Origin of the sequence: Burkholderia sp. Ac-20345, from assembly GCF_017104825.1 — a bacterium.
GTDB lineage: Bacteria > Pseudomonadota > Gammaproteobacteria > Burkholderiales > Burkholderiaceae > Burkholderia > Burkholderia lata_B.
In genome coordinates, this window is the sequence record NZ_JAAGPO010000042.1 from 1 (window position 1) to 57,671 (window position 57,671).

The 57,671-nt window shown below is 64.2% G+C and carries 49 protein-coding genes; 26 read left to right on the forward strand and 23 right to left on the reverse strand.

What is annotated here, in order from left to right:
• Positions 1–72 precede the first annotated feature (72 nt).
• Complete coding sequence (locus G3O06_RS17050; protein WP_174969620.1) at positions 73–909, reverse strand: alpha/beta hydrolase; 837 nt, start codon at positions 907–909, stop codon at positions 73–75.
• Positions 910–1,417: 508 nt separating this feature from the next.
• Here G3O06_RS17050 and G3O06_RS17055 point away from each other — a divergent pair.
• Positions 1,418–2,335 (forward strand): LysR family transcriptional regulator, encoded by a 918-nt coding sequence (locus tag G3O06_RS17055; protein ID WP_205816863.1) that lies wholly within the window; start codon positions 1,418–1,420, stop codon positions 2,333–2,335.
• Positions 2,336–2,361: 26 nt separating this feature from the next.
• Here the strand turns inward: G3O06_RS17055 and G3O06_RS17060 are convergent, their stop codons facing one another.
• Positions 2,362–3,183, reverse strand: coding sequence for an alpha/beta hydrolase (locus G3O06_RS17060; RefSeq protein ID WP_205816903.1), 822 nt, complete (start codon positions 3,181–3,183; stop codon positions 2,362–2,364).
• A 56-nt stretch (positions 3,184–3,239) separates the two neighbouring features.
• Positions 3,240–3,662 carry a DUF3331 domain-containing protein gene (locus G3O06_RS17065; RefSeq protein ID WP_174998420.1) on the reverse strand — a complete coding sequence of 141 codons (423 nt, stop codon included), beginning with the start codon at positions 3,660–3,662 and terminating at the stop codon, positions 3,240–3,242.
• A 558-nt stretch (positions 3,663–4,220) separates the two neighbouring features.
• Between G3O06_RS17065 and G3O06_RS17070 the strand changes: the two genes are divergently transcribed.
• The 10 genes from G3O06_RS17070 to G3O06_RS17115 all read left to right on the forward strand — a co-directional run bounded on the left by G3O06_RS17070 (position 4,221) and on the right by G3O06_RS17115 (position 15,880).
• A complete protein-coding gene (locus tag G3O06_RS17070; RefSeq protein ID WP_205816904.1) occupies positions 4,221–5,042 on the forward strand; it encodes an alpha/beta hydrolase in 822 nt (273 codons plus the stop codon).
• Between the two features lie 268 nt (positions 5,043–5,310).
• Positions 5,311–6,528, forward strand: coding sequence for an MFS transporter (locus tag G3O06_RS17075; RefSeq protein WP_174969617.1), 1,218 nt, complete (start codon positions 5,311–5,313; stop codon positions 6,526–6,528).
• A 145-nt stretch (positions 6,529–6,673) separates the two neighbouring features.
• A complete protein-coding gene (locus G3O06_RS17080; protein ID WP_205816864.1) occupies positions 6,674–7,786 on the forward strand; it encodes an alkene reductase in 1,113 nt (370 codons plus the stop codon).
• Between the two features lie 37 nt (positions 7,787–7,823).
• Entirely contained in the window at positions 7,824–9,104 is a 1,281-nt protein-coding gene (locus tag G3O06_RS17085; protein ID WP_205816865.1) for a c-type cytochrome, read from the forward strand.
• Positions 9,101–9,613, forward strand: a complete 513-nt coding sequence (locus tag G3O06_RS17090) for a (2Fe-2S)-binding protein (protein ID WP_205816866.1) — start codon at positions 9,101–9,103, stop codon at positions 9,611–9,613. The genes G3O06_RS17085 and G3O06_RS17090 overlap by 4 nt, the downstream gene beginning before the upstream one ends.
• Positions 9,610–11,874 (forward strand): molybdopterin cofactor-binding domain-containing protein, encoded by a 2,265-nt coding sequence (locus G3O06_RS17095; protein ID WP_205816867.1) that lies wholly within the window; start codon positions 9,610–9,612, stop codon positions 11,872–11,874. The genes G3O06_RS17090 and G3O06_RS17095 overlap by 4 nt, the downstream gene beginning before the upstream one ends.
• A 53-nt stretch (positions 11,875–11,927) precedes the next feature.
• The gene (locus tag G3O06_RS17100) at positions 11,928–12,833 is read left to right on the forward strand and encodes a LysR family transcriptional regulator (protein ID WP_205816868.1); all 906 of its coding nucleotides are present in this window, start codon (positions 11,928–11,930) and stop codon (positions 12,831–12,833) included.
• Between the two features lie 397 nt (positions 12,834–13,230).
• Positions 13,231–14,604: a winged helix-turn-helix domain-containing protein gene (locus G3O06_RS17105; RefSeq protein WP_205816869.1), complete on the forward strand. Its 1,374-nt coding sequence runs from the start codon at positions 13,231–13,233 to the stop codon at positions 14,602–14,604.
• A gap of 135 nt (positions 14,605–14,739) precedes the next feature.
• A complete protein-coding gene (locus G3O06_RS17110; RefSeq protein ID WP_174969610.1) occupies positions 14,740–15,117 on the forward strand; it encodes a response regulator in 378 nt (125 codons plus the stop codon).
• A gap of 97 nt (positions 15,118–15,214) precedes the next feature.
• Entirely contained in the window at positions 15,215–15,880 is a 666-nt protein-coding gene (locus G3O06_RS17115) for a response regulator (RefSeq protein WP_174998418.1), read from the forward strand.
• Positions 15,881–15,908: 28 nt separating this feature from the next.
• Here G3O06_RS17115 and G3O06_RS17120 read toward each other — a convergent pair whose 3' ends face one another.
• Positions 15,909–21,047, reverse strand: a complete 5,139-nt coding sequence (locus G3O06_RS17120; RefSeq protein ID WP_205816870.1) for an ATP-binding sensor histidine kinase — start codon at positions 21,045–21,047, stop codon at positions 15,909–15,911.
• 630 nt (positions 21,048–21,677) lie between these two features.
• Between G3O06_RS17120 and G3O06_RS17125 the strand changes: the two genes are divergently transcribed.
• Positions 21,678–22,586, forward strand: a complete 909-nt coding sequence (locus G3O06_RS17125) for an AraC family transcriptional regulator (RefSeq protein ID WP_174969608.1) — start codon at positions 21,678–21,680, stop codon at positions 22,584–22,586.
• 22 nt (positions 22,587–22,608) lie between these two features.
• On the opposite strand, the gene G3O06_RS17130 is transcribed toward G3O06_RS17125, so the two are convergent.
• Together G3O06_RS17130 and G3O06_RS17135 are read right to left on the reverse strand one after the other, a co-directional pair.
• Positions 22,609–23,490 carry an alpha/beta hydrolase gene (locus tag G3O06_RS17130; protein ID WP_205816871.1) on the reverse strand — a complete coding sequence of 294 codons (882 nt, stop codon included), beginning with the start codon at positions 23,488–23,490 and terminating at the stop codon, positions 22,609–22,611.
• A gap of 51 nt (positions 23,491–23,541) precedes the next feature.
• Complete coding sequence (locus G3O06_RS17135) at positions 23,542–24,528, reverse strand: MBL fold metallo-hydrolase (protein ID WP_241020084.1); 987 nt, start codon at positions 24,526–24,528, stop codon at positions 23,542–23,544.
• Positions 24,529–24,947: 419 nt separating this feature from the next.
• On the opposite strand from G3O06_RS17135, the gene G3O06_RS17140 reads away from it, so the two are divergent.
• Positions 24,948–25,631, forward strand: a complete 684-nt coding sequence (locus G3O06_RS17140; RefSeq protein ID WP_205816872.1) for a YoaK family protein — start codon at positions 24,948–24,950, stop codon at positions 25,629–25,631.
• Between the two features lie 151 nt (positions 25,632–25,782).
• On the opposite strand, the gene G3O06_RS17145 is transcribed toward G3O06_RS17140, so the two are convergent.
• Positions 25,783–26,469: a hydrolase gene (locus G3O06_RS17145; protein WP_174969604.1), complete on the reverse strand. Its 687-nt coding sequence runs from the start codon at positions 26,467–26,469 to the stop codon at positions 25,783–25,785.
• 388 nt (positions 26,470–26,857) lie between these two features.
• Between G3O06_RS17145 and G3O06_RS17150 the strand changes: the two genes are divergently transcribed.
• The 5 genes from G3O06_RS17150 to G3O06_RS17170 all read left to right on the forward strand — a co-directional run bounded on the left by G3O06_RS17150 (position 26,858) and on the right by G3O06_RS17170 (position 31,996).
• A complete protein-coding gene (locus G3O06_RS17150; protein ID WP_174998357.1) occupies positions 26,858–27,145 on the forward strand; it encodes a XapX domain-containing protein in 288 nt (95 codons plus the stop codon).
• Positions 27,142–29,034, forward strand: a complete 1,893-nt coding sequence (locus G3O06_RS17155) for an amidohydrolase (protein WP_205816873.1) — start codon at positions 27,142–27,144, stop codon at positions 29,032–29,034. Before G3O06_RS17150 ends, G3O06_RS17155 begins: the two co-directional genes overlap by 4 nt.
• A 1-nt stretch (position 29,035) precedes the next feature.
• Positions 29,036–29,482: a DoxX family protein gene (locus G3O06_RS17160; RefSeq protein WP_205816874.1), complete on the forward strand. Its 447-nt coding sequence runs from the start codon at positions 29,036–29,038 to the stop codon at positions 29,480–29,482.
• A 40-nt stretch (positions 29,483–29,522) separates the two neighbouring features.
• Positions 29,523–30,437 (forward strand): glyoxalase, encoded by a 915-nt coding sequence (locus G3O06_RS17165; RefSeq protein WP_205816875.1) that lies wholly within the window; start codon positions 29,523–29,525, stop codon positions 30,435–30,437.
• A 143-nt stretch (positions 30,438–30,580) separates the two neighbouring features.
• Complete coding sequence (locus G3O06_RS17170) at positions 30,581–31,996, forward strand: alginate export family protein (protein ID WP_205816876.1); 1,416 nt, start codon at positions 30,581–30,583, stop codon at positions 31,994–31,996.
• Positions 31,997–32,135: 139 nt separating this feature from the next.
• Here the strand turns inward: G3O06_RS17170 and G3O06_RS17175 are convergent, their stop codons facing one another.
• On the reverse strand, positions 32,136–32,966 hold the full coding sequence (locus tag G3O06_RS17175; RefSeq protein WP_205816877.1) for an oxidoreductase: 831 nt from the start codon (positions 32,964–32,966) through the stop codon (positions 32,136–32,138).
• Between the two features lie 94 nt (positions 32,967–33,060).
• On the opposite strand from G3O06_RS17175, the gene G3O06_RS17180 reads away from it, so the two are divergent.
• Positions 33,061–34,032, forward strand: a complete 972-nt coding sequence (locus G3O06_RS17180; RefSeq protein WP_205816878.1) for an AraC family transcriptional regulator — start codon at positions 33,061–33,063, stop codon at positions 34,030–34,032.
• Positions 34,033–34,078: 46 nt separating this feature from the next.
• Here the strand turns inward: G3O06_RS17180 and G3O06_RS17185 are convergent, their stop codons facing one another.
• The 4 genes from G3O06_RS17185 to G3O06_RS17200 all read right to left on the reverse strand — a co-directional run bounded on the left by G3O06_RS17185 (position 34,079) and on the right by G3O06_RS17200 (position 38,046).
• Positions 34,079–35,470, reverse strand: coding sequence for an MFS transporter (locus G3O06_RS17185; RefSeq protein ID WP_205816879.1), 1,392 nt, complete (start codon positions 35,468–35,470; stop codon positions 34,079–34,081).
• 36 nt (positions 35,471–35,506) lie between these two features.
• On the reverse strand, positions 35,507–36,196 hold the full coding sequence (locus G3O06_RS17190) for a CoA pyrophosphatase (protein ID WP_205816880.1): 690 nt from the start codon (positions 36,194–36,196) through the stop codon (positions 35,507–35,509).
• 282 nt (positions 36,197–36,478) lie between these two features.
• Complete coding sequence (locus G3O06_RS17195) at positions 36,479–37,684, reverse strand: MFS transporter (protein WP_205816881.1); 1,206 nt, start codon at positions 37,682–37,684, stop codon at positions 36,479–36,481.
• Positions 37,681–38,046: a RidA family protein gene (locus tag G3O06_RS17200; RefSeq protein ID WP_174998417.1), complete on the reverse strand. Its 366-nt coding sequence runs from the start codon at positions 38,044–38,046 to the stop codon at positions 37,681–37,683. The genes G3O06_RS17195 and G3O06_RS17200 overlap by 4 nt, the downstream gene beginning before the upstream one ends.
• 133 nt (positions 38,047–38,179) lie before the next feature.
• Here G3O06_RS17200 and G3O06_RS17205 point away from each other — a divergent pair, with 133 nt between their 5' ends.
• The 4 genes from G3O06_RS17205 to G3O06_RS17220 all read left to right on the forward strand — a co-directional run bounded on the left by G3O06_RS17205 (position 38,180) and on the right by G3O06_RS17220 (position 42,309).
• Entirely contained in the window at positions 38,180–38,998 is an 819-nt protein-coding gene (locus G3O06_RS17205; protein WP_205816882.1) for a TrmB family transcriptional regulator, read from the forward strand.
• Positions 38,999–39,085: 87 nt separating this feature from the next.
• A complete protein-coding gene (locus tag G3O06_RS17210) occupies positions 39,086–39,943 on the forward strand; it encodes a PhzF family phenazine biosynthesis protein (protein WP_205816883.1) in 858 nt (285 codons plus the stop codon).
• A 518-nt stretch (positions 39,944–40,461) separates the two neighbouring features.
• Positions 40,462–40,974 (forward strand): gluconokinase, encoded by a 513-nt coding sequence (locus G3O06_RS17215; protein ID WP_205816884.1) that lies wholly within the window; start codon positions 40,462–40,464, stop codon positions 40,972–40,974.
• A 36-nt stretch (positions 40,975–41,010) separates the two neighbouring features.
• Positions 41,011–42,309 carry an MFS transporter gene (locus G3O06_RS17220; protein ID WP_205816885.1) on the forward strand — a complete coding sequence of 433 codons (1,299 nt, stop codon included), beginning with the start codon at positions 41,011–41,013 and terminating at the stop codon, positions 42,307–42,309.
• A gap of 298 nt (positions 42,310–42,607) precedes the next feature.
• On the opposite strand, the gene G3O06_RS17225 is transcribed toward G3O06_RS17220, so the two are convergent.
• From G3O06_RS17225 to G3O06_RS17250, 6 genes are all read right to left on the reverse strand, one after another.
• Positions 42,608–43,225 carry a M17 family peptidase N-terminal domain-containing protein gene (locus G3O06_RS17225; protein ID WP_205816886.1) on the reverse strand — a complete coding sequence of 206 codons (618 nt, stop codon included), beginning with the start codon at positions 43,223–43,225 and terminating at the stop codon, positions 42,608–42,610.
• 239 nt (positions 43,226–43,464) lie between these two features.
• Positions 43,465–43,869, reverse strand: coding sequence for a hypothetical protein (locus G3O06_RS17230; RefSeq protein WP_241020085.1), 405 nt, complete (start codon positions 43,867–43,869; stop codon positions 43,465–43,467).
• A gap of 504 nt (positions 43,870–44,373) precedes the next feature.
• Positions 44,374–45,912, reverse strand: a complete 1,539-nt coding sequence (locus G3O06_RS17235; RefSeq protein WP_205816887.1) for a GMC family oxidoreductase N-terminal domain-containing protein — start codon at positions 45,910–45,912, stop codon at positions 44,374–44,376.
• 32 nt (positions 45,913–45,944) lie between these two features.
• Complete coding sequence (locus G3O06_RS17240; RefSeq protein WP_174969590.1) at positions 45,945–46,358, reverse strand: DoxX family protein; 414 nt, start codon at positions 46,356–46,358, stop codon at positions 45,945–45,947.
• A 62-nt stretch (positions 46,359–46,420) separates the two neighbouring features.
• Positions 46,421–47,146: a pirin family protein gene (locus G3O06_RS17245; protein ID WP_205816888.1), complete on the reverse strand. Its 726-nt coding sequence runs from the start codon at positions 47,144–47,146 to the stop codon at positions 46,421–46,423.
• Positions 47,147–47,664: 518 nt separating this feature from the next.
• Positions 47,665–48,579, reverse strand: coding sequence for a LysR family transcriptional regulator (locus G3O06_RS17250; protein WP_174980486.1), 915 nt, complete (start codon positions 48,577–48,579; stop codon positions 47,665–47,667).
• Positions 48,580–48,704: 125 nt separating this feature from the next.
• Here G3O06_RS17250 and G3O06_RS17255 point away from each other — a divergent pair, with 125 nt between their 5' ends.
• On the forward strand, positions 48,705–50,981 hold the full coding sequence (locus tag G3O06_RS17255; RefSeq protein ID WP_205816889.1) for an FdhF/YdeP family oxidoreductase: 2,277 nt from the start codon (positions 48,705–48,707) through the stop codon (positions 50,979–50,981).
• 306 nt (positions 50,982–51,287) lie between these two features.
• Here G3O06_RS17255 and G3O06_RS17260 read toward each other — a convergent pair whose 3' ends face one another.
• Positions 51,288–52,211: a LysR family transcriptional regulator gene (locus G3O06_RS17260; protein WP_205816890.1), complete on the reverse strand. Its 924-nt coding sequence runs from the start codon at positions 52,209–52,211 to the stop codon at positions 51,288–51,290.
• A gap of 140 nt (positions 52,212–52,351) precedes the next feature.
• Here G3O06_RS17260 and G3O06_RS17265 point away from each other — a divergent pair, with 140 nt between their 5' ends.
• Both G3O06_RS17265 and G3O06_RS17270 read left to right on the forward strand, forming a co-directional pair.
• A complete protein-coding gene (locus G3O06_RS17265; protein WP_205816891.1) occupies positions 52,352–53,359 on the forward strand; it encodes a zinc-binding alcohol dehydrogenase family protein in 1,008 nt (335 codons plus the stop codon).
• A gap of 71 nt (positions 53,360–53,430) precedes the next feature.
• Positions 53,431–54,657, forward strand: coding sequence for an L-dopachrome tautomerase-related protein (locus G3O06_RS17270; RefSeq protein WP_205816892.1), 1,227 nt, complete (start codon positions 53,431–53,433; stop codon positions 54,655–54,657).
• Positions 54,658–54,930: 273 nt separating this feature from the next.
• Here G3O06_RS17270 and G3O06_RS17275 read toward each other — a convergent pair whose 3' ends face one another.
• The 4 genes from G3O06_RS17275 to G3O06_RS17290 form a co-directional block, all read right to left on the reverse strand.
• Complete coding sequence (locus G3O06_RS17275; RefSeq protein ID WP_205816893.1) at positions 54,931–55,869, reverse strand: alpha/beta hydrolase; 939 nt, start codon at positions 55,867–55,869, stop codon at positions 54,931–54,933.
• A 171-nt stretch (positions 55,870–56,040) separates the two neighbouring features.
• Positions 56,041–56,805, reverse strand: a complete 765-nt coding sequence (locus tag G3O06_RS17280) for an SDR family oxidoreductase (protein ID WP_241020086.1) — start codon at positions 56,803–56,805, stop codon at positions 56,041–56,043.
• Positions 56,806–56,890: 85 nt separating this feature from the next.
• Complete coding sequence (locus G3O06_RS17285; protein WP_205816894.1) at positions 56,891–57,130, reverse strand: hypothetical protein; 240 nt, start codon at positions 57,128–57,130, stop codon at positions 56,891–56,893.
• Positions 57,123–57,287 carry a hypothetical protein gene (locus G3O06_RS17290; RefSeq protein WP_205816895.1) on the reverse strand — a complete coding sequence of 55 codons (165 nt, stop codon included), beginning with the start codon at positions 57,285–57,287 and terminating at the stop codon, positions 57,123–57,125. Before G3O06_RS17290 ends, G3O06_RS17285 begins: the two co-directional genes overlap by 8 nt.
• Positions 57,288–57,671: the final 384 nt, after the last annotated feature.

The following is a 57,671-nucleotide window of genomic DNA, read 5'->3' on the forward strand; positions in this document are numbered from 1 at the left end:
CCCGGCGCAACCTCGCGCCGCCGGCCCGCAACGACAGCGCAGGCCCGCCGTGGCGGGCCTGCGCCGACAACATTACGCCTGCACGAAAGCCAGCAGGTCGGCGTTGAGGACGTCCGCGTTGATCGTCAGCATCCCGTGCGAGTAGCCCGGGTACGTCTTCAGCGTACCGTTCTTCAGCAGCTTGATCGACTTCAGCGCGGCATCCGCGATCGGCACGATCTGGTCGTCCTCGCCATGCAGCACGAGCGTCGGGACGGAGATCGACTTCAGGTCTTCGGTCTGGTCCGTTTCCGAAAAAGCCTTGATGCCTTCGTAATGCGCCTTGGCGCTGCCTTCCATCCCCTGCCGCCACCAGTTGCGGATCACGCCCTGATGCACGGTTGCACCTTCACGGTTGAACCCGTAGAACGGGCCGCTCGGCACGTCGAGGAAGAACTGCGCGCGATTGTCGGCGAGCGCTTTGCGGAAGCCGTCGAACACCTCGAGCGGCAAGCCTTCGGGGTTCGATGCGGTTTTCACCATCAGCGGCGGCACCGCGCTGACCAGCACCGCCTTCGCGACGCGGCCGGCCGGCTCGCCGTGCTTCGCGACGTAGCGCGCCACTTCGCCGCCGCCGGTCGAGTGGCCGATGTGCACCGCATTGCGCAGGTCGAGCGCTTCGACGACGGCGAATGCGTCTGCCGCGTAATGATCCATGTCATGGCCGTCCGACACCTGAGCCGACCGGCCGTGGCCACGACGATCGTGCGCCACCACGCGATAGCCCTTCTGGACGAAGAAGAGCATCTGCGCGTCCCAGTCGTCCGCAGACAACGGCCAGCCATGATGGAAGACGATGGGCTGCGCGTCCTTCGGGCCCCAGTCCTTGTAGAAAATCTCGACGTGATCCTTCGTTGTGACGGTTGGCATCGCGATGGACTCCTGTAAGGTGGATGAACTCGGCGCAGTGGCCGGAAGCCATTATCGGCCATTATTGTGAAACGACGATGCCATCTCACGCCGCGGTCGCCAACAATGCCGCTCCACCGCGACGAGATCCCTATTGGACCAGGCCGACGATGAACAGGGCAGCGTCCCACCTAGCCCTTCAATCCGGACCGAATCTTCAGAACGTTTCAGTACAGCTTCAGGAACCTGCGTCGATTCAGGCGCAGACTGCCCGACGCGCCACCTCACGTGCACCGCTTCACGCTTGCATGAACCTTGGAGGAACGATCCGGCTGGCGTCACGCATGGCTTCCGCCGCGCGGGATCGTCGCGATCGAGTCGATCGGCGATCGCAACCGACCCGCACCTGCGTGAAATCCCGTTTGCTGGCGACACATCCGGAAAATCGCCTCGGCACGAAGCCAGGAAAAATGCGACTGCGCAGACACGGACCGGCATCGATCCACGACGACCTGGAGATTTTTGAACGATGGACACACTGCTTTCGATGCGGATCTTTACCCGCATCGTCGAGACGGGCAGCTTCACGCGCGCATCCGACACGACCGGGTTGACCACACCGCGCGTATCCGCGCTGCTCAGCACGCTCGAGCAACATCTTGGCTGCCGCCTGCTGAATCGAACGACACGCCGGATCTCGTTGACCGAGGACGGGCAAGCCTACTACGAGCGCTGCGTCATGGTGCTCCGCGAGATCGAGGACATGGAAGCGTCGGTGTCCCAGGCGCGCAATGTGCCGCGCGGCCGGCTGAAAGTGAATCTGCCGCCGGCCATGGCGAAGCAGATCGTGGTTCCCGCGCTTCCCGCGTTTCTCGCCGCGCATCCGGGTATCACGATCGAGCTGGGCGTGACGGACCGCCAGATCGACCTGGTCGGCGAAGGTGTCGACTGCGTCGTCCGCATCGGCGCGCTCGACGATTCCGGGATGGTCGCGAAGCGAATCGGCACCCTCACGACGTGCACCTGCGCGTCTCCCGCCTATCTCGACCGATGCGGCCGCCCCGAGACGGTCGACGATCTTGCGCAGCATGTCGCCGTCAGTCACGTTTCGGCCGATACGGGGCGGCCGCGAGCCTGGGACTACATCGTCGGCGGCGAAACGCGGATCGTGCAGATGTGCGGCACGGTCGCGGTCAACGATGCCGACACCTACATCGCGTGCGGCGTCGCGGGAATCGGATTGATCAAGACGTCGCTGTACCTGGTCGAACCGTTTCTGCAGTCAGGGCACCTGTGCGAAGTGTTGGCCGACTTCAACACGCCGCCACGGCCGATCTCGGTGCTGTATCCGCCCAATCGGCATGCTCCCGTCAAGCTCAGAACGTTCGTCGACTGGCTCACCGGCTTGTTTGCCGACATTCCGACGCTTCAGGGCCAACGCAACTGACTCGGCCTGCCCGTGCCTGATCGATGTCATGCGCGCGCAAAAGCGAGCAGGTCATCGTTCAGTCGTGCGGCGTTCGTCAGGTACAACGCGTGCGGCGCCCCTTCGTACACGAGCAGGGTTGCGTGAGGCACTCGATTCGCCGTCGCCCGTGCCGTCAACTCGATCGGTGCGGTCTGGTCGTCATCGCCGTGGATGATCAATGTCGGCACATCAAACTTGTCGAGATCCGCACGGAAATCCGTTTCCGAGAACGCATGCACACAATCGAGCGTGGCGTTCAGGCCTGCCTGCAGCGCCATGAACGTGGTTGCATCAAGCGCCGCGCGTGACACTGTCGAGCCGGCCCGGTTGGACCCGGTGAACAACGGCCAGAAGTTCTCGAGAAAGGCCGCGCGATCGGCGCGGATTGCCGCGCGAATCCCATCGAACACCTCGACCGCGACACCCTCACGATAATCGTCCCGCTGCGCGATCAAAGGCGTGACGGAACCGATCAGCACGGCCTTCGCCACGCGGCCGGTACCGTGTCGTGCGATGTAGCGCGCAACCTCGCCGCTCCCCATCGAAAAGCCGACGAGCGTGACTTCACGCAGATCGAGCTGGTCGAGCAACGCCGCGAGGTCGTCCGCCAGCGTATCGTAGTCGTAACCTTGCCACGGCTGGCCGGACCGACCGAAACCGCGCCGGTCATACGCGATGCATCGACACCCCTGCGATGCGAGGTGGTGCATCTGAACATCCCACATATCGGCATTCAATGGCCAGCCGTGAATGAAGACAACCGGCTTGCCGGAACCCCAGTCCTTGTAGTAAAGCGAAACGCCGTCGCGGGTCGTGAACAGACTCATCATCATTTCCTGACAGGTTGGCGGTCGGCGGATTGGCCCGCGACCTGAGTGGGGATTCAATGGCAGCCCAGTTCGACGATCAGCCGTTCGAGCTCGTTCGTCAGAATCATTTCCGCGCCGTTCGCCGGTCGCTTTGCGCCGCGCCACTGCGGCTTGTAGACGGAATCGCCCAGGCGAATGACTTGCCCGCTCAACGCGCAGCGTGCCCGCATCCGGGATTTCGCGCTGATCCAGCGCTGCTCGTCGTAGCGACAGCACGTCGGATCGCTCCACGACACGAGAACCGACGACGCGGTCTGGCGTTCGACGGAGACGATCGAGCTTCGCGCCCGCACGCCGCCGATCGACTGCATCGATGCGACATCACGCCGGCATCGGCCGGCGACGTCGACGCTTCGGCACACCGGAACATGGCTGCCGGTGCCGAACAACGGGGCGAACTGCGTAACCATCTGCTCCCAAAGACTGATCTCATTCATCGCAACGCATCCTCGCAAATGACGTGGGTGACGCGTCCCCGTATCTGACCGCTGCATGACGCGCGACACCTGTTGGCGTGAAGCGATACGAAATGGGCATGGAGACGACTCGGGGCCCACGATACCGAGACTCCGCTGAAGTGTCCTTTACCGGTCCTGAAACTTTCTGGCCGAAGCGCTCGCTCGGCGCCACCGTGACGCTTTCACGAAAATTCAGACGGCTTTCAGTACTTGCCGCGCCTGCACGATTTAGGCTGCCTACCGCGTTTGTCGGCATCCCGACCCTGTCCGATTTCGACGCCGCATGACCGCCGGCCCGGCGTCATCGCCACGCGCCGGCAACCCTACCCGTTCGTTCAACGCGGCGTCATCTCGCCGCACGCACCTGGAGCCTCGATGCGCATTCCGCAACCTGATGTCCCGCCCTCGCCGCGGCGACGCGACATGATGCTTGCCGGCGCCACCGCCCTGGCGTCGGCAGCCCTGCCCGCAGCCGCGTCGGCCGCCAGCCCGACGAAACATTCCTCTGCCACCTCGGCCCATCACGGAGTCAATGCAATGAACACGATCACCACGAAAGACGGCACCCTGATCTACTACAAGGACTGGGGCACCGGGCGTCCGGTTGTCTTCTCCCATGGCTGGCCGCTGTGCGCGGATGCGTGGGACGCGCAGATGCTGTTCCTCGTCCAGCACGGCTTTCGCGTGATCGCGCACGACCGCCGCGGTCACGGCCGGTCGAGCCAGCCGTCCCTGGGCAACGACATGAATACCTACGCCGACGATCTCGCAGCGCTGATCGACACCCTCGATTTGCGCGAAGCGACGCTCGTCGGCCATTCCACCGGTGGCGGCGAAGTGGCGCGCTACATCGGCCGCCATGGCACGAAGCGGGTCGCCAAGGCAGTCCTGATCGGCGCCGTGCCTCCGCAGATGGTGAAGTCGGCCAGCAATCCCGGCGGCCTGCCGATGGAGGTATTCGACGGCATTCGCAAGAATGTCGCCGAGAACCGCTCCCAGTTCTACAAGGATCTCGCGGTGCCGTTCTTCGGCTTCAACCGGCCGGACGCAAAAGTCTCGCAAGGCACGATCGACGCATTCTGGGCACAGGGAATGATGGGGGGCGTGTACGGTCAGTATCTGTGCGTCAAGGAGTTCTCGGAGGTCGACTACACCGAGGACCTCAAGAAGATCAACGTGCCGACGCTGATCATGCATGGCGACGACGACCAGATCGTGCCGATCGACGATTCGGCCAGGCTGTCGGCCAGGATCGTCAAGGATGCGCGGCTCAAGATCATCGCCGGCGCGTCGCACGGGATGTGTGTCGTCAACGCAGACCACATCAACGCCGAACTGCTGGCGTTCCTGCAGGCGTAATCGTGCGATGCCGCGTGGCGCGGCCGCTGCGGCGGCCGGCTCGCGCGGCTGCACGACCGTCAGGCTCCACTTTTGCGTCGCACGCAATGCTCGTTTGCGGGGCGCTCCGATTCCCATCGGAGCGCCCCGCCCCTACGCTTGTCGGCATGCAGGACACACCATGCGCACTGCGGAACGCATGGGTCACAACTCCCCGCGCGCCTCTGCCAACCGATCACCGATCCGCCGGCAGGGGCGCGCGTGGCGCTCCACATTCCAGGAATCCATCATGTCGGCAGATTCGACTTCGCTTGCGGCCCGAGGACCTGCCGCCAAACTCACCCAGGGGCTCACCGCACTCTTCGCGCTCTGCTGCGGCGCGATCGTCGCCAACCTGTACTATGCGCAACCGATCACCGAGCTGATTGCGCCCGGCCTTCACATGTCAGGCGACACGGCGAGCCTCATCGTGTCGCTCACGCAGATCGGCTATGCATTCGGCCTGTTCTTCATCGTGCCGCTCGGCGACCTGCTCGAAAACCGCAAGCTGATGATCACGACGGCACTCGTCGCGATCATGAGCCTGGCGGCGGCGGCCGTCGTGCGAACACCCGGACTGTTCCTCGTCGTCTCGCTGCTGATCGGCTTCAGTTCGGTGGCGGTCCAGATCCTGATCCCGCTCGCCGCGCACCTCGCGCCGGATCATGCGCGTGGACGCGTCGTCGGCACGATCATGAGCGGGCTGCTGCTCGGCATCCTGCTTGCGCGGCCGATCTCCAGCGTCGTGGCCGACACGTTCGGATGGCGAATCGTGTTCGCCGCGGCAGCCGTGCTGATGACGCTCGTCACGGCCGTCCTCGCCATCACGATTCCGGCGCGCCAACCCGATCACCGGGCAACCTATTTCGAGCTGATCGGCTCGCTGCTGGTACTCGTGCGCACGATGCCCGTGCTGCGCCATCGCGCCCTCTACCAGGGGCTGATGTTCGCTTCGTTCAGCCTGTTCTGGACCGCCGTGCCGGTCGAACTGACGCGTCACTACGGTCTGTCGCAATCCGCGATCGGCCTGTTCGCGCTCGTCGGCGCCATCGGCGCGACGTCGGCACCGGTCGCCGGCCGTCTCGCGGACGCCGGCCACACCGTGCGGGCGACGCTGATTGCCCTCGTCGTCGGCACGTTGTCGTACGCGGTCGCGCTGATTCATGGTGCCGGACTGGCCGGGCTCGTCGTCACCGGTATTGCGCTCGATTTCGCGGTACAGATGAACATGGTGCTGGGCCAGCGCGAAATCTACGCACTTCATGCGGCGAGCCGAAACCGCTTGAACGCGCTCTACATGACGAGCATCTTCGTTGGCGGCGCCGCCGGTTCGGCGCTTGCGAGCACGCTGTACGAGCGCGGTGGCTGGCCGCTCGTCGCCGCCGTCGCCGCTGCATTCCCGGTCATTGCCCTCGCCCATTACCTCGCGATCGGACGCCCGTATGCGCGTCGTCACGCATCAGCGTGACCCGCATCCGGATCACACGTCATTCAGTCCAATTCACGCGCCGTTAAGGATTCCTGTCGGCTCGTGAATCTACAGTAACCCATCCCGTACCGCCGTTCGAGATAGCCGCGACGGCGCCCTGCCATATCTGTAAGGAAAATCTGCCATGTCCTCCCTCCTCGGCGGCTACGACTTGCACGGTCTCGCTCTGGCCAACCGCATCGTGATGGGCCCGATGACCCGTTCGCGCGCACCGCATCGCGGCATCCCGACCGATGCGATGGCGCAGTACTACGCGCAGCGCGCATCGGCCGGCCTGATCGTCAGCGAAGCGACCAACGTGAGCCGGATGTCCGCATCGTTCGAACTCACGCCGGGCCTCGTGACCGACGAACAGGTTGCCGGCTGGAAGCCCGTCACACAAGCCGTTCACGCGCAGGGCGGACATATCTTCGCGCAGCTCTGGCATGGCGGACGCGTCGGCTCGATGACGCTGCTCGACGGTCAGGCGCCGTTGTCGCCGTCCGGCGTGAACGACGATCTGGAGCAGTTGCAAGTCTGGGCGCAGTTGCAGAACGGGTACTACACGAAGATTCACGCGACGCCCTCGCGTGCGATGACGGCGGTCGACGTGGCCTGGGCCGTCGACGATTTCCGGCGCGCCGCCGCCCACGCGATGTCGGCCGGTTTTGACGGCGTCGAGATCCACGCGGCCAACGGCTATCTGCCGCACCAGTTCCTGTCGTCGACACTGAATCGCCGCGACGACCGCTACGGCGGTACGGTCGCGAACCGCGCACGCTTTCTCGCCGAAATCATCGACGCAATTGGCGGTGTGATGCCGCTGAACCGTGTCGGCGTGCGCGTGTCGCCCTACGCGAAATACAACAATGTGCGCGATGCGGATCCGGACGCGACCTATGCCTATGTCGCCCGCATGCTCACCGAGGCCGGCGTTGCCTATCTGCATGCGGCGGATACGAATGGCTGGAGCGGCGAACCCGACCTGCCGCGCATCATTGCGAACCTGCGCCGGCAATTCGGCGGCACGCTGATGCTGAACGGCGGGATTTCGCCTGAAGCCGCGAACGCGTTGATTGCCGCGGGTGACGCGGATCTCGTGGCGTTCGCGCGAGCGTATATCGCCAACCCGGATCTCGTGGAACGCGTCGCGACGGGCGCGCCGCTTGCTTCGGCAAAGCCGGTCGGCTGGTACGGCGGCGATCGTGCGGGCTATCTCGACTACGCGCGCCACGATGAGCCAGGGCCCGCGGCATGAGCGCATTCACCCGCATTCCGACGTGCAAGGAGAGGCAATGAACAGCAAACGGATAGGGTTCGGCATTGCCGGCGCCGTCATCGTCATTGCCGCCGCGATCGCCGGCGGCATTCTGTACGAACCGGCGATTGCGCCGATCGCGCCGCCGCAACCGGCGACGATCGATCCTCAACTGAAGCGGGAAGGCGCGCGAATCGTTGCGCTTGGCGACTGCGTCGTCTGCCACACCGCCAAGGGCGGGCGGCCGTTCGCCGGCGGCCTGCCGCTCGCGACGCCGTTCGGCACGATCTACGCGACCAATATCACGCCCGACCCTGAAACCGGCATCGGCACGTGGTCGCGCGACTCATTCGCCCGCGCGCTGCGTCGCGGGATTGCCCGCGATGGCCATCAGCTGTATCCGGCATTCCCGTACATCCATTTCACGCGGATGACCGATCGCGACATCGACGCCGCTTATGCGTACCTGATGAGCCGCGAGCCGGTCCGCACAACGACGCCCGACAACCGTCTCATGTTCCCGTTGAATTTCCGGCCGCTGGTCGCGTTCTGGAACGTGCTGTTCCTGCACGCCGGCGAGCGGCCGGCCGACCCGTCGCAACACGCCGAGTGGAATCGCGGCAAGCGGTTGGTCGACGGGCTGGGGCACTGTGCATCGTGCCATTCGCCGTTGAATGCCATCGGCGGCGAAACGGCCGGTCGCGCCTTCGACGGCGGCATCGTCGACGGCTGGGAAGCCCCGCCGCTCAACGCGCTGCAGACGGCAGTCAGGCCATGGACGAAGGAACAGCTCGTCACGTACCTGCGCACCGGCCGCGCATCGGAGCATGGCGCGGCCGCAGGCCCGATGCTGCCTGTCACGCGAGATCTCGCAACGGTGCCGAAGGAAGACGTCGATGCGATCGCGACGTACATCCTGTCGCTGCAGAAGCCCGGTTCGGCCATCCTGCGCGTCAACGCCGGCGTGATCCCCAAAACGCCCGCCGGGCAGCGTGGCGCGGTCCTCTTCAACGCGTCCTGTGCGCAATGCCACGGTCCGGCCTCGCCCATGCAGTCGATCGGCGAACGCCCGTCGCTGGCCACCAGCACGGCCGTGAACGCGGCCACACCGCGCAATGCGATCCAGATGATGCTCGGCGGGATCGACTGGCACGGCGTCGACGAAACGAACTACATGCCCGCGTTCGGCAGCCTTTACGACGACAGCCAGATCGCCGATCTCGCCGCGTATTTGCGCGGAACGTACTCGACCCAGCCGCCGTGGACCGATGTCGCAACGACGGTCGCGAAGCTCAGACAGGAGAACAGCGCACGATGATTACCCTCAATGTGAATGGTGTCGCGCACCGGCTCGACCTCGATCCGTCCACGCCGCTGCTCTACGCGCTGCGCAACGACCTCGATCTGCACGGCGCGAAGTTCGGCTGCGGCCTCGGTCAATGCGGCGCATGTACCGTGATCATCGACGACGAGCCGGTCTTTTCGTGCCTGCTCCCGGTCAGTGCGATCGGCGGCCGCCACGTGCGGACGATCGAAAGCCTCGGCACCGCGGCGCGGCCGGGACCGTTGCAACGCGCGTTCATCAAGCACCAGGCCGCGCAGTGCGGCTACTGCATCGCCGGGATGATCATGCGCGCGCAGGCGCTGCTCGAGCGCACACCGAAGCCGACCGAGCAGCAATTGCGCACGCACATGGAGCCGAATCTGTGCCGCTGCGGCACCCATATGCGGATACTCGCGGCGATCCGCGAGGTGGCGGGTCTCCCTGAACCGGGCGCCGACGCGTCCACGGCGGCTGCGCATGCTGAAGGAGCGGTCAGTCAATGAACGAGCCATTCGACGATATCGACGAGAGCCGCCGGCGTTTCATGCTGTCGGGCGCGCTGTTCGTCGCATTCGGCCTCGTGCCGGAGGCCGATGCGCTCGCCCAGATGGTGATCGCCGACGAAGGCGCGGCCGTGCACATCGGCAAGGCGACCCAGGCGCTCGCGGGCAGCCTGAAGACGAACCCGCTGCTCGACGCATGGATCCGGATCGCGCCCGACGGCCACGTGACCGTGTTCACCGGCAAGGTCGAACTCGGCACCGGCGTGCGGACCGCGCTGCTGCAGATCGCGGCAGAGGAGCTGAACATGCGGCCGGCGCTGATCACGTTCCTGACGGCCGATACGGGCGCGTCGCCGGACGAAGGCCTGACGGCCGGCAGCCATACGATCGCGGACAGCGGCAGTGCGCTGCTGAATGCCGCCGCGCAGGTGCGCGGCCTGCTGGTCGATGCGGCCGCGCGGCGGTTCGGGCTCGCCGCGGATGCGCTCGTCACAAGCGATGCCGTGATTCGTGCGCCCGACGGTCGCACGATGACCTACGGCGATGCGGTGCGCTTCGTCGACCTGCATCGCCCCGCCACTGCCACCTCGCCGCTGAAGGATCCAAAGACCTTCCGCACGATCGGCGCGTCGCTGCCGCGCGTCGACATCCCGTCGAAAGTCACGGGCGGCGCCAGCTACGTGCAGGACATGAAGCTGCCGGGCATGCTGCATGCACGCGTCGTGATGCCGCCGGTGTACGACGCGAAGCTCGTGCGCTTCGACGAGCATGCGGTCGCGGCGCTGCCCGGCGTCGAGCGGATCGTGCGCAACGGCAGCATGCTGGCCGTCGTCGCGCGTGGTGAATGGCAGGCGGTCGTCGCGCAACGTGCGCTGGCCGCGTCGTGCGAATGGACGCCCGGCCGCGCGCTGCCCGACCCGGAGACCGTGCATCGCGACCTCAAGCACCTGTCGACGCAATCGATCACGATCGCCGATCGCCACGCCCCCGCCGGCACCGCGGTCAAAACCGTGCGCGCCGACTTCGTCAAGCGTTACCTGCTGCACGGCTCGATCGGCCCGTCCTGTTCGGTGGCGTGGCTCAAGGGCGGCGAACTGACGGTCTGGACGCATTCGCAGGGCGTGTATCCGCTGCGCGACGCGCTCGCGGAGATGCTGTCGATGCCGAAGGACAAGGTGCGCTGCGTGCACGCCGAAGGCTCGGGCTGCTACGGCCACAACGGCGCCGACGACGTCGCCGCGCATGCGGCGCTTGTCGCGACGGCGATGCCCGGCCAGCCGATTCGCGTGCACTGGATGCGCGAGCAGGAACACACATGGGACCACTTCACGCCAGCGATGGTGACGAGTGCGCGCGCGTCGCTCGATGCGAACGGCCGCATCGTCGACTGGCAGTATGAACTCTGGAGCAGCTCGCACAACGAGCGCATCGTCAACGCGGGGCGCCTGCTGCCCGCGCGCATGCTCGACAAGCCGTTCGTACCCGCACCTTCGGTGCCGATGCTGCAGCCGGAGGGCGGCGGCGATCGCAACGCGATCCCGCTCTACGCGTTGCCGAACCTGCACGTGATCAACCATTTCTCGCCGACGATGCCGCTGCAGACGTCCGCGATGCGCTCGCTCGGCGCGCACACCAACGTGCTCGCGATCGAGAGCATGATGGACGAACTCGCGCAGGCGGCCGGCATCGATCCGGTCGAGTTCCGCCTGCGGCACCTGGACGATCCGCGCGCGCGGGACGTGATCCAGCTCGCGGCCAGGCAGTTCGGCTGGCCGCGGCCGCCGCGTGCGCGCAACCGCGGCGTCGGCTTCGCGTTCGGCAAGTACAAGAACCTGATGGCCTATGTCGCGCTGGCGGTCGAGGTGTCGGTCGTGCCTGAAACCGGCCATGTCACGCTCGAACGCGCGGTGGCCGCGGTCGATGCCGGGCAGATCGTGAACCCGGACGGCATCCGCAACCAGATCGAAGGCGGCATCGTGCAGTCGGCGAGCTGGACGCTCTACGAGGCGCTGCGCTACGATACCGCGCGGATTCGCAGCTTCGACTGGAGCAGCTACCCGATCCTGCGCTTTTCGTCGGTGCCGGACTCAATCCGCGTACATCTGGTCGACCGCCCCGGTGCGCCCTTCCTCGGTGCGGCCGAAGCGTCGATGGGACCGACGGCCGGCGCGCTCGCCAATGCGTTGTTCGACGCGACCGGCAAGCGTGTGCGCGACATGCCGCTCGCGGGCGATGCGTTGCGTCGGCAGATCGATGCCTGATTCGACCGGCCGGCATGCACGCCGCGCCGGCCGGCGACTCAAACAAGGTCGACATGGATAAATTCTCTTCGCTTCGCGCATTCGTCGAAGTGGCGGAGGCCGGCGGTTTCTCACGTGCCGGCCGGCGTCTCGATCTCGCGGCGTCGTCCGTGGTGCGAGCGGTCGATGCCCTCGAGGCGTCGCTCGGCGCCGCATTGCTGAACCGGACCACGCGGCAGGTCACGCTGACCGATGCGGGCTCCGTCTACTACGCACGCGCGAAACGGTTGCTCGACGACCTCGCGGACGCGGATTCGCTCGTCTCCGATCGCGGTGACGAACCGTCCGGGCCGCTGCGCGTGTCGGTCCCCGTCTCCTATGGCACGCGCTGCCTCGCACCGCACATCGCGACGTTTCTCGCGCGCTATCCGAAGGTCGGCGTGGACATGCAGCTCACCGACGAACGCGCCGATCTCGTCCTCGACCGGATCGATGTCGCGATCCGGCTCGGCGATGCCGCGCCCACCGCCGACGTCATTGCGCGGCCGCTCGGCGAATTTCGCCGCTACGTCGTCGCGAGCCCCGGCTACCTGCATGCGCATGGCACGCCGTCCGCGCCGCAGGACCTGACGGATCACGCCTGCCTGCGCTTCGACTTCGGCGTCGACCAGCAGGTATGGACGTTTTCCGGCGAGCGCACGGTGACGAAGACGATCGTGACGGGGCGCCTCAAGTCCAACCACATCGAGGTGCTGCACAGTGCCGCGCTCGACGGCGCCGGCATCGCGCTGCTGCCCGACTGGCTCGTCGATACGGACATCCGGTCCGGTCGGCTGAAGCAGCTGTTCGGCCAGTACGAGGTCACGCCCGACGCGACGCGCTCGGTCGTCACCGCGCTCTATCTGCCGAGCCAGCGTGGCTCGAAGCGCGTATCGGCCTTCGTCGATTTCGTCTCGACGCTGATCGGCACGACACCCTGACCGCACGCCGGGTACGTCGACGAACCGCGATGCGATCGGCGCCTGTCAGCCGAAGATCCGCATCGATGCCGACAGGTTTCACCATCCCGACATCCACCGGGTACTGGCACGCGTCTTTCGGCACCGAACCGACGGCCCACGACGAGCGGTCCATCGACCAACGGGTAACGGGCGAGACAGGTGTAGATCCAGGTGCGATCGGTGTAGCCGACCTAGACACATGGATAATGGCGCCATATCGACGCCCGAAATACGATGGCGGCAATTCACCGGGCCGCGTGCCACGCGTCCGGGCGAGTGCTCAACGGGCGGCACGCCCGCGCCATTTCATTGAATGAGCAAAAACATGCACACATTCGACCGGGTAGCGGTATCCCTCGAAAGCCGCGAAATTTTCGTGGACGGCGAATCACGCCATATCAGCATGCGTGCGTTCGACATCCTCGAGCTGCTGATCAAGGCGGACGGCCGACTCGTCACGAAGGACGAGATCATGGACAAGGTCTGGCCGAATACATTCGTCGTCGACAACAACATCCAGGTTCATATCTCGGCGCTGCGCAAGATTTTCGGTGGCAAACACGGCACCATCAAGACATGCGCCGGGCGCGGCTACCGGCTCGCGCGGCCGGTAGAAGCACCGTCCGGCGGGGGGCAGGTCGACATGCCGGGTCGCATCGCGGCCGTACCGTCCGCCCTCTTCGGCCGTGACGCCGTAATCGCCGGCGTGCTCGATGCCATCGCGTCCGAGGCCATCGTGACGCTGTGCGGCCCCGGCGGGATCGGCAAGACCACCGTCGCCCACGAATGCGTATGGCAGTTCTCGGCCGGCACCGGCATGGCCGTCTGCTTCGTCGACCTGGCCGACGGGCCGCCGTACGAATCCGTGTTGCATGCCACCGCGCGTGCGTTGAAGCTGCCTTCGGCGGAACTCGACCGCGTGGTCGCGGCGCTCGACGCGCGACCGACCTTGTTGTACTTCGACGGCTGCGAGCACGTGGCCGACGAAGCCGCGCAGCTCTGCGCCGCCCTTCATGCGCATTGCCCCGGCACCCGCATCGTTGCAACGAGCCGCGAGCCGCTGCGGATAGCGCACGAACGGGTGTACCGGATTCCTCCGCTGGATTCGCCGGCAGAGGATGCGACCGGCGCGGACGCACTGGCCTGCAGTTCCGTCCGGATGTTCCTGAAGCGCGCGACGGCGACGGGCTCGGACATTTCGCTCGATCCGTGCACGCTGCAGCGCGTCGCATCGATGTGCCGCGCGCTCGACGGCATTCCGCTCGCGCTGGAACTGGCGGCTTCATGTGTCGCTTCGCTCGGCATTCCGACGTTGAGCGCCGAGCTCGATGCACGACTGCTCGAGCTGCCCAACCTGTTGCGCGCCGCACCGCCGCGACACAAGACGATGTGGGCGGCACTTGACTGGAGTTATCGGTTGCTGGACGATGACGAGCGAACGCTACTCGGGCGCCTGTCGGTCATCGACGGCGCGTTCGAGCTTGCAACCGCCCGCGCGGTTGCCGGTTGCGAGCACTTCAGCTCGGCGCGGATGTTGAGCGGCATCGTCGGGCTGGTGGAGAAGTCGCTGATCCTGACCAGCCCCGGCGCCAAGACGCAACGCTATCGGCTGCCCAGGCCAACGCGGGCATATGCGCTGAAAAAGCGGATGGAAGCCGGCGAATTCGGTGAACTCGAGCATCTTCGCCTCTATGGCGAACCGGCACCCTATGCGTCTGCTGCCGCATTGGTGCCGCACGTCGCCTACTGACGGCACCGTGAGCCGCGAACCCGTCCGATTCGGGGTTAGCCCGGATTCGCCGTTCGGCGCAATTATACGAACGAGTAATCGCGGTGAAGCGAAACTGTCCTTATCATTACAGCTTGCCTCGTAAAGTTCGCGCTCATGGCCTTCGTTTGCATTATCGATGATGACGCGTCGGTACGGAAAAGCCTTGAAAGCCTTCTCAAAGCGGCCGGACACACGGCTCTGTCGTTTGCGTCGGGCGAGGATTTTCTGCTCTCCGACCAACGACTTCGCGCCGCCTGCCTCCTTCTCGACTTCAAGATGAAAGGAATGAACGGCCTGGAAGTCCAGCGTGCACTCAATGAAAAAGGGGCGCGGATACCCGTCATCATCATGTCCGCTCAACGCGACGAGGATGTCGTCAGGCGTGCATTGGATCAAGGTGCGCTGGACTTCCTGCGCAAGCCCTTCTCCGATGACGACCTGTTGAACCTGGTCGATCAGGCGACCTCTTCCGGCAGCGCCGGCCCTGACTGATTCCGCCTTGAATCGCCGTGATAGTGCAACTGCATAGAATGTCGGGAGCCGTGGCAACATGATGCGCGCCGGTTCGATCGCCTCGAAGGAATTCAGCATGCCAAGCGAAACAAGCACGATATCGCCGGACGTGCCGAACCATCCGCCTGTCGTCTATATCGTCGACGACGACGAAACCCTGCGCCGCTCGCTCGACTCCCTGCTGCGCTCGGTCGGCCTGCACGTCGAAACGTTTGCGTCGTCGCGCGACTTTCTCGCATTCGCTCGGCCGGACGCGCCGAGTTGCCTGCTGCTTGACGTGCGCCTGCGCGGAGAAAGCGGTCTCGCCTTTCAGGAAGATGCGATGCGCAACGGGCTGAACATTCCGATCCTGTTCATGACGGGCTTCGGCGATGTTCCGATGTCGGTCAAGGCGATGAAAGGCGGCGCCGTCGACTTCCTGACCAAGCCGTTTCGTGAGCAGGATATTGTCGACGCCGTCACGCGCGCCCTCGCACTCGATGCCGAGCGGCTCGACGCGGCCCGCTCGCTCACCGGCCTGCGGGCCGCCTATGCTTCGCTGACGCCTCGCGAGCGCGAAGTCATGGGATTCGTCATCACCGGCCTGATGAACAAGCAGATCGCGGGGCACCTGAACCTGCACGAGATCACCGTGAAGGTCCATCGCGGTCAAGCCATGCGCAAGATGGGCGCGCGCACGCTGCCCGATCTCGTTCGCATGGCACAAGCGCTCGGCATCGAGCCGCACGACCTCCGGAATTGAAGACGGGCTGCCGCCCGCGGCAGCCCGTTCAGCGGGCGGCTTCGGCAAGCGGCAGCCGGAACACGAACGCCGAGCCGACGGACGGCCCCGCCGCCGCGGTCAGCATTCCACCGTGCGCCTCCATGATCGATTTGCAGATGGCGAGCCCCATGCCCATGCCATGCGACTTGGTCGTAAAGAACGGATCGAATATGCGCTCCGTCAGCGATTCGTCGATCCCCGGGCCGCTATCGAGCATGCTGACGACGACATGGCCCGCGTCGATCGTCGACGCCACGTCGAGCAGGCGCGGGCCCTCGACACCGTCCATCGCATCCAGCGCATTGGTAATCAGGTTCAGAACGACCTGCTGGATCTGAATCCGGTCGGCCAGGACCTCAACGCCACGGCTGTCCAGCCGGACACGCAGCCCGACCCGCTTCGCATCGATCTCCATTGCCGTCAGCTTCAGCATTTCGCCGACGAGGTCGTCGATCACGACCGGCGCGAGCGTGACCGGCGCCTGCTTCGCCAGCGACCGCAACGCTCGCACGATGTCCGCCGCACGAACGCCCGACGCACGGATATCCTCGAGATTGGACAGCGCCTCGGCAATGTTCGGCTGCGCGCCGCCCAGCCAGCGCAGGCTCGCGCCGGCGCTCGACACGATGCTGGTGAGCGGCTGGTTGATCTCGTGGGCGATCGACGCGGCGAGTTCCCCCATCACGGTGACGTGGGCCGCATGAGCCAACTCCGTCCGCGCGCGCCGCAACGCCTCTTCCATTTCCTGGCGACGCGCATTTTCCTCGATCAGCTCGGTATAGAGCCGCGCCGTTTCAAGCGAATTCGCAGCCTGCGGCGCCAGCACCTCGAGCATGGCGGTGCGTTTGGGCGTGAATACGCCGTGTACCAATGCGTTCTCGAGATAGAGCACGCCGATCAGTTCCCCTTGCTTGAGCAACGGCAAACAGAAGGCGGACCGGGTCGGGCGGATGGCGAGGCTCGACGCATGCTCGGGCATCCCCTGCGTCGACGCATCGTCGAACACGAGCGGCTTGCGCGTTCGCATGACCCGCTTCAGCATGGAGGTCGGCATGTCCTTGTCGACAGGCGTCGTCCGGGTGAAATCGACGACCACGTCGTCGCCATCGACACGGGCCGATGCCTCGATCCGCGGCTCGCCGTTGCGCACGAGGATCAACACGCCGTACTGCGCGCCGGCGTGTACGACCATGTTGATCATGAGCGACTGGACGAGACGTTCCAGGTCGAGCTCTTCGGACAGCGACTGCGCGGTACGCATCGCGACCATGAAATCGAGATCCTTGCTGCCTCGAATCTCCAGCGGCGTCGCCGCCGGCAACGCGTCGGTCGCGACGAACGAATGCTGCGTCTCGATCCGGGCCGCCTTGCCGAGCGCGCCCCAGCGTCGATAGCAAGCGTGGGCGATGCGCAAATGGTGACGCGCGACGCCGGAAAGCAACGATTCGGCAGCGTGGCGGCTCGCCAGCTCGTGCGCCAGCGCTTGCTCGTGCACGAAGCCTTGGGCCGCCGCCATGTTGGCCGACGCCTCGTACAGCTGCATCGCACGAAGATCATTGCCACGCACGCGCTCGAATTCCGCGTCGATCAACAACAGCTTGTTCTGGAATGTTCCGGGATTCAGGGCCGACCAGGTCGCCATCTGTTCACGGTGGCGGGTGACTGTCGCGAGTAGTTGCTCCGATGCCAGCCGCCCCCGGTTCCCGTAGATCGCGGTCAGCGTCGCGAACAGGTGGAAATCGGCGAGCACGATATGCGCTGGCGCGGACCACGTGAGCGGCAACGCGGCTTCGAATGCAGACTCGGCCGTATCGAGATCGCCAAGCAAGAACGCGGATTGTCCGCGCAGCACGAGCGTCCAGAACGACAACACCGCCATCGGCGGCTTGTCGCAGCGCTCCGCGTGCCCGACCTCCCGGCCCCGGGATTGCCACGTTCCGATCGTTCGGCCGCTGCCCGCCTGAAGCGACTCGACATACTCGGCCTGAGTCGATACCAGGTCGACGATGTCATGGTAGCCGGCGTCGCGCGCAATCGTCAGCAAAGACTCGATCTCGTCGCGGATTCGCGGCAACGTCTCGCCCATCGCGATCAGGTCCGACACGATGTGATTGCAGCTGTAGCACAGCCAGCGCAATTCCGCGCTTTCGTTTCCGGCCGCCTTTGCCTGCCGTGCATAATCGAGCGCCGACGCAAGCGGCCGGGTCCACACGCTGACCTGGTCAAGTGCGACCAGCGTCGCCGTGCGATAACGCTCGAAGCCGTGCTTGTCGACGAGTGCGAGCGCGGCTTTCGCGAATGCCAGCCCTTCCTCGTAGGCGTCGTAGACATCGGCAATGTAGACGCCGTACCACGCCAGCCCCTGCACCGACGCCCCCGTGACGCCGTATTGCAACGTCAGCCGTACCATGGTCGCCAACTGCAGCAACGTCAGCCCCGCACTCGGATAAAACATCGCGGCTTCAAGGGCGGTCAGCAAGCCCATGGCCGCCTCGATGCGCGCGTCATCCATCTTCTCGAGCGCAACGAGCTCCGCGATCGGACGCCCCGCGAGTTCGGCTTCGATGTCGTGGTACGCGTCAGCCAGATCACCGGTCGAAGGCTCGGCCGGGAAATCAATGTCGAGCAGCCTCAAGCCTTCGAGTGCAACGTCGACGGCCCCCGCATAGTCCGAGTTGACCGTCAGCAGTGCGGCCTTGAGCCGATAAACCTCCGCCGCATCGATCGCCGAGCGCATGCGGGGCAACAGCGCATCGATTTCCCGTGCCGCCTGCTCCAGGTGACCGGTGGCAAGCAAGGTACGACAACGCAGCACGGTCAGCGCCCGTGCGAGCTCGTACGTATCGCTCCAGGCGGCCTTGCCGAGCAACGTCTCGGCCGATGCGAGAAACGCAAGTGTCCGGTCGCGCGCAGTCGCCGCGGTGCGCTCCGCTGCGAGGATCAGCATGCCGGCAAACGAAACCGCCCTCGCACGCTCGACCGGATTGCGAATCGCCAGCTCGATCTGATTGGCGATATCGAGCACGGTGCCCGGGTTGCGGGCAGACGACAGCGAAATCATCTCGGTGGCGATCCACTCGTGCCGCGCCGCACGCGTAGCCCGATCGAGCAACGCATAGGCCGCCTCGCGAATCCTGTCATGGGCGAATCCCCATTGCTCGCCCCGACGCCAGACAAAACCCGTCCGCCGCGCGTGTTCCAGCCGGAACAGGACATCGCCACGCGCCGTGCCCAATATGCGCGCAATGCGCGTGGAATCACACTCCGCCCCGATACAGGCGAGCCAGCTGAGCGTATCCCGCTCGGCCGGCGGCAATCCCCCCAGCCGCTGCTCGAGCAACTCGACGACATTGTCCGCATCGTGGTGTCGTTCGATTGCCTCCCGGTCCCACGTCCACGCATGGCGTTCGCCGTCGAACCGAACCAGCCGTGCATCGAAGAGGGCACGCAGCAGTTGGCGCACATGGAACGGATTGCCTTCCGCCTTCGCATGGATCAGTTCACCGATCGCGTGCACGCGATCGAGCGGCTCGGCCAGAAACGACCCGATCATTCGAACGACATCGGACGCTTGCATCGGCGCGAGATCGATCGCGGTCGCGCAGGTCCCGCGCAAGCGTTCGATGAATGCCCGGAAACGGGCCGTCCGATCGCACTCGGCCGGCCGACAGGTGAGGACGACGCACAGGTTCGCCGGCGCATCGGCAACCAGCGCGTCGATGAAGTCGAGCGTGGCGTCATCGGCCCATTGAACATCGTCGATCGCAAGCAGCAGCGGCGAACCCGGCGACGCGAATGCGGAAAACGCACTTGCCAGTATCTGGTGAACGCGAGACACGGGCATCGTGTCGGTCCAGGCCACGTCGAGCTCCTGCATGCCCATTGCCTGCCCGATCTCGGGAGCCAACTGAGCCAGCGAGCCGGCATGTTCGCGCAGACGCTCGCGGATTTCCCGTGCCAGTTCCACCTGCGTGTCGTCTTCCCCCGGCGCGACATGGGGCAATAGCGAGCGCAACGCACTGACGACCGGTGCATAAGGTTGCGATGATTGATATTGATCGACCTTCCCGATGCCACAGAACTGCGACGACGGATTCAACCGCGACCTGAGCCGGTCGACGAGCATCGTCTTGCCGAGCCCCGCCCCACCCTCGATCAGGACCATCGACGCGCGCCCCGTGAGCGCAACGTCGTCATAGGCATCGACGAGCTGGCGCAGTTCGCCTTCGCGCCCGACGAATGCACCGGGCCCGGCATCCTGCATGAAGCGGTCGGCGCGCGCGAGTTCGAACGGCGCGACCGCGCCCGACGCCGTCCACACTGCATGGATGTACGCGAGATCGTGATGAAGGGACTCGGCGGTCTGGTAGCGGGTATTCGGATCCTTCGACAGCAGCTTGAGGATGACCTCGGCGAGTATCGGCGGCACGTCAGCCCGGTGCTTGCCCGGTTTAGCGGGTTCGACCGCGACATGGGCATGCAACCACTCGGCCAGCGATGAGGCCCTGAACGGGTACGCGCCCGTCAATAGCTCGAAGAGCGCGACACCGACCGAATACAGATCGCTTCGCTCGTCGTCGAACGCATCCTCCCACACGGTCCGCTCAGGTGCGGCGTACGGCGCTGCGGCCTCGCTCGGCTGTCGTTTCGAACGTAGCTCGCCGGTCAGGTCGCCGGCGTGCATGAAGGAGCGAATACGCACGACGCCGTTCGACTCGCGCAAGAAATTGGCGGGCCGAATGTCGCCGTGCACGAGATGCTGCCCGTGCATCTTCGCGACGCACCGTGCCATTCCGGTCGCGATGGCGAAAAACTGGGCGATGGACAGTTTTCCCGCCAGCGACGACAGGGGTATGCCTTCGGTCGCCTCGTAAAGCAACGCCGGCCCGTCCGCGGTCCGAACCAGCACATGCGGAACGACAGCCCAGTCCGGCGACAGCCTGGCCCGGAGATTGAATTCGCGCTCCATCTGGCTGCAGGCCAGCTCGTTCGACCATTCCGTCTGCAACGCGAGCCAGGTCGTGTCCGACACGAGATCGACGACCTGACATTCAACAAACGTGTCCGACGCCCGAATGAAGTTCTGCGTAGCTTGCGCGTACCGTCTCTCGTCCCAGACGATCTCTTCAGCGACGTGGTTCTCCATGCTTCGTTTCACCATTCAACACAAGTCACATACGACGAATCGGTACCCCGACACGCCCCTCCCACCCAGCGCCGCCAACGTCACGGCACTTCGATCGACACGCCCCATTGGTCATATGTATCCCGCACGGTCACATTTTTTGTGACGATCGTGGCGTCATCGCGAGCGCCTGCCGGCCAAACCGTGTGGTTTTGTTTCGGGGTTCAAGCGGATCGATGCCGGACCGCTACCTGCCGGCACCGGCTCGACCGCCGTTGCGTGTCCGCGTAACGATCCGAACGTCCACTGTTGCACGGCTCGGCGAACGCGAGCTCGTGGACAATCCATTTCCCGTTTCGAATCGCGCCGCTCCCGGGCAGAACGTTCGAAAATGCTTTCAAAGCCCGCTCGCGCTGCGACGCAACGAATCACTCGCTGCCGACTTTATCTCAAAAAAAGAGGGTGTTCTTGTACGTTTGTTACGCGAATTGAACGAGAGTTACCCGGCAGCGGCCCGCCACGTTCGCAAGCGCGTTGCATGCACCAGGCGAATGCGCCGCTGCTTTCAGCATCCCGCAGTTTTTTTGTGCATCGCAACAGTGTAGACTCGCTCCTCGCCAACCTTCCGCCTGTCGATCCGAGGTACGTCGCATGCTGCTTACTGCCCAGCCCGCCACCGGCCCGATGAAGAAGGACACGCTTGGATGCACGTCGAGCCAGTTGCGCACGAATCTGGAACTGCACGGCACCGACATGACCTTCTACCGCAAATGCATGGACAACGGCACCGTCCATCGCGTTGCGATGCCGGCGTCGGATCGCGGCTACCTGATCGGCGTGTCGATGAACAGCGGCCATCGGCGCGACATTTTCCAGGGGCAACGCAAGATTGCCCGGCATTTCAGCGACGACTCCATCTATATCCGCGATATGTCCGACGACTATCGCGCCGATCTTCACGGCAATTTCGATTTCGTGCTCATCGAACTGCCGGGATTGTTTTTCGACCGCCTCGACGCCGAACGCGACGCGGGCCGATTCGCAGGACTGACGTGCGCGATCGATCAGCGCGACCCGGTACTCGGCCACCTGGCCCGTGCGGTCGCCGGGAGCTTCGATACCGCGGGCGCGCTGAACGCGCTCTTCGTCGAACAGATGGGGCTCGCTATCGGCATCCATCTTTCGAAGCAATACGGAACGCCGTTGCTGCCAGCAAACCGTATTGGCGGGATGCTGTCGCGTGCGCAGGAAGCGCTGGCGAAGGAGTTGCTGGTCGCCAGCCTGAATGAAGGCACGGCAATCGCGGACGTTGCACGCGAATGCAATCTGTCGCGCGGCTATTTCATTCGCGCATTCGCCAAGACCACGGGTCGCACGCCGCATCAGTGGTTGCTGGATCAGCGCATTCAGCAGGCCCGCAAGCTCGTCGAAGCATCGGAGATGACGTTATCCGAAATCGCCAGCTGTTGCGGGTTCGCCGATCAAAGTCATTTGAGCCGTACCTTTACCCGAGTCGTCGGCAAGCCGCCCGGCGCCTGGCGACGTCGAAGCGGCCGCTGATGCGATACGGCGCGCGGGACAATCAACGGCCGGTCCAGCCGCCGAGAAAATCGAGCAGCAACGCGTTGACGCGCTCGGGTTGCTCCTCCTGCGGCAGGTGCCCACAGTGAGCGATCGGCTCGGCACGCAGGTTGGACGCCATCCCCTCCCACACCGCCTTCATGTCGAACATTCCGCCGACCGCGTAAAAATCCTCGCCCCAAATCGCCATCGTCGGGCAGGCAATCCGGATATCGGCGTCCGCCTGATCCTGCTCGACGTCCTGCGCGTTCGCCCGGTAGTCGGACATCGCGCCGCGCACGGCGCCGGGTCGCTTGTACGCCTTCACGTAAGCGTCGAAATCCGCGCCCTCGATCGTGTGCGGGTTGTAGCACCAGTCGGAAAAGAAGTGACGCAACCAGGCTTCCTCGTTGCCGGCGATCAGCGTCTCGGGCAAATCCACCACCAGATGGAACAGGAAGAACCAGTACGCGCGCGCCGTTTTCGGACTCATGTTTTCCGCGACGATACGCGTCGGCACGTTGTCCATGACCACCAGGCGGTCGACACGCTCCGGGTGGTCCTTCGCCAGCCGTGTAGCGACTCGCGCGCCGCGGTCGTGCCCGACCAGCACGACTTTCTCGATCCCCAGCGCATCCAGCAGGCGAATGATGTCGAGCGCCATGTTGCGCTTGTCGTATCCTGACGCCGGCTTGCCGGTTTCGCCGTAGCCACGAAGATCCGGCGCGATCACGCGATACGTGCGGGCGAGCACCGGAATCTGGTGTCGCCATGCGTAGCTGGTCTCCGGAAAGCCGTGAAGCAACACGACAACCGGCCCGGTGCCCGCGTCGAGGTAATGTTGCCGGATGCCGTTCGCGACCCGCGTATGGTGAGTCACCGCACTGTTTTCCAACGTTTCCACGATCGTTCCTTCAAAAGAATGGCCTGGGGATTTGCCGCCGCCTGCTGGGCATCAAGGGCGAGGCGCTCCGCCGCCCCCGGGCATTGGCGACGCGTCGTAGTTCACAGGCACCCAGTCAAAGGTGTCGCCCTCCTTCCGCACATGCCCGAGCCCCGGAAACGAAACGTGGGCAGCACCGACGAGGTAACGTCGGTCCGCGACCTCACGCAGGATCTCGCGTCGGGATTCGCGCGCTTCCGGGGGATCGCTGTCGTACTCGACGGTCGCTTGCGGTTGTCGAAGCTGGATTGCCGCGACATGCACGACATCCCCCCAGACCAGCAGGCGTGCGGCGCCGCTTTCGACGAGATAGGCCATCTGGCCCGGCGTGTGGCCCGGTAGCGAAATCGCGCGAATACCTGGCTCGAGTACGCCGTCGCGATCGAACGTCTTGAACCGCCCAACAGCACGGTAAGGCTCGATTGCCGCAGTTGCTGCGTCAAAGAACGGCGCAAGCAGCGGCGACGCGTGAGTCTTGTTGGCCGGATCGAGCCAGTAGTCGGCCTCCTTGCGGCTCACCATCACGATCGCATTCGGAAATACGGCTGCATCTTTCGAGGCGATGCCGCCGATATGGTCTTCGTGCATATGGGTCAGCAATACTTCGTCGACCTGTTCCGGCCGATAGCCGGCCGCGCGCAGATTGTCGACCAGGCGTCCGCAGCAATCACCGTACAGCGCGCCCGCGCCGGCATCGATCAGGATCAGTTTCTCTCCGGTATTCACCAGAAACGCATTGATCGACCCTTGCACCGGTGGCACAAGAAATGCACGCCGCAGATCGTTCTCGATATCGATGTTCGGCACACCTTCGACCACCTTGTCGATCGGGAACGGATGGGTTCCGTCCGACAGCGCCGTCACCTCGAACTTGCCTACCATCGTTCTGTAGAACCCCGGCGCCTGCTTGCCGGCGAGCGGCGCAGCAGCAAAGGCTGCGGCGGCCCACGCTGTCGCGATGCCGGCCAGCCCCCGTGTCAGGCACTTGCGCACGCGCATCCAGCCTCGTTCTCGAACACTTGCCATTGGGGCCCTCGGGTGTATTTTCACGAGCACCCAGCATAACGACCACCCCATTCTGCGTCCCTAAACTTCCTGAATCGTTCTGATTGCGTTCCTTAAGTCGCATCCGCGGCACCCGGCACGGTCGATGCACGGTTCCCCTGCCACTCCCGCTGTTGTCGACAACGATGTTGCGCTCGACCGGATCACTGGCGCACATGGATACATTTCGATTTACCGCCCGCGCCTGGTGCGCGATTGTTGGTTCGATACTGCCCGCCTCAACGCATTGGCGATCCAGAAGGCGCCGGGGCGAACACGGGTCGCCTGGCCGTAACCGGAATATTCCCTGCACACATCACACAACATTCCGCACATCGCTGTACTCTTTCGGATTCCGACGTACAGGATCGAATATGAACGAGAAACTTCCGACACTACTCAGCTTCAATGGCGGCTTCGTCGATACCGCCGGCTTCCTCGCATTGCAAGGGTTGTTCACTGCACACGTGACCGGCAACTTCGTCACGCTCGGTGCAACGCTCGTATCCGGCACGTCGGGAGCAATCGCGAAACTGGCGGCATTGCCGGTATTCTGCATCGCGATCCTGCTCACGACCGCGTGCGCAAACCGGTTGAGCGGACGCGGCCCCGACGCGCTACGCATGATGCTGCTTGCACAGGCCGCGTTGCTGACGATCGGCGCCGTGCTCGGCGTGTCCGTCGGACCGTTTCCGGACAGCGATGCGCTGCCGGCCCTCGCAACGGGCATGACGCTGGTCGTCGCAATGGCCGTACAGAATGCGCTGCACCGCCTTCATCTCTCCGACGCACCGCCAACCACGCTGATGACCGGCACCGTCACGCAGATCATGATCTCGCTCGGCGAACGTATCGGTTCACCCGAACCACGCCCGCCGGGAGACGGCGCGCGACTGCGACGGATGGCTATCGGCGTGGCAGCGTTCGCCGCCGGATGCGGCGTGGCGGCTGGCCTCTATCTGGCGGTCGGCCTGTGGTGCCTGTTCGTGCCGCCGGTCATCGTCATGATCGGCTGGGCGTGCGCGCACCGATCCGGGTCGCCCGCCGACGCGCACTGAGCGTTTTCCTCGGCAGGATCGCGTGCATCGCCGCTGCAGCCATCAAGCTGCACTTGTGCACTTTCCGTCCGCGTAAAAAAACTGCCGCGCTCACGGCGCGGCAGTTTCCTGGTCACGTCGGGCCGACATGCCGGCCCGAACACGGCACGCATTACTTCGCGGGAACCGCCGCGAGAATCTCGTGCGAATTCGCCGTCCGCTGCTTCGCCTTGTGCACCATCGTGTAGGCATAGTCGACACCGATGCCGTACGCACCCGAATGCTCCTTCGCGATCGCCATCACTGCGTCGTAGGTCCCGCGACGCGCCCAGTCGCGCTGCCATTCGAGCATCACCTGCTGCCAGGTCACCGGCACGACGCCGGCCTGGACCATGCGCTCCATCGCGTAGTCGTGCGCTTCCTTCGACGTGCCGCCGGACGCATCGGCGACCATGTAGATCTCGTACCCGCCTTCCAGCATCGCGCACAACGCGAACGAGTTGTTGCAGACCTCGGTCCACAGACCGGATACGACCACCTTCTTGCGATCGTTCTTCGCCAGCGCGTCGCGGACCTTCTGGTCATCCCACGAATTCATCGACGTACGTTCGAGCAGCGGATGATCCGGAAACACGTCCAGCAGCTCCGGATACGTGTAGCCGGAGAAGCTCTCCGTCTCGACGGTCGTGATGATCGTCGGAATGTCGAACGTCTTTGCGGCCTTCGCGAGCGCCACCACGTTGTTCTTCAGTACCTGGCGGTCGATCGACTGCACACCGAAAGCCATTTGCGGCTGCTGATCGATGAAGATCATCTGGCAGTTGTCGGGGGTCAGTACTTCGAGTTTCGGGTTGCTCATGGTTGATCCATCCTCTCAAGCTTCATAACGTTACGGGTTGTCCGGCTTGCGCCGCACGCATCACGCTGACGATCTCCGCCTACCCGCGCGGCGTCGTCGCAACGAGGCGGCGCATGCGTTCGGGGCGCTCATGTCACGCAGCCTCTCGACTGCTGTGCCGCCGAGCTTTTCAGCGTCGTTACCATGCTAATGACGATGCGTTGAAACATCCTTAATCGTCCTTAATCCTGCATCGGCAGGCCGCTCAACCGCGCATGGCCTGCCTACAATTCGTTCGTCGCGGCACGCTCGCTTCATCTTCATGCATCGATCGACCGTGCACCGAACGACTGCCACCGGCGGTCTGCACGCACCCTCTTCTGTCCACGCATCGCTCAGGAATCCGTTCATGAAAATCTATGTGCTGTCGCTACTGGCCGGCTTGCTTGTCGGCGTGATCTACAGCCTGCTCCAAGTTCGCTCGCCCGCGCCTCCGCTCATAGCGCTGGTTGGCCTGCTCGGCATCCTCGCTGGTGAGCAGGTCGTGCCGGTCGCGAAGCAGATGCTGTCCGGTACCGCGTTCCATACCGCGTGGCGCGATTCCAAATGCAGCCACCACATGTTCGGCGCATTGCCGGGGCGCGGCGAAACCACCGCCACCCGCGTTGCGGCCCAGTCCACGGAGAGCCAATCATGAGCACGCATCGCGCACAATCACCCGACCTGATCCTTCGCAACGGGCGCTTTACGACCCTCGATCGGTCTCGCCCCACCGCGAGCGCCGTCGCCATCACCGACGGCGTGTTCTCCGCCGTGGGCGACGACCATGACGTCATGGCGTTGGCGGGCGATCACACGCGAGTCATTGACCTCGGTGGCCGCTCGGCGCTCCCCGGCCTGATCGACAACCACTGCCACGTGATTCGCGGCGGCCTGAACTACAACATGGAGCTGCGCTGGGATGGCGTACCGTCGCTCGCGGTTGCGATGGAAATGTTGAAGCACCAGGTCGCGATCACGCCTGCGCCGCAATGGGTGCGCGTGGTCGGCGGCTTCACCGAACACCAGTTCGTCGAGAAGCGTCTGCCGACGATCGACGAACTCAATGCGGCCGCGCCCGATACGCCCGTGTTCATCCTGCACCTGTACGACCGCGCGCTGCTGAACGCGGCGGCGCTGCGAGTGGTGGGCTACACGAAGGACACGCCCGAGCCGCCGGGCGGCACGATCCTGCGCGACGCCGCGGGCACCCCGACCGGCCTGCTGCTCGCGAACCCGAACGCGACGATCCTCTACGCGACGCTCGCAAAAGGCCCGAAGCTGCCGTTCGAGTATCAGTACAACTCGACGCGCCACTTCATGCGCGAACTCAATCGTCTTGGCGTGACGGGCGTGATCGATGCAGGCGGCGGTTCGCAGAATTACCCCGACGATTACGAGGTGATCCGCAAGTTGCACGACGCGGGCGAGATGACGATCCGCATCGCGTACAACCTGTTCACGCAGAAGCCCAATGCGGAGAAGGAAGACTTCGTGAACTGGACCAAGAGCGTCAAGTATCACGATGGCACCGATTACTTCCGCCACAACGGCGCGGGCGAGATGCTGGTGTTTTCGGCTGCCGATTTCGAGGATTTCCGCGTCGCTCGCCCGGACCTGCCGGCGCAGATGGAAGACGATCTCGAAGGTGTCGTGCGCGTGCTCGCGCAGAACCGCTGGCCGTGGCGCATGCATGCCACCTACGACGAAACCATCAGCCGCGCGCTCGACGTGTTCGAAAAAGTAAACGAGGACATTCCGCTCGAAGGGCTGAACTGGTTCTTCGACCACGCCGAAACGATCTCGGAGCGCTCGATGGACCGGATCGCCGCGCTCGGCGGCGGCATTGCGGTGCAGCACCGGATGGCGTACCAGGGCGAGTACTTCGTCGAGCGCTACGGCGCGCAGGCGGCCGAAGCGACGCCGCCGGTCGCGAAGATGCTCGACAAGGGGATCAAGGTGTCGGCCGGCACCGACGCGACGCGGGTGGCGTCGTACAACCCGTGGGTGTCGCTCGCGTGGCTCGTGACGGGCAAGACGGTCGGCGGCCTGCGAATGTATCCGCAGCGCAACCTGCTCGATCGCGAAACCGCGCTGCGCATGTGGACCGAATACGTGACGTGGTTCTCGAACGAAGTCGGCCGCAAAGGACGCATCGCGGTCGGGCAACTCGCCGACCTGATGGTCCCGGATCGCGATTTCTTCGCGTGTGCGGAGGACGATATCGCTGCGACGTCCGCATTGCTGACGGTGGTCGGCGGCCGGATCGTGTGGGGTGCGGGGCCGTTCGCGTCACACGATGCGCCGATTCCGCCCGCGATGCCCGACTGGTCGCCGGTGCGCGAGTACGGCGGCTATGGCGGCTGGGGCGCGACGCAGCGCAACGGCGCGCCGCTGCAGCGGGCGGCCGCCGCCGCGATGTGCGGCTGCGCAAGCGCGTGCGGTATGCACGGCCATGCACATGCGAACGCATGGACCCGCGAGTTGCCGACGTCGGACGCGAAGGGCTTCTGGGGCGCGTTCGGCTGTTCGTGCTGGGCGATCTGAGATGGCAACGCCCGTAGGTTCCGTCAGCCCGGCGTGGGTCCGCGCGCTGCTCGCGCAGCCGTGGGTCCTGCCGCTCGCGCGGCTGGCGCTGGTGTCCGCGTACCTGATCGGCGGTGTCGCGAAGGCGCTGGATTTCAACGGCGCGGTCGCGGAGCAGGCGCATTTCGGGCTGCAGCCGGCCGCGCTATGGGCGGCGCTGGCGATCGCGGTCGAGATTGCCGGCTCGCTGTGCATCGTGTTGGGCCGCTTCACGTGGCTCGGCGCCGGCAGCCTCGGCATGCTGACGCTGGTCGCGATGGCCGTGGCCAACGATTTCTGGAACCGCACGGGCGCCGAGCATTTCATGGCGCTCAACAGCTTTTTCGAGCATCTCGGGCTGATCGCCGCACTCGTGCTCGCGACGCTGCTCGCCGATGCGAAGCGCCCGACCGACGACGGCCGCGCGTGACCGGTTGCACCATTCGATGACACAACAAGGAAACCTGATCATGAAAACCATTCGTTCCGCACTGTGCGCGCTGACGATCGCGGCCGGCTGCGTCGCGGCGACGGTGTCGTTCGCGAAACCGCCGGTTCCGACGACGCCGGTGCCGGTACTGGCCGTCGGGCCGCAGTACGACACGACGCACGTGTGCGTGGCGCCGGACGATTTCGACCGCTTCACCGACAGCTTCGTCGCGACCTTCGGCGGCAAGAAGTCGAAGCAGGGCGTGTTCCAGGTCACGCCGACGCCGAGCCAGACGATGTCGCAACTCGTGCTTACGCCGGTCGGCACGATCTCGGTGTTCGGCTTCAAGACGCCGATCCCGTACCCGTTCTGCGCGGAGCGCACCGGCTATCTCGTCACCGACATGGACGTTGCGATGAAGACGGCGCGCGCACATGGCGCGGACGTGATCGTCGACACGTTCCCCGATCCGATCGGCCGCGACGCGATCATCCGCTGGGCCGGCGGGCTGAACATGCAGCTCTACTGGCATACCGAAGCGCCGCACTACGACGCGCTGGAGACGGTGCCGGAGAACCGCGTGTACGTATCGCCGGAAAGCGTACGCAAGCTGGTGCACGACTTCGTGAAGTTCTCGAACGGCAAGGTGGTGTCCGACACCCTCAAGGCGCCGGGCATCGAGATCGGCCGGCCGAACGACACGTACCGCCGCATCCGCATCGAATCGGGCTTCGGCAAGATGACCGTGCTCGTGACCGACGGCCACCTGCCTTACCCGTTCGGCCGCGAGATGACCGGCTACGAAGTGCCCGATCTCGCCGCAACGCTGAAGAAGGCGCAGGCCGCGGGTGTGACCGTGCTCGTGCCGCCGTTCACGTCGGACGGCCGCGACGCGGCGCTCGTGCAGTTCCCGGGCGGCTACGTCGCCGAGATTCACCAGACGACGCAACCGTGACGCCCGTCGCCAACCCCATGAATGAAGCAGGCCGCGCCCCGTGCGCGGCTCGCTCCGGACGCGCGCGTGATCTTGCCCCGCGTTCGTCGGTGCGTCGCGCCGCCCGCTTCGTATCGAGTCGCGCGACCGCCGGCGGCGGCGCGATGAGGTTCCATGCGATGCTGCTGGCCGTGCTCTCGCTTTGGGCATCATCGGTCGCGGCGCAGGAAACCGACGCGCCGATCCTGCCGGACGACCTTCCGACGAAACGCCCCGCGATCATGACGAACCGCTGGCAGGAGCGCTGGTATGCGCTCGCGAATCCGGCGCTGCATACCGAGCCGCTCGACAGTCTCAAGTACATCCCGCTGTCGTCGACCGATCCGTACAGCTATGTGTCGCTGGGTGCGAGCCTGCGCGAGAGGCTCGAATCGTCCAACGCGGGCAATTTCGGCGTCGGGAAGACGGCTGGCGATACCTACCTGATCCAGCGCTTTCGTTTCAACGTCGATGTCCACCTCAATCGGCACGTCGAGTTGTATACCGAATTCGAGGACGCACGTGCATTCGGCAAGAATACGGTCACGCCCGTCGACAAGAATCCGCTCGATCTGCGACTCGCGTTCGTATCGTTCGTGCAGCCGTTCGACGCGGGCACCCTCAAGTTCCGCGTCGGGCGACAGGATTTCCTGTTCGACTTGCAACGCTTCGTGTCATCGCGGGATGGCCCGAACGTACGGCAATCGTTCGATGCCGTGTGGGCGAACTGGGTAAGCGGTCCGTGGCGCGTGATCGGATTCGTGAGTCAGCCGGTCCAGTACCGCGACGACAAGGCATTCGACGACACGTCCAACCCGCACATGCGCTTCCATACGATCCGCATCGAGCGGCAGGTCCTCGGAAAGAACGAATTGTCCGCCTACTACTCGCTTTACGAGCGTGACAACGCGAGCTACGTCGGCGCGCGCGGCAATGAGCGCCGCAACGTATTCGATGCGCGCTTCGCGGGTGCAGCCAACGGAATCGACTGGGATCTCGAGGCAATGGGGCAAACCGGCAGTGTCGGTGCCGAAAGCGTGCGTGCGTGGGCCGCGGGGTCGCGCGTCGGCTATACCTTCGCCGACATCCCATGGGCACCGCGCATCGGGTTGCAAGTAGACGCGGCATCCGGCGACCGACATCCGGGCGACGGCAAGCTGGGAACGTTCAACCCGCTCTTTCCGAATGGCTACTACTTCACCCTCGCGGGGTTTACGGGCTATTCGAACCTGATTCACGTCAAGCCTTCGATCACGATCAAGCCGACCCCGAAGCTCACGCTGCTCGGTGCGCTCGCGCTCCAGTGGCGCGCGACGACGGACGATGCCGTTTATACGCAGCCGGTCGTACCGGTTGCGGGTACGGCCGGCCACGGCACGCGCTGGACTGGCGCGTATGCGCAGATGCGCGCCGACTATGTGTTCGGAAGCCACCTGACCGGGGCGGTCGAAGGGGTTTACTACGCCGTCGGCGACACGATCCGGGCAGCAGGCGGCCACAACAGCACATATCTGGGTGCCGAACTGAAGTTCGGATGGTAAATGCGGCGGCTTCCGGTTGTTGCAGGCAACGACGGCCGCAACGCCCCCGGTGCCGCTCGCGGTCCAACGGATCGTTATCGAACCGATTGCCGTTCGACCGCGCCATCGTTCTCGTCGAGACGCCGGCACGGCACGGTCGTCAGCCGTCCGTCGACACCGTCACCGCCTCCCACGCCCGGATTTCCTCGTCCAGCGCCGCCAGTTTGCCGCGCACCAGCCGCAGCGCATCGCTGCCGAGCAGCAGGTGCGCGGGCGGATGGTCCGCCGCGATCGCCGCGAGCATCGCCCGCGCGGCCTTCGCGGGATCGCCCAGCTGCTTGCCGCTCTTCTCTTCGCGCGCCTGGCGGATCGGATCGAAGCTCGCGTCGTAATCCGCGATCGAGCGCGGCGTGCGCAGCATCGAGCGGCCGGCCCAGTCGGTGCGGAACGACCCCGGTGCCACGGCCGTGACGGCGATGCCGAACGGCGCCAGCTCCTTGCCGGCGGTTTCGGAAATACCTTCCAGCGCGAACTTGCTGCCGCAGTAGTAGGCGATGCCCGGCATCGTGATGTGGCCGCCCATCGACGTGATGTTGAGGATGCGGCCGCGCCGCCGTTCACGCATGAACGGTACAACCGCCTTCATCATCGCGACCGCGCCGAATACGTTCACGTCGAACTGCCGGCGCATCTCCGCGAGCGGCGCTTCTTCCATGATCCCTTCGTGCCCGTAGCCGGCGTTGTTCACCAGCACGTCGACGGGCCCGACGTTCGCCTCGATTTCGGCCACGACGCCGTCGATGCGATCGAAGTCGGTCACGTCGAGCACCCGCGCGAAAGCCTGCGCGGACAACGCTTCGAAATCCTGCGCCGCCTGCGCGCTTCGCACGGTGCCGACCACCGTGTAACCCGCCGCGAGCGCCTCCTGCGCGAGCGCGCGGCCGAAGCCGCTGCTGACGCCAGTAATGAGCATGAGCTTGCCAGATGTCATTTGAGCTTCTCCCGAATGTTGATTGGAGCGTGCATACTAGTCTGACGAACCCCGTCGAATAAGCTCGATTCCGCTGATTTTCTTGCACAAAACTATGAGCACCGATCCCGCCCTCACCCGATCCCCGTCGCTGTCGCCCCGCGACCGGAAGCGCCTGGTGACGCTGCTGCGCGCGCTGGCGCCCGACGAAGGCTACAACCTGACGGCGTTGCCCAGCGTGCGCATCCTGCGTTCGAACCGCGCGCTGTCGCGTACGCCGGTGCTGTACGACCCGGGCATCGTGATCGTGTGCCAGGGCTGCAAGCGCGGCTACTTCGGCGGCGAGCGCTATCTGTACGACGAGCACCACTACCTGGCGGTGTCCGTGCCCGTGCCGTTCAGCATGGAAACCGACGCCACGCCCGAGCGCCCGCTGCTCGCGCTGTATCTGCACCTCGATTTCACGATGGCCGCCGAACTCGCGGCGCAGATCGACCGCGCAGGCACGGCGGAGCCCGTGCAGGCGCCCAGGAGCATGATGTCGACGCCGATGGATGAAACGATGCACGCGTCGGTACTGCGTTTCGTCGAGGCGATGCACCGGCCGCTCGACGCCGCGGTGCTCGGCCCGGCGCTGCTGCGCGAGCTGTACTTCCGCGTGCTCACCGGCGCGCAGGGCAGCGCGATGCGCAGCGCGCTGGCGATGCGCGGACAGTTCGGCAGGATCGGCCGGTCACTGCGCGTGATCCACGCCGATTACGCGCAGCCGCTCGACGTGCCGCAACTGGCCGACGAAGCCGGCATGAGCGTGCCGAGCTTTCACAGCCACTTCAAGGCGATCACGCAGGTATCGCCGATGCAGTACCTGAAGTCGACACGGCTGCATCAGGCGCGCTTGCTGATGGTGCGCGAGGACCTGACGGCGGAAGCGGCCGGCTACGCGGTCGGCTATGCGAGCCCGTCGCAGTTCAGCCGCGAATTCAAGCGCCTGTTCGGCCTGACGCCGGCGAAGGAAACGCAGCGCATGCGCGAAAGCTTCGCGATTCCGGAAGCCTTCGAGGATGCGGTGTTCGTGTCGTCGCATTGATGCAGGCATCGCGACGGGCCCGCACGTCGGTTTCCGTCAGCCGCACCTAGGCGCGCTGACGGTAGACGCGCGCGATGCTCGCGAAGAACGACAGCGCGGCGATCGCGCAGGCCAATGCGAACACGTAGACGGGAAATTGCCGCTCGCCCCCTCCTCCGCCCGCGCCGCCAACCAGTGCGATCACCACGGCGACCAGCGCCGCACCGATCGACTGGCCGGTCGTTCTCGCGGTCGACAGCACGCCGGACGCAGTCGCCGTCCGGTTCTTCGCCGCGTTCGCAAACATCTCCTTGTTGTTCGGCGGCAGGAAGAAGCCGTACCCCACGCCGCATAGCGCAACGCGCCACAGGAAATCCCCGACCGCTGGTTGCGCGGGCAACAGGGTCAGCGACCCGATCCCGAGACAGAACATCAGCACGCCGACACTCGACAGCTGTGTCGCATTGAAGCGATTCGCCAGCCGCCCGGCAAACGGCGCGCACAGCGCGACCGCGATCGGCCAGGGCGTAAAGACCAGCGCCGATTTCAACACGCTGTACGCATAGGTGTGCTGCAGCACGAACGGCAACGCCACCAATGCGATGCCCTGCGACACGAACATCGTCACGGACGTCAGCACCGCGAACGTGTACCGGCGCGACCTGAAAATATCCAGCGGCAGCAGCGGATGCCGTGCCCGGGTCTGCCCGATGCAGAAGGCCAGCATCAACGCCACCGCCACGACGGCAAGCACGAGCACGGTACGATTGCTCCACCGCCCGATCTGGTCGACGGCGAGCGCGAAGAGGCCGAATGCCGCGGCGGAAGTCACCGCGCCCGGCACGTCGAAGCCGCGCTCCCGATGCGTGTCTTTCCCCAGCGCGACGAACGAAAACGCGATGGCGGCGATCCCGAACGGGAGGTTGATGAAGAACAGCCAGGGCCACGATGCCCAGGAGACGATCAGGCCGCCCAATGCGGGGCCGACGGCCGTCCCTACCGCAAATACCAGCGCATTGACGCCGAAGATCGTCCCCAGCGAAGCGGGCGGGAAAATCACCCGGTAGAGGCCGTAGCCGACGCTGATCAGGATCGCGTAGCTGATGCCCTGCAGGATCCGCATGGCCACCAGCCCGCCAAACGTCGACGCCAGTCCGCAGCCGAAGGACGCGATCGTGAACAACACCAGCCCGATCGTGTAAAAGCGCCGCTCGCCGATTCTCGAACCGAGCGACGCGCACGTCAGCATCGTCGCCGCGCTCGCCACCTGGTACCCGTTCGCGACCCAGATGACCGACGCCGCGCTCACGTGCAGGTCGGTCGAGATCGTCGGCAGCGCGATATTGACGATCGCGCTGTCCAGCGCGGACATGAATGCGCCGACCAGAATCGCGACCGCTGCAAAATAGCGGCGAGGGATATCGAACCCTTCGTCGCCGAACGTTTCTGCCATCTCCATGAGTCACCCTTGCCGCACCAAGGCCCGGTGCATGAACTAGTCATGACGCGCGTGCTCGCCGCGCGCGGCATCGCGTACCAGACCGGCGAGCGACTTGAGGATGAGCGCCGTCACGCCCCAGATGTCCTGCGTCTGCTCCGCCCAGTACCACGCGCCCGTGCGTTCGCCGTCCGCGTATTGACGCGGCAGATCCGGATTCAGCAGCGCGGCGAACGGGAACTCGAAGATCTCCGCGACTTCCGCGGGCGCCGCCTCCCATTTCGCCGTTTCCGGCACGATGCCGATCACGGGAAAGATCGCGTGATTGCGCTTTCTGGTTTTATGGATCGGCAAGCTGCCGGCCACGCGGACCGCATCGGGCGCGAGGCGGATTTCCTCGAACGCCTCGCGCAAAGCGGTCGCGCCGATATCGCGATCGGACTCCGCCGGGCGTCCGCCCGGGAAACTCACATGCGACGAGTATTCGCTGAGGTCCGACGCGCGCTTGGTCAGCAGGATCGTCGGCTCGCGCCGCGCAACGATTGCGACCAGCACCGCCGAGAATTTCCACTGCCCGTCGTTGTCCGCGAGGGTTTGCTTCGCTGTCGGCCAATCGGTGCCGGCCGGAATACCGTGGCCTTCCACGCCACGGACGATCGCGTCCAGGAGAGCCTGCGGCGAGCCGGTTGCCGCATGCGCGGCGGCCAACCCGCCGCTGGTATTCAGGACGCTTCTGTCTGGTTCCATGTCTTCCTCCTGCGTGCGGCAACCGGCACGCGTTGAGCGACACTGAACCCGACACGTGTTGCATGGGCACGGCGTCGTTGTGGTCAATCCGATGAGCCCGTGTTCGCATGCGATCGCAAATGTCACGCACGGCGGCGTGATTGTCTGCTTCAGCGTAAAAATATCCGCCGGCTTTGCGGATAGTTGAATGCCGGAGCCCGACCACCGTCGATCAACGGAGAAACCCGATCATGCACGAAAAATGAATTTCGGATCGACCGCGCGCGCACGTCGCGCCTGCGCTCAAGCGGCCGAGGTCGGCTCGCTCCGCACATCGGCGCTCGCCGATGCGGTACCGATCAACCCGGCCGCCGCGATCGCCGCAGCCGTCACGATCATCATCGCGCCCCACCCGACCCGCGCGTTGAGCAGCCCCGCCGCCACCGCACCGCCGGCACCGGCCGCGTAGTAAAGCGTCAGGTACGCTGCGCTCAACGCCCCGGCCCGGGCCGGCTGAATCGCGACGACACGCGCCTGGTTCGCGACCTGCGCGGCAAAGCAACCGGCATCGAACATGGCCAGCCCCACGCCCAGCCATCCGGGACGACCGAGCGCAACGGCAAGCAGCAACGCCGACACGGCCGACACGAAGAGCCCGCCCCGGATGACCGCGCGATCGCCGAATCGATCGGCGAGTTTTCCAGCCACGCGCGTCACGCCGAGACCCAGCACGCCCGCGAGACTGTACGCCCCGATCGCCGCGGCACCGAGGCTATACGGCGGCCCGGCCAGGCGAAGTGCGAGCCCCACCCAGACCAGGTTGAACGCGAAGAACCAGAGCATGCCGGCGCAGGTGCGGCGCCTCAGTTGAGCGCTGTCGCGCAGCAACCGCGGAATGGCACCGATCGCGTTCGCACGGCCCGGCAGCCCTTCCGGCCGGCCGCCGGGCAACAGCATCGCCCCGCCGATGGCGGCCAGCGCAACGCATCCGGCCAGCGCGAGCAATGCGCCGCGCCATCCGCACCATTGCGACAACACGCCGCCCACGAAACGGCTCAGCAGGATCCCGGCGGAAATGCCCGCCGACACGGCCCCCATCGCCACGCCGCGCCGTTGCGGATCCGCGTGTTTTCCGGCAACCGCACTGCATTGCGCGGCCACCGTCGTTGCCGCGCCCACCAGAAAGAAGCCGGCATCGAGCGCGAGCGGCCCGGGCGACCACGACACGCACGCCAGCAACAACGCGAGCACACCCATCTGCGTCGCAACGAGCACGCGCGGACTGAAGCGGTCGACCAGCGGCACCAGCCATGCAAGGCCGACCAGGTAACCGAGCATCGTCACGGACGCGAGGGCCGCCATGCGCGACGCAGCCACGCCGAACTCGCTGGCGATGGCCGACAGCGACGGCTGCAACGCGTAGCCGTTGGCGATCGCGACGCCGGCCGCCAGTGCAAGCACCACCGTCGCGGTGCGGGACAGCGGCACGCGGTTGCCGCCGACAGTCATGCCGCGGTCCTGACCGCGATCGCCTCGACTTCGACCAGGATCTCCGGATCGACGAACGGAAGCGCATGCACCAGCGAAAACGCCGGCCGGATGTCGCCGTAGATCTCCCCATGCGCGCGGGCCGCGGCTTCCCAGTTGTCGAAGTCCGCGACCACCAGGCGGCTCTGGACAACGTCCGACAACGAGAACCCGCTGTCCGCCAGCACGCGGTCGATCGTCGCCAGCGCATCGCGTGTCTGTGCGTACACGTCCGCGCCTTTGCCGGCCGTCCCCGAAATGTAGATGGTGTTGTCGACGACCACGGCGCGCGAGTAGCCGACCTTGGGCTCCCACGGGGAGCCGGTGCTGATCCGTTTACGCATCTTGAAGATCCCTCCAGTCAGGTTGACGAACATCGCTTACTACTTGGGTAGTAAGTTCGAGCGATTGTATACTACTCCGGTAGTTAATCAAGGAACCCCATGCAGGTCGTCGTGGGAGCAGGAGCCGATACACATGAGCGAGAACACGGAGCTGATCACGTCGTTGATCCGGCTTGGATTCACCCAGTACGAAGCGCAGGCCTACGCAGCCCTCGTCGGGCAGGCCGCACTGACGGGTGCGGAAGTCGGCCGGCGCGCCGGCATGCCGCCATCGAAGATCTACGAAACTCTCGGCCGCCTGGAAACGCGCGGTGCGGTGCTCGTCAACCGGTCGGAACCTGTCCGCTATGCGGCCGTGCCCCACCGGTCGTTGCTCGAGGACTTGCGCACGCGCTTCAACGCGGATCTCGAACTGGCCGCGGGCGCGCTCGACCGGCTGCCGGTTCAACAGGAGCCGGGGCTCGTCTGGTCGTTGAGCGGGCGGGAAGCGATCGCCAGCGCATTCGCGCGCGTCATCGTCAATGCGAAAACGCAGATCTTCGCGGGTGTCTGGGACGAAGAGATCGACGATCTCGGGCCGCTGCTCGAGGCTGCCGCGGCACGGGGCGTCGACACGCACGTGGCGATCTACGGCAATCGCACGCTCAACGGGCCGCGCCACTACGACATGGCCAAATGCGGCGCCAGTGCGAGACTCAGGCTGTCCGGTCGCCGGCTCGCCGTCGCGGTCGCGGACAACACCGAGGCAGTGGTGGCGGAATTCGGCGATCATTCACCCGATCACGCCACCTTGACGACCAATCCGGTGATCGCGCTGCTCGCGGTCGAGTACATCAAGGCGGACGTGAGCGGGCGCGTGTTGATCGACGCAATGAGTCCGGCGGAGTACAGGAAAATCCTGAAGCATCCCGACATGCATGCGATGCTTGCGCCGCTCGACAAGCCGAGCTGACCCATGCGACTCCGCGCGGCTGCCGGCGCATCGCGCAACGCGCGCCTCACCCAGGTACGGTAACCACCCCACTCACGCGAGCGTCAAATGACCGCTTATGCCTTCCGCCTGCTGAATGTCTTCGCCGAATCCACGTTCGGCGGCAACCCGCTTTGCGTATTCGAAGATGCGCGCGGCATGGACGACGCGACCATGCGGGCACTTGCCGTGCAGTTCAACCTGTCCGAAACGACCTTCGTGCTGCCGTCGGAGCGCGCGCATGCGCGGGTTCGCATCTTCACGCCGGGCTACGAGATGGCCTTTGCGGGCCATCCGACGCTCGGCACTGCGCATGTCGTGCGCGACCTGCTGGGTGCGGGCGACGATCTCGCGCTCGAATTCAAGGCCGGCGTGGTCGACGTGAACGCGCACGACGACGTATGGACGTTCATCGCGCCGCATTCCGGCATGCCGAAGACGGCAGCATGCGAGTTGCCCGACGCCCGGATGGGGGCCGTGCTGGGACTGACGGAAGACGATCTGCTCGCGCCGCCGATCTGGGTCGACACCGGCGCCGACCAGTTGCTGGTCGCGCTCAAGGACCCCGCCGCCGTGCGCCGCGCGCAGCCCGACAGCGCATGCCTCGACATCTGGCCGACCAGCAGCCTCGGCCGCAAGACCGTCTACGTGTTCGCATTCGATGCCGAGCGTCCGGGGACAGTGGTGTCGCGCTACTTCTTCGTGAAGCAAGGCAGCGTTTCGGAAGACCCGGGCACGGGGTCTGCGTGCGCGAACCTGGGCGGGTGGCTGCTTGCGATGAACCGCGACCTGCCTGCCGCGCTTCAGGTCGAGCAGGGTGAAGCCGTCGGCCGGCCCTGCCTGCTGCGGTTGTCGGTCAGTGCGAGCGGAGAAATCGGCGTCGGCGGGCGTGTGATCGAACTCGGGCGCGGCGTCGTCAACGTGTAGGCGCGCTGAACGGAAATATCGCAGCGATCTTCAACGGCGCAATGCGCGCAAGAAACCCGTCGCAATCTGCCTGGCGTGCACGGCGCGTCCTCACGACCGCCGTCCCACGCAGCACGTTACTGTCTCCAGGAATCACGAAATCAACTGACAGCAACAAAAAATTCACCCGATTCCTCCGGGAAAATGCTGCAACCGGCATTGTCATAAGCACGATTTTTTAGCGGCATTGATGTGCCGAAAGTCGACACCTTGCATCAGCTTGTGACGGGAAAGGCTGCTTCGCGGGCAACTGTACGGCCCACGGTACGAAGATCGCGCAGGATCTGCACCGTCACCGCTCGTTCATCACGGCAAGGCTAGCCGCAGCCTTGCCGGCGTTATCACGTATCGTGATCACCACATCAAAAAACACCATTTGCGCCGATCGTGACAGTGCGGTGAACTACCCGCCGGTAAAAGAAATATCTCGTCCAGGCAGAATTTTTCGCGTCGAGATGTCAACGGCGGAGACGTAATCAATGATCTTGATCGTAATGGGTGTATCTGGCGCCGGAAAGTCGCATATCGGCGAAATGCTTGCGAAGCGCCTGTCATGCAGCTACACGGACGGCGATGCATTTCACAGCGCCGCCAACAAGGCAAAGATGCGCCACGGCACGCCACTGATCGATGAAGACCGCTGGCCATGGCTACAGTCGATCCGCACCGCCATTGAAGACAAACAGCGCACCGGCAGCACGGCCGTATTCACGTGCTCGTCGTTAAAGCGTTCGTATCGCAACGCGCTGAGCTGCGGCAACCACGACGTCCGGTTCATATACCTCAAAGGCTCGCTCGAGGTATTGCGCGCACGTCTGAATGATCGTCGCGGTCATTTCTTCGATCCGTCGCTGCTGGAAAACCAGCTCGACACGCTCGAAGAACCTGCGCCGCATGAAGCAGTCACGATCGGCATCGAGCTCACGCCGGATCAGATCGTCGATCACGTGCTGCGGAATATCGGCGGCCTGCCGCAAGACACGGCGATTTGAACCACGCTAGCCAGCCAACACAAAACAGGAGACACAATGGAAGGCGAAAAACCCTTGGCCAATCAAAGATGGTGGTATCTGATGCCCGTCATCTTCATCACCTACAGCCTCGCCTATCTGGATCGCGCAAACTACGGCTTCGCGGCAGCTGCTGGAATCGACAAGGATCTGGGCATCACCCACGGAACATCGTCATTGATCGGTTCGCTATTCTTTCTGGGCTATTGCTTGTTTCAGGTACCCGGTGCAATTTATGCGCAGCACAACAGCGTCAAGAAGCTGATATTTTTCAGCCTGATCCTCTGGGGGCTGTGTGCGATGGCCACGGGCATGGTGAGCAACATCCCGACGTTGATGGCGTTACGCTTCATGCTCGGCGTGGTCGAAGCAGCGGTGATGCCTTCCATGCTGCTCTATATCAGCCGGTGGTTTACGCGCAGCGAGCGCTCGCGAGCCAACACCTTTCTGGTTCTGGGCAATCCGGTGACCGTACTTTGGATGTCGGTGGTATCGGGCTACCTGGTGCAAGGCTTCGGGTGGCGCGAGATGTTCGTGATCGAGGGATTTCCTGCGCTGGCATGGGCTATCGTGTGGTGGCTGATCGTCAAGGAGCGCCCAGCAGATGCCGGCTGGATGACCTCTATCGAAAGGAATCAACTCGCTGCGCGCCTTGAGGCTGAACAGGCGCATATTCCTCCGGTACGAAACTACAAGGCCGCATTTCGTTCCGCGATCGTTCTGAAGTGTTGCGCGATCCACGCGCTGTGGAGCATCGGCGTATATGGCTTCATCATGTGGCTGCCGTCGATCCTCAAAATGGCTTCCAAAATCGACATCGTATCGGTTGGTTGGCTCGCGGCCGTTCCGTATGCCGGTGCGGTCGTACTCATGGTCGGTACGTCGTGGCTCTGCGACAAGATGGACAATCGAAAGCTGTTCGTGTGGCCGCTTCTCACCATTGGCGCAATTGCTTTCATCGCGTCGTGTTTGATAGGCACTGCGCACTTCTGGGTCTCGTTCTGGCTTTTGGTGGTGGCTGGCGCGACGATGTATGCGCCATACGGTCCGTTCTTCGCGCTGGTGTCCGAGTTGCTCCCGAGCAACGTGTTCGGTGGAGCAATCGGGATCGTCAATTCCAGCGGCGCGCTGGGCGCGTTCTTCGGCTCGTGGATCGTTGGCTACCTCGACGGCGTAACCGGCAGTCCGACCGCGTCATATATGTTCATGGCAGCCTCCCTGTTGCTTGCCGTGATCATCACGCTCTCCGTGCGAACTACGCCGACACGGCACGCGAACTCGATCGGAGCGGTTCCAGCCACCACGGACGCTTATTGATTGGCCTGCGGCGAGTTCCATCGATCGTGATGTATCGCCGCCCCACTTCTACGTCGGCAGGGACGATCCAGACGACAGTTCATGCCTCGCGGATAGCCGGGTTCCATTTCCGAACACATCAGGCGCATCTCGTTGTCCGCGTGCGCATGGGTGTTACCTTGGCAAGCGTAGGATCCGTTCAGATCGACAGCGGCGATCATCGGCGGTTCGAGGAGCAGGCGCCGGCTTGCTTTACATGGACGATGCGACGAGCCGGCTGCGGATGCCGCACGACACGCAAGCCGAGTCGACTCTTCCATCACTTCGGGCGTTGAAGCTGTGCCGTCGCAAGTGCGTTTCCGAAATGCTCCACGGCGCCGTCGAAGCGTGATGCTCCGACATCAAAGACCCAATGGCGCAGTGACGGTAGCGCAGCGAGCCCGAGCTCGGCAATCCGGTACTGTGCGTCTATCGCGGCCAGCACGGCCGTCACCATGGCTTGCGGCATACCGTCGGTGGCCGCAGCCGTCAATCCGCCGTCGAGTATGCTCGGCGCGAAGGCTACACTCTGCAAACCCTGCTGCATCGCCGTTCGGGCGGCCGTGGCGGCAGCCTCCGCGGTGACTTCAATTGTCCAGCTTGCGGGATCACCGAGCCCGACCAGCAGCACGCGAGCTGCTTCGATGCCCGCAGGCGGGCGGCTGATCAACAGTGTTTCCATCGGCGCTGCCGGAAAGTGACCTTCGCGCCGCAACCCGGTGAGCGCCCCCGAAAGCACGAGGTCGAGATGGCGTAGTCCGCCCGTCGGCCCCTCACCTGCCGCCTCGCGGGCGAACATGCAACCGCAGGAAAGATCGACCTGCGCGCCGACGCCATCCCATGCCGCAACCTCGAAGGACACATCACGCCAACTGCCGATGATTTGCCGAAGAACCATATCGTCTCTCCCGTGAGGTCAGGACGCGGTGGGCCCATCTTCGATCCTGACGATCGATGAGAAAGCCACCTGCGTGCAACGGACCAGACATGTGTGTGCAATCCAGATCAACGGATCATGCCGATCGAGATTACTCTCGATGGCTGCAAGTTCATGCGAAATCGCAGCGGCTATACGTCCTGTCAGCGTGGCGCGTAGAGGCTGCGCCAGGCGCGTCAACCACGCGCTTCGAACATGGCCTACGCAACACTGCCGATGAGCTGCAACAACGCAGTGTGGTCGACCGCGAGATCGGCGGAGTTGTCGAAGTGATACAGATAGCGCGTCGCAAATGCGTCCGTGGACGCACGGTCCAGCTTGAGCAATTCCCGTGTTCTTGCCACGACTACCGTCGGCGTCAGCTCCAGTTCGCCCTCTTGATCCAGCGCTTCGTCCAGCATGACGATCAGTCGGCTGAGCGGCTCCAGCCACTTCATCGAATCGTCGAAGGCCATCACCTGCAGAAAATCGCCGGCCGATTGGTGCCCATGGGCCTTCTCATACTCGCGACGCTCAAGTTCGACCAGTGTCCGGTGCAAATTGAGAAGCGCGGTCCGGATGCGGGCGCAGTGTTCTGCTCGATGGGAATGTGTTCCAGTATTCATATCGGTTCACCTGGTCAGACTTCGTCCATTCGGTGGCAGCACGTACACCGTGTTTCGCAGGCCGCCAGTCACGTTTCGACGCCATCATACGAGATTGTCTCGGCAATGACATTCGGGTTGCCATTGGATCGCGAATCATTCTGGTTCGGCAGCAGGTCACACTCGACGTACGTCCACCGATTTTCGACGAGACCTGACGGAATGGTGGGTGTGGATGACAACGCCGATTCCGTTGTCGGAAGCTGAGCTTTTCAGACGATTGGGATCACACACCGCTCGCGTCCCGGACGCGGAACGGAATCGCAAAGATGACGGTATCACTACGCAACGCCTTTTCACGAAGCGTCATGCGTCAGCGCGAAACGCGGGGCATCGCCGCCAACATCAGGCGCCCCACCCCACTCGTCGCTCGCATCCACGACCCGGCGTAACATTTCGACGTCGGGCACTCGCACCATGCGCTTGGTTCCGTGTCTTGCGACGACGGAACCAGGTTGATCGCCGTCAGCGCACCGGGTACGCCGCCTTGATACGGTCCGCCACGATCTCCGCGACCGTCAGAACGGTCGGATTGGTCGCGACAGACGGTACGCGCGGGATGATGGAGGCATCGCCAACGTACAGGCCGCTAACGCCGCGCACCCGTCCGCTATCATCGACCACCGCTCGTGGATCGTCTTCATTCCCCATCGGAGCGGTCGACGTCATGTGCAAGTACGTCTGAACGTGTTGGCGGAGAAATGCCCTGATGTCGTCACGGGTCTTCACGTCGGGCCCGGGCGAAATCTCGGTATCCAGGTACCGCGAGAAGGGCTCCGTCGACGCGATGCGCCGCGCCGTTTCCACCGCATCCGCGAGTTTCTCCAGATCCTTGCTGTTCCCCAGAATGCCCGTCTCGATCCGCGGAGGCGCCTTGGGGTCGCGCGAGACCAGCGTGAGCCGTCCCCGGGAATCGTCCTCTGGCGTAGCCACCGCGAGACTCATGGAGAACACCATGCCGGCGTCCGACGACATCGCCTCCAGCATCGTGATGTGACTCGGAATGATGTGCAGATCGGGCGCACCTTCGGTTCGCCCTCCGCTTCGGGCAAACAGGAGCGCGGAGATCGGCGGCACGGTAGCGCCCATTTTCTCCGACGTCGTCGAGAACACCACGCCGCTGGCCGGCTGTTGCATGTAGTTTTGCCCGACCGGCAAATCGGCGACCGTGTCGATGCCGAGCGCACGCAGCTCGCCTGCCGGGCCGATTCCGGAACGCAACAGCACGGCGGCCGAACCGATCGTCCCGGCCGTCAGCACAACGTTCCGGGCCGCGATCTCCTCCCCGTCGGCAAGCCTGACCCCCGTCGCGACTTGCCCCGAGAACGTGACGACATCGATCAGGACGCCACCACGAACGGTGAGATTCGGACGCTTCCACACCTCGTCGGTCAGATACGCGAGTGCCGCACCGAACCGGATCCCTTCCCGGGTGATGTTCATCGGATAGCGGCCGACGCCGAAGTGCGCGTTACCGTTGAAGTCGTCCACTTCCGGAAAGCCCTGCGCTTTCGCGGCTTCGATGAATGCCGCGTGCGACGGGCTCAGTTCCTTCGCATCCCACCTCCGCACCGGAACCGGGCCATCGCGGCCGTGGAGCGATGCGTCGCCATGGTCGTCGGATTCGATCTTCCGGAAATAAGGCAGGACATCGTCGTAGGACCAGTTCTCGAGACCTCGGTCGACCCAGTGCTGGAAATCCGTAGGGAGGGCTCGCACGAAGACGCCTGCATTGATCGACGACCCGCCGCCGAGGACGCGCGCGCGCATCTCGACCGGTTGCCCGTCGATATGCGATGCGCTGTCGTCCCAAAGGATCTCCGCGGTCCCGCCGACCGTGAACGCCTGGCTGACAGCGGCGGGCGCTTCCTCCGGGTGAAACACCGAGCCGGCTTCGAGCAGCAGAACCGAGATCGACGGATCTTCACTGAGCCGTGCGGCCATGACGCAGCCCGCGGCCCCACCGCCGGCAACGATGAAGTCGAATTGTTTTTCGTCACTCATCTGTAACACTCCTGACTAATAAGACCAACGGCTCAACGCCCGTCGACGGAATACTTTCCCGCGCCCGTCACGCACAGCAGCATCAGCCCGCCAATGATGCTGATGTTCTTGTAAAAGTGGATCATGTTGTCGTATTGAACGGCACCGGTCATGTTCCAGTAGTGATGACCGACAATCGCCGTACCCAATGTGTAGAGCGCGAGCAACAAGGCCAGCAGGCGTGTACGGAACCCGACCACCAGCGCGATGCCTACGACGAACTCCATCACCACGGCGACGATCGTCGACAGCTCGGGGGCGGGTACGCCACTCGATGCCATGAATGCAACGGTTCCGGAAAACCCGGTCAGCTTCGACCAGCCGAACATCACGAAAAGCACCATCAACAGAATGCGAGCGACGAGAATCAACTCGTCCTTGCGGTTTTCAAATAACGTGTCACCCACGATTTTTCTCGATGAAGTAAGTGTTGCGCCACCTGGCGCTCGATGCGCCCTCGCAGCGCCGGTCAAGACCACAACGCTGGCGCTTCGATGCCGCGCAAATCGAACACCAGTACTTCAGCACCGTGACCTCGCGTGAAGCTCAGTGTTCGTTCGCCGCGAACCCGTGCGCCGTCACCTTCGCCAAGTTCGACGCCGTTCACGGCAATCGTGCCGCGCGCCACATGCACATACGCATAGCGATTTGCGGCAAGTTCGAGCTCGGCGCTTTCGTCGCCGTCGAACAGTCCGGCATAAACGCGAGCGTCCTGTTGCAGCGTCAGCGATTCGTTCGCGCCGTCGGGTGACAACACCAGGCGCAGCACCCCACGCTTCTGCTCGTCGCTGAAGTGACGTTGCTGATAGCGTGGCGGCGTGCCCGTCGTGGCCGTTGCGATCCACACCTGCAGCAGGTGCACGGGGTCGCGCTCCGAAGGGTTGTATTCGCTATGGGCGACGCCCGTGCCGGCGCTCATCACCTGGATGTCACCGGGCACGATCACCGATCCGGTGCCCATCGTGTCCTTGTGTTCCAGCGAACCCGCCAGCACGTACGTGAAGATCTCCATGTCGCGGTGCGGGTGCTTGCCGAATCCTTGCGCCGGCATGATCCGGTCGTCGTTGATCACCAGCAGATCGGAAAAGCCGCTTTGCTTCGGATCGTAATAGTTCGCGAACGAAAACGTGTGACGCGTGCTGAGCCAGCCGTGTTCTGCTCGTCCGCGTTCATCTGCATGCCTGATCTCGAGCATCGTGTTCCTCCTTGCGTGGACGAAATGGCTCGAGCACTATGCCCGTTCCGTTCATGCTGCGGAACCAACAAATCTGATAACCGTCCTCTCAAATTCAAGAAGGCGGTATGGAGCTGGAATCGAGGTTTGCTTGAGAAGCCGCCGACCGCGCGCATGAGGAATGAGCCCGCGCGCCCGGATGGCCTGGGCCGGATCGGGAAATCGCGGACATCGCCATCAACTTCGATGGCTTGTCGCGTGTGCCGTCCTTTCAGGCAGACAGGAAATGGATTGTTTTCCTGATCGGATCGATCGACAAAGCCCGACATGCATTGCACTCGAGCAGCCGGATCCCAGGCTGATCATCGGGCACGCATTGGCTTTTGCACGAAACAGAAGAACGGGAATCGATCCTATTCCGCGTTACGCATCCCGTTCAGGATCGACGCCGCGGTCCGTCGCGACGTACCGAATCGCGATCGGATCGCCGCGAAGCAGGCAGCGGGAATGGTCCGGGGACGCTGCCCGGGATCACCGGATCAAGCGTGCGAATCCGGAAGCCCTGTCACGTTCGCGACATCGCTCAACTTCGCGTCCCAGTACGCCTGGCAAAAGTCGAGATACGCCCTGACGATCGATGACGGATGTCGGTGTGACGGAAACAGCAGGTTCAGCTCGACGTCAGGAAACGGATAATCGTCCAGAATCGAGACCAGCCGGCCTTTACGCAGCTCGTCCGTGACAAGAAACGGCGGGAGTTCGGTCACGACATGTCCGACGAGCGCGCGGTTGCGCAGATGCGAGTAATCGTTCGTCGACAGCACCGGGCGCGGATGAAATTTTGTGCCGCCGAGGGGCCAGACAGGCGGTGCGTACGCGCCGCGCCCCCAGGTCGCACACGGCAAACGATGCAGGTCGTCCGGCGTCTCCGGCCGACCGTAACGCTCCAGCAACGCGGGGCTCGCGACGAGCCGATGCCGATAGATCGCGATCTTGCGCGCCACCATCGACTCCTGCTCGATCGCCCCGACACGCAATGCCACATCGATGCCGTCGAGAATCAGGTCGACACGGCGCTCGGTGGTATGAACGAACAGGCGAATACCCGGATAACGCGCCTGAAACTCGCCGAGCAGATCCCACCAGACTTCGAACGTCGGCGGCAACGACAAACGCAGGAACCCTTTCAGTTCGTGCTGCGCACCCACCACCGACTCCCGCGCCTCAGCCAGCGCTTCGATGCCGCGACTGGCGTGTTCGTAAAGCCGCACGCCGGCATCCGTCAAGCGCGTGCCACGCACTGAACGCTCGAGCAATTGCACGGCCAGTTCGCTTTCGAGGGCCCTGATCCGGCGACTCAGTGTCGGCAGCGGGATACCCGTACGTACGGCCGCCGCCGACAGGCTGCCAGCCTGCACGACGATCACGAACATCTCGACAGCATTCAGATCCATATCGGCCTTTCGAATTTGAGAGGGAGGTTATCAGATTTGTCGATTCCCCATCGCGATTCGAACAGGCACAGTGACCGGCCAAACCGACCGACATTCAAGCTGACCTGGACAGCAACGGAGTTCACATGACTGCACGACGCGACGTACCCGGTATCCGCGCATACGACGGCCCGGCCGGCGGCTGGGGCGCCCTCCGGGCAACGGCGGAGGCGGTCCGCACGCAGATGGAATCGCTCAAGGCGCCGATCACGCTGCTCAGGACCAATCAGCCCGATGGCTTCGACTGCCCCGGCTGCGCCTGGCCCGACAAGGAACACAAGTCGACGTTCCAGTTCTGCGAGAACGGCGCGAAAGCCGTCACGTGGGAAGCGACGACCAAGCGCGTGACACCCGGGTTCTTCGCGGCGAACACCGTGTCGTCGCTGCTGCGCATGTCGGATTACGAGCTGGAGAACATGGGCCGGCTCACGCATCCGCTCGTCTACGATCGCGCGAGCGACACGTTCCGCGCGATCGAATGGGACGACGCATTCGCACGCATCGGCGACGTGCTGCGCGCGCTGCCGCCCGAGCAGGTCGAGTTCTATACGTCCGGCCGCGCGTCGAACGAGGCCGCGTATCTGTTCCAGCTATTCGCACGCGAATACGGGACGAACAACTTCCCCGACTGCTCGAACATGTGTCACGAGCCAACGAGTGTCGGCCTGCCGCAGTCGATCGGCATCGGCAAGGGAACGGTATCGCTGGAAGATTTCGACGTGTGCGACCTGATCATCTCGATCGGCCACAACCCGGGAACCAACCATCCGCGCATGATGGGTACGTTGCACGAAGCCGCGCGCCGCAACGTGCCGATCATCGTGTTCAACCCGCTGCGCGAGCGTGCGCTCGAACGCTTCGCCGACCCTCAGAATCCCGTCGAGATGGCCACCTATGGGTCGACGCGCATTGCGTCGACCTACTTCCAGGTCAAGGCCGGCGGCGACGCGGCCGCGCTCAAGGGCATCATGAAGGCGCTGCTGGCCCTGGACGCCGCACAAGGCAACGTGCTGGACCATACGTTCATCGCCGAGCACACCGAAGGCTTCGACGCGTTCGCCGCCGATCTCGTCGCGACCGGCTGGGACGCAATCGAGCGCGAAAGCGGGCTCGCGCGCGCCGCACTCGAACAGGTGGCGAACGCCTATGCAAAGGCGAACGCGACGATCGTCACCTACGGGATGGGCATCACCCAGCACAACACGGGCACGGCGAACGTACGCCTGATTGCCGACCTGCTGCTGTTGCGCGGCAATATCGGCAAGCCCGGCGCAGGCATCTGCCCGCTGCGCGGTCACTCGAACGTGCAGGGCAACCGGACGGTGGGCATCACCGAAAAGCCATCGGCCGAATTCCTGAAGAAGATCGAGGACGTGTTCGGCTTCAAGCCGCCGCGTGCGCACGGCCATGACGCCGTCAAGGGCATGCAGGCGATGATCGATGGCACGGCCAAGGCGCTGATCTGCCTCGGCGGCAACTTCGCGGTCGCGCTGCCCGACTCCGGGCAATGCTTTCCGGCGATGGGGCAGCTCGACCTGAGCGTCCACCTCGGCACCAAGCTCAATCGCTCGCATCTGCTGGTCGCGAAAGAGACTTTCGTGCTGCCCTGCCTCGGGCGCGCCGAGCTCGACGTGCAGGCAGGCGGCCCGCAATCGGTGACGGTCGAGGATTCGATGTCGATGGTCCATGCGTCGTCGGGCAAGCTCACGCCGGCGTCCGGACATTTGCGCTCCGAGCCCGCGATCGTCGCCGGCATTGCGCATGCAACGCTGCCTGACAGCAAGGTCGCCTGGCTGGAGCTGATCGCCGACTACGACGAGATCCGCGCCTTGATCGAACGAACCATACCGGGTTTCGAGAACTTCAACGAACGGATCAGGGCTCCGGGCGGATTCCGGCTGCCGCTGCCGCCGACCGAACGCCAATGGCCGACGGCGACCGGCAAGGCGATGTTCTCGGTGTTCGGCGGCGTCGAGGAAGATGCCCCCGTTCATGGCGACGACATCCTGCGCCTCGTAACGCTGCGCAGCCACGACCAGTACAACACGACGATCTACGGGCTCGACGACCGCTATCGCGGCGTGTTCGGCCGGCGCGACGTATTGTTCATGAACGAGGGCGATCTGGCCGCATGCGGGCTCGAACACGGCGATCTGGTCGACATCGAGACCGTCGCACCTGGCGGCCGGCCGATGCGGCTGGAGAAGATCACGGCGATCGCCTACGACATTGCCGCGGGATCCGTCGGCGCGTATTACCCGGAAGCGAACGTACTCGTGCCGCTCGATTACATCGACAAGGAAAGCGGCACACCATCGTACAAATCGGTTCCGGTTCGCGTGGTCCGGTCACAAGCGCTCTGAACCGGTGGCGAACGCGCCCGCCGAGGCGGAACGCAGCGTGTTCGGCCGCGTCTCGCCGAACCTCCGCAGCGCGGCGAACCGGAGGTCGTGATGCAGGACTGGACGGTCTCCGACATCAACATCAACCTCATCACGCCACGGGGCATGCTGCATCCGGCGCGCGTCACGTTGCCGCTCGACGTTCTCGCCGGGCACTTCGCGCAGGCATCATGGACGCTCTCCGAGCCTGGATGTGACAACACCGCTCCCGTAGAAAGGCGACGCACGATCCGTGCCGTCCCGATGCCCCGCGCGCCCTTATCTTCCTTAGAGCACGGTGTAGTTTTTCATTTCAGCGGCCATGTTCGAGATGGGTTCTCGAAGCGCCGCGTGCAGATAGCGCACCGTCGGCGAGAATTGCCGGCGGTGCGGGCATACGAGGTTCAGCGGCGCAGGCTCGCCGGGCTGATCCGGAATCAGCACCTCCAGCCGCCCGCTCGTGACGTCATCGCAAACGTCGAGCCATGACTTGTAGGCAACACCGAGCCCCTCCACCGCCCAGCGACGCGCAACGTCTGCGTCGTCGCAAAGCAGTTCTCCGTTGACCGTCACCAGCCGGCGCACGCCGTCGACGGGAAATACCCATCGGTCGTACACGCGGCCGCCGAGCGCGAAGAGCAGGCACTTGTGCAACGCAAGCTCGTCGAGCGAGGTCGGGCGGCCGTGGCGCGCCAGATAGGCCGGCGATGCGACCAGCACGCGCCGGTTGCTCTCCGCGAGCGGCAACGCCACATAGCTGGCGGTTTCCGCCACGCCATAGCGAATCGCGACGTCGACCGGATCGCGGAACACGTCCGCCACGTAATCCGACAGCGACAGCTTCAGCACCAGCTTCGGATGCGCGTCGCGAAACGCCGTCAGCCATGACAGCAGCACGTTTCGCCCAAGATCCGACGGCGCGGAGATCTTCAGCACGCCCTGCAGTTCGTGGCGCTCCCCATGCAGGCGCTCCCGCCCCTCCCTGAGCGTCGACAGCACTTCCTGCGCATAGGGCAGGTATTGCTCGCCCTCCGACGTGAGCTTCAGGCTGCGCGTCGACCGGGCAAACAGGCGAATGTCCAGCTCCCGTTCCAGCCGCTGAATCGCCGCACTGACCTGCCCCGGAAGCAGGTCGGCCTCACGGGCGGCGTTGGAAAAGCTGCCCAGCGCCGCCGTACGCACGAAGAGTCCAAGGTCGTCAATCCGGATCATTTTCATTCCAGCAGTGAAAGTTCTACCCGATTTTCCTGGTTTTTCATCCGTGTTGCAGTACGGAAAATACGATCAACACGTCGACGGCGGCGATAGCCACCGGTTCCCGACCGCTCTCCACATTGACTGGAACACCCCGCATGAAAGCCATCGTCTATACGCAGCACGGCCTCCCGGCCACCCACCCCAACGCGCTCCACGAAGCGGAGTTGCCCCTGCCCGAGCCGGGGCCGAGGGACCTGCTCGTCAGGATCCGGGCGATCGCCGTGAACCCTGTCGACACCAAGGTCCGGAAGGGATCGCCGACCGACGCGCCGCGCGTGCTGGGCTGGGATGCGGTCGGCACGGTCGAGGCCGTGGGTCGCGACGTTTCGCTGCATCAGCCGGGCGACGACGTTTACTACGCAGGGTCGATCGCGCGAGCCGGCGCCTATGCGGAGTACGGGCTGGTGGACGAACGCATTGCCGCGCGCAAGCCCGCCAGCCTGAGCGATGCTCATGCCGCCGCCCTTCCGCTGACATCGCTCACCGCATGGGAGTTGCTGTTCGACCGTCTCGGCGTGGCCGAGGGAGGCGGCGAAGGCGATGCCATCCTGATCGTCGGTGCGTCCGGCGGCGTCGGGTCGATCCTGACGCAGCTCGCGCGGCGCCTCACCCGGTTGCGCGTCATCGGCACGGCCTCGCGCCCGGAAACGCAGGCCTGGGTCCGGGAACTGGGTGCCCACGACGTCATCGATCATTCTCGGTCTCTGGTCGAAGGGCTGCGGGAAATCGGCGTACCCCACGTACGTTATGTTGCCAGTCTCACGCAGACGGATAGTCACTATGCGCAGATCGTCGAAGCGCTCGCCCCTCAAGGGCGGCTCGGTGTCATCGACGATCCGGCGACGCTCGATGCGGTGCCGCTCAAGCGCAAGGCCATCTCGCTGCACTGGGAGCTGATGTTCACCCGCTCGCTCTTCGAGACGCCGGACATGATCCGCCAGCACGACATCCTCGAGCGCGTCGCCACCCTGATCGACGACGGCACGCTTCGTACGACGATGGGCGAGCACTTCGGGGTCGTCAATGCGGAAAACCTCCGCCGCGCGCACGCCCTCATCGAAAGCGGCCGCGCACGCGGCAAGATCGTGCTCGAGGGATTTTGAGCACGGCAACACCGCGTCGGCATTCGATGCCGCGCCGGCAGCCAGATTCCCTCAACGACAGGAAAATAACCATGCGCCACTCGCGCCAGCATTCCACGCCAATCCGCTACCGCCTGAAATCACTCGCGCTTGCCGGTGCGCTCGCGTTGTGGAGCGTTGCGCCTTACGCCTCGAGCGTCGCCGCGACGCCTGCGGCAAACGTCGCGCCGACACCTTCCGACACCCGGTCAACCACGGGTACCCTGGATACTGTTGCCACGTTCAACGATGCGATGCCGACCGGCGTCACGGTTTCCGAATCCGGCCGAATCTTCGTCAACTTTCCGCGCTGGGGGGACGACGTGCCGTTCACCGTCGGCGAACTGCGGCACGGCAAGGTCGCCCCGTATCCGGATGCCGAGGTCAATCGCGCGGACAACCGGAAACCGGCCGATCACTTCCTGAGCGTCCAGAGCGTGGTGGCGGACGGTCGCGGCCGCCTCTGGGTGCTCGATACGGCTGCGCCGAATTTTTCCAGCCCGGTCGCGGGCGGCGCAAAGCTCGTCGCCATTGATCTAAAGCAAAATCGGATCGTGAAGACCATCGTCTTTCCCGGCAACGTCATGCGGGCGCAAACCTATGTCAACGACGTGCGCTTCGACTTCCGCGTCGGCAAGGCGGGGGTCGCCTATGTAACGGACTCGTCGCTCACGGGTACTGGCGGCATCATCATCGTCGACCTTGACACGGGCAGCGCAATGCGACGCCTCACGGGTGACGTATCGACATCGGCCGATCCGCATTTCGTACCTGTCTTCGATGGCGAACACCTGATGACCCGCAATGCCGACGGCAACACCCGGCCTTTCTCGGTGGCGTCGGACGGCATTGCCCTGTCACCGGATGGGAAGACGCTGTATTACTGCCCGCTCTCCAGTCGCCGTCTCTACGCGGTATCGACGGCACTGCTGCGTGATGCCTCCGTCAGCGACACCCAGCTGTCGGCGGCCGTCCAGGATCTCGGCGAGAAAGGCGCATCCGACGGGCTCGCGGCAGACGCGAATGGCACCGTGTACGCGGGCGACTACGAGCACAATGCGATCCGCAAGCGCTCGCCCGATGGAGCGTGGACGACCATCGTGCACGACTCCCGCCTTCTGTGGCCCGACACGCTGGCCATCGGCCCGGACGGCTACCTGTACTTCACGGCCAATCAATTGCCGCGGCAGGCCGGATTCCATGGCGGCAAGGACCTGCGCCAAAAGCCGTACAGGCTCTTTCGTACGCATATTGGCGCCGCCCCCGCTCCGACACATTGACCTTCCGGGGGCGAACAAGACACATGTGATCCTGAGCCGAATGCATGTACGTCAACGAGTTTGACAATCGAATTGCCGGGCGAAATCGCCCGGCGTGACGCATCGCGGAAAATCCTTGTTGCGTCGGGGCCCGGTTCGCCGAGAGCACCCCATCGAATCCGCGCCAACACGGCACTCGCGGTCAAGGCAATCATTTGACGCGCCCCCCACCATTGGCAGACATGCTGTCAATGAGAAGCGCCCCGGACCGACTCACCCGCTATCCGGCATTCATTACAAAACAGACATCAGATACTCACTGAGTCGCGCATTGAACTTTCTTGCCGTTTCGCTGGGAATGAAGTTGAACCCATGAACGGCCCCGGCCACCACCTCCATCGAAATCGGTACGCCGGCGCAGCTCAGCTTCTTGGCGTACTCGAGACTTTCGTCAAGCAACAGATCGAGGCTTCCGACCACGATGTACGTGCTGGGGAGATTCTCGAAACTCGGTGCATACGACGGCGAGTAATATTGAATTTCAATATCCTCCACCTTGTTTTCGCCAAGAAGATATTTCCATCCGAAGTCGTTCACATCGTGGGTCCACACATACTCGCCGGCGTATTTGTTTTTGACCTCGGCGGGATTGGCAGACGTCTTGTAGTCCAGCATCGGGAACAGCATGACCTGGTTCCTGGGGGTGATCTTTGTCTTGTCCCTCAGATAGTGGCACAGCGAAGCAGTGAGGCCGCCCCCTGCGCTTTCCCCCATCACCGTTATTCTCTCCCGGTCGATGCCAAGCTGTTCCGCGTTGTCATAAACCCACGTGATGCCGGAAACACAGTCGTTCAGCGGTGTCGGGTACGGGTTTTCAGGAGCCAGCCGGTAATCCACCGCAACGACGACGCAGTGCAGCTTCGCGGCCGCCTCGTGGTGCTCGTTGTCGTACAGGTCAGCGGACCCTGATACATACCCACCGCCGTGAATATAGAAAATCGCAGGCAACAGTTTGTTTTCTGCGCTTTGCGAAGGACCGTACACGAGGACGCTCACATCTTCGTTTACCTGGACTCTCTTCCCGAAAAAAGTGTCGTCCACTTTCGAGCTGAACATGCGCACGGCGGCTCGCGTCGCTTCAATATCGTCCTTTGTCTTCAACTTCAAAACAGTGGGCGATTCAGTGACTGCGCTTAACTGATCCTTTGCAATGAGATGACTTGAATTGCTCATATATCGATCCTGTTGTCAGATGGGAGGCCCGGCCGTCGCGTTCACGTCCGACTGATGCGCTTGCCGGAACTGGACAAGAAAAAATTGCATTTGCAACCGCCCGCCTCTAAAATTCGTAATCCTGTATATCCTGGATTCCTTTCGCTCACGCAATCGCGCGTATGCCCCGCCTCAATGTGCCGTCATACCACCGTCGGCAAGCCAAACCGCACCCGTGACGAACGACGCCGCGGAAGAACACAGGAACAGCACCACGCCCGCCATTTCCTCGGGTTCCGCTGCACGCCCCATCGGGCTGCTCGCCATCAGGGTCTGCGTCATGGCCGGATCGCTCAACCAGCGGTCCGTCATCGGCGTACGGATCAGACCCGGCGCCAACGCATTCACACGGATTCCCTTGGTTGCATAGTCGAGGGCCGCAGCCTTCGTCAGGCCGATCACCCCGTGTTTCGCTGCCGCATAAGGCGCCATCCCGGGATCCGCGATCACCCCCGCGACCGAAGCCGTGTTCACGATCGCGCCGCCGCCCGTTTTGAGCATTGCCTCGATCTCGTGCTTGACGCACAGGAACACGCCCTTGAGATCGACGGCGATCACCCGGTCAAAATCTTCTTCCGTCATGTCGGCAAAAGGCGCGGTGCGCGGCAAGATCCCCGCATTGTTGAATGCGGCGTCGATCTTCCCGTAAGTCTCCACCGCCGTGGCCACCAGCGCACGCACCGCCTCGGCGTTGCTGACGTCCGTCTTCACGAAGATCGCTTCGCCACCCGATGCGCGGATTTGCTCGACGGTTTCGTTGGCACCCTGCCCCACATCGCCGATCACCAGCCGCGCACCGCGCTCGGCAAACGCCAGCGCCGTGGCCCGGCCGATACCCGACGCCGCTCCCGTGATCAGGACGGTCTTGCCGGAATAGTCGAATTGTTCATTAGCCAATCTGGAATCTCCTGCATTCATGCAGCACGCGCTGCTCAAGTTGCGATTCGGAACGGGGGAGCGGCGAAACCCCATTCGAAAAAATTCAGACCCGCACCACCAGCCTTCCGCGTGCACGATTGCTTTCGATCCACTCGCGCACTTCATCGAACGCGAACACGTGTTGCAGATGCGACGGCAGTTGGTCGGCGGCAATGTCGTTGACGATCGAGCGCAGCGGCGAATCTGCCAGCGGAAGCGCCGCCGAGCCGGGCAACTGCGCCGGGAAAGAGGCAAGCCGAACAGCTGGCGGCAGATCCGCCATCAAATTGAATCGTTCAAGCACCGGCGGTGCCGCCCAGCATCCCGATCACGGTGACTGCGCCGAAGGGTTTCAACGTCCGTGCGGTGTCGCGCAACGTCGACGTGCCGATCACCTCGAGCGCGGCATCGATCCCCTTCGATTGAAGGTGAAAGACTTCGTCGGAGACGTTTTCCGCCATCGAAGATCACGTCGTCCGCGCCAGCAATGTGAAGCTGCGTCGCGTGAGCTGCCGCGCGTGTCGTCACTATGCCCGTTCAGATCTGAGTACGGAATCGACAAAACTGACAACCAATCTCTCAAATTCGAGAGGATTAAAAGTGCCAAAGCGATACTCTGCGCGGCGTGCGGCGTGGTTCTGGACATGTCGCTGAAATCACGGGGCTGCTTTCGGTGAACGGCCAAGCACAGTCGTGTGCGTTGGCAGGATTTTCGCGCGCTGCCCGCGGAACGCCTTCAGGAGACGATGCGAGTCGCGGGCGGTGTCGTAGCTGTAACCGCAGCGCTTGAGGCTTCGTTACGGGAGGGTGTGGTACAGCCCGTTATCAACTGGGCTACGGGGTTT

Coding starts and splice junctions, on each gene's coding strand:
- G3O06_RS17070 (WP_205816904.1), top strand. CDS start 4,221: ATGAACACGATCACCACGAAAGACGGCACCCTGATCTACTACAAGGAC.
- G3O06_RS17085 (WP_205816865.1), top strand. CDS start 7,824: ATGAACAGCAAACGGATAGGGTTCGGCATTGCCGGCGCCGTCATCGTC.
- G3O06_RS17290 (WP_205816895.1), bottom strand. CDS start 57,287: ATGGCGGAAAACGTCTCCGACGAAGTCTTTCACCTTCAATCGAAGGGG.
- G3O06_RS17155 (WP_205816873.1), top strand. CDS start 27,142: ATGAGCACGCATCGCGCACAATCACCCGACCTGATCCTTCGCAACGGG.
- G3O06_RS17205 (WP_205816882.1), top strand. CDS start 38,180: ATGAGCGAGAACACGGAGCTGATCACGTCGTTGATCCGGCTTGGATTC.
- G3O06_RS17175 (WP_205816877.1), bottom strand. CDS start 32,966: ATGACATCTGGCAAGCTCATGCTCATTACTGGCGTCAGCAGCGGCTTC.
- G3O06_RS17150 (WP_174998357.1), top strand. CDS start 26,858: ATGAAAATCTATGTGCTGTCGCTACTGGCCGGCTTGCTTGTCGGCGTG.
- G3O06_RS17110 (WP_174969610.1), top strand. CDS start 14,740: ATGGCCTTCGTTTGCATTATCGATGATGACGCGTCGGTACGGAAAAGC.
- G3O06_RS17170 (WP_205816876.1), top strand. CDS start 30,581: ATGAGGTTCCATGCGATGCTGCTGGCCGTGCTCTCGCTTTGGGCATCA.
- G3O06_RS17050 (WP_174969620.1), bottom strand. CDS start 909: ATGCCAACCGTCACAACGAAGGATCACGTCGAGATTTTCTACAAGGAC.
- G3O06_RS17140 (WP_205816872.1), top strand. CDS start 24,948: ATGAACGAGAAACTTCCGACACTACTCAGCTTCAATGGCGGCTTCGTC.
- G3O06_RS17100 (WP_205816868.1), top strand. CDS start 11,928: ATGGATAAATTCTCTTCGCTTCGCGCATTCGTCGAAGTGGCGGAGGCC.
- G3O06_RS17275 (WP_205816893.1), bottom strand. CDS start 55,869: ATGAGCAATTCAAGTCATCTCATTGCAAAGGATCAGTTAAGCGCAGTC.
- G3O06_RS17215 (WP_205816884.1), top strand. CDS start 40,462: ATGATCTTGATCGTAATGGGTGTATCTGGCGCCGGAAAGTCGCATATC.
- G3O06_RS17245 (WP_205816888.1), bottom strand. CDS start 47,146: ATGCTCGAGATCAGGCATGCAGATGAACGCGGACGAGCAGAACACGGC.
- G3O06_RS17210 (WP_205816883.1), top strand. CDS start 39,086: ATGACCGCTTATGCCTTCCGCCTGCTGAATGTCTTCGCCGAATCCACG.
- G3O06_RS17265 (WP_205816891.1), top strand. CDS start 52,352: ATGAAAGCCATCGTCTATACGCAGCACGGCCTCCCGGCCACCCACCCC.
- G3O06_RS17235 (WP_205816887.1), bottom strand. CDS start 45,912: ATGAGTGACGAAAAACAATTCGACTTCATCGTTGCCGGCGGTGGGGCC.
- G3O06_RS17125 (WP_174969608.1), top strand. CDS start 21,678: ATGCTGCTTACTGCCCAGCCCGCCACCGGCCCGATGAAGAAGGACACG.
- G3O06_RS17145 (WP_174969604.1), bottom strand. CDS start 26,469: ATGAGCAACCCGAAACTCGAAGTACTGACCCCCGACAACTGCCAGATG.
- G3O06_RS17185 (WP_205816879.1), bottom strand. CDS start 35,470: ATGGAGATGGCAGAAACGTTCGGCGACGAAGGGTTCGATATCCCTCGC.
- G3O06_RS17065 (WP_174998420.1), bottom strand. CDS start 3,662: ATGAATGAGATCAGTCTTTGGGAGCAGATGGTTACGCAGTTCGCCCCG.
- G3O06_RS17230 (WP_241020085.1), bottom strand. CDS start 43,869: ATGAATACTGGAACACATTCCCATCGAGCAGAACACTGCGCCCGCATC.
- G3O06_RS17255 (WP_205816889.1), top strand. CDS start 48,705: ATGACTGCACGACGCGACGTACCCGGTATCCGCGCATACGACGGCCCG.
- G3O06_RS17180 (WP_205816878.1), top strand. CDS start 33,061: ATGAGCACCGATCCCGCCCTCACCCGATCCCCGTCGCTGTCGCCCCGC.
- G3O06_RS17190 (WP_205816880.1), bottom strand. CDS start 36,196: ATGGAACCAGACAGAAGCGTCCTGAATACCAGCGGCGGGTTGGCCGCC.
- G3O06_RS17260 (WP_205816890.1), bottom strand. CDS start 52,211: ATGATCCGGATTGACGACCTTGGACTCTTCGTGCGTACGGCGGCGCTG.
- G3O06_RS17095 (WP_205816867.1), top strand. CDS start 9,610: ATGAACGAGCCATTCGACGATATCGACGAGAGCCGCCGGCGTTTCATG.
- G3O06_RS17200 (WP_174998417.1), bottom strand. CDS start 38,046: ATGCGTAAACGGATCAGCACCGGCTCCCCGTGGGAGCCCAAGGTCGGC.
- G3O06_RS17075 (WP_174969617.1), top strand. CDS start 5,311: ATGTCGGCAGATTCGACTTCGCTTGCGGCCCGAGGACCTGCCGCCAAA.
- G3O06_RS17165 (WP_205816875.1), top strand. CDS start 29,523: ATGAAAACCATTCGTTCCGCACTGTGCGCGCTGACGATCGCGGCCGGC.
- G3O06_RS17080 (WP_205816864.1), top strand. CDS start 6,674: ATGTCCTCCCTCCTCGGCGGCTACGACTTGCACGGTCTCGCTCTGGCC.
- G3O06_RS17160 (WP_205816874.1), top strand. CDS start 29,036: ATGGCAACGCCCGTAGGTTCCGTCAGCCCGGCGTGGGTCCGCGCGCTG.
- G3O06_RS17225 (WP_205816886.1), bottom strand. CDS start 43,225: ATGGTTCTTCGGCAAATCATCGGCAGTTGGCGTGATGTGTCCTTCGAG.
- G3O06_RS17090 (WP_205816866.1), top strand. CDS start 9,101: ATGATTACCCTCAATGTGAATGGTGTCGCGCACCGGCTCGACCTCGAT.
- G3O06_RS17135 (WP_241020084.1), bottom strand. CDS start 24,528: ATGCGCGTGCGCAAGTGCCTGACACGGGGGCTGGCCGGCATCGCGACA.
- G3O06_RS17270 (WP_205816892.1), top strand. CDS start 53,431: ATGCGCCACTCGCGCCAGCATTCCACGCCAATCCGCTACCGCCTGAAA.
- G3O06_RS17115 (WP_174998418.1), top strand. CDS start 15,215: ATGCCAAGCGAAACAAGCACGATATCGCCGGACGTGCCGAACCATCCG.
- G3O06_RS17120 (WP_205816870.1), bottom strand. CDS start 21,047: ATGGAGAACCACGTCGCTGAAGAGATCGTCTGGGACGAGAGACGGTAC.
- G3O06_RS17060 (WP_205816903.1), bottom strand. CDS start 3,183: ATGAGTCTGTTCACGACCCGCGACGGCGTTTCGCTTTACTACAAGGAC.
- G3O06_RS17055 (WP_205816863.1), top strand. CDS start 1,418: ATGGACACACTGCTTTCGATGCGGATCTTTACCCGCATCGTCGAGACG.
- G3O06_RS17195 (WP_205816881.1), bottom strand. CDS start 37,684: ATGACTGTCGGCGGCAACCGCGTGCCGCTGTCCCGCACCGCGACGGTG.
- G3O06_RS17220 (WP_205816885.1), top strand. CDS start 41,011: ATGGAAGGCGAAAAACCCTTGGCCAATCAAAGATGGTGGTATCTGATG.
- G3O06_RS17250 (WP_174980486.1), bottom strand. CDS start 48,579: ATGGATCTGAATGCTGTCGAGATGTTCGTGATCGTCGTGCAGGCTGGC.